We start from the raw sequence: 57671 nt of genomic DNA on the forward strand, positions 1-57671 counted from the left end.
GCATCAAACGCATTTCCTGCAGCTGCATGCGAAATTCAGGCCCTTTTAGGCGTCAAAAATATTCCTGCCTTTGATATTGCTGCCGCGTGTTCTGGATTTATCTATGCTTTATCGGTCGCAGATCAATTTGTAAAAACAGGTTCTGCTAAAAAAGTACTGGTTATAGGTTCTGACGTATTGTCACGGATGTGCGATCCTGCTGATCGCTCTACCGTCATTTTATTTGGCGATGGCGCCGGCGCAGCGATTATTGGCGTTAGTGATACACCTGGTATTATTGCTACGCATATCTATGCAGATGGCAGCCAAGGGGATTTATTAAAATGTTCTTTTCCTCCTCGAGCTAACGAAAGTTCTGAAGCTGTTGGCTTTATGACCATGAAAGGCAACGATGTTTTTAAAGTTGCAGTTACCCAGCTGTCTAATGTGGTCACTGAAACCTTGCGTCTTAATAATGTCGATAAATCAGAAATTGACTGGCTAGTGCCGCATCAAGCTAATTTCCGCATTATTAATGCTACGGCTAAAAAGTTGCACATGAGTCTAGATAAAGTCGTGCTGACTCTAGCTAGACACGGTAATACTTCTGCCGCATCGGTGCCTATCGCATTAGATGAAGCGGTGCGTGATGGTCGAATTCAGCGTGGACATTTATTACTACTCGAAGCATTTGGCGGTGGTTTTGCTTGGGGCAGTGCTTTAGTTCGTTTTTAATTTTCAAATTAATTTTATACAGGTAAGCGTTTATGGAAAATGTTGCTTTTGTATTTCCTGGCCAAGGTTCACAGGCCGTAGGAATGTTAGCTGAATTAGCTCAATCTAACGATGTTATCGGCAAAACCTTTGCCGAAGCGAGTGACGCGTTAGGTTATGATTTATGGGATCTTGTTGCCAATGGCCCAGCTGAAACCTTAAATGAAACAGATAAAACCCAACCAGCATTGCTCACTGCAAGCGTGGCTATTTGGCGTGCATATCAAGCATCTAACAAGACTATGCCTTCTTTATTAGCAGGCCACAGCCTTGGTGAATATTCTGCTTTAGTATGCGCCGGTGTGATTGAATTTACCGATGCCGTTAAATTAGTTGAGCTACGCGGGAAATTAATGCAACAAGCTGTACCAGCAGGTTCTGGTGCCATGTTTGCCATTATTGGTCTTGATGATGATGCTATTGCTAAAGCATGTGCAGAGTCTGCTGAAGGTAGCGTGGTAAGCCCTGTTAACTACAACAGCCCTGGGCAAGTCGTGATAGCCGGTGAGAAAGCGGCTGTTGAACGCGCAGCAGCAGCATGTAAAGCTGCTGGGGCCAAAATGACAGTAGCATTGCCTGTGAGTGTGCCATCACATTGTGCACTAATGAAGCCAGCCGCTGATGAACTCGCTAAAGCCTTAATTGAAGTGACATTCTCAGAGCCTACCATTAATGTTGTTAACAATGTTGATGTGGCCATGCCGACGGATTCACAGGCAATTAAAGATGCATTAGTGCGTCAGTTATATTGCCCAGTGCGTTGGAGTGAGTCTGTTGAATTTATGGCGACACAAGGTGTTACAAAATTAATAGAGTGTGGACCGGGTAAAGTATTAACCGGTTTAACAAAAAGAATTAATAAATCGATATCCGCTCAAGCGGTCAATGATGCTGCTTCATTTGCTGCATTAGTCGAATAAAGGAGTTGATATGAGCTTTAGCATTAATTTAGACGGTAAAGTTGCCCTAGTAACAGGTGCTAGTCGTGGTATTGGGCGTGCGATTGCTGAATCATTAGTACAAGCTGGTGCGATGGTTATCGGTACTGCAACCAGTGAAAAAGGTGCTGCGGCGATTCAAGCATACTTAGGTGACAAAGGCTTTGGGATGGTGTTAAATGTCACTGATTCTCAATCTGTTGCTGATTTATATAGCCAGATCAAAGAAAAAGCAGGTGAAGTTGATATTCTTATCAACAATGCGGGTATTACCCGTGACAATTTATTAATGCGGATGAAAGATGATGAGTGGCAAGATATTATTGACACGAATTTGACATCCCTATTTAAATTGTCTAAACCAGTAATGCGATCTATGATGAAAAAACGTTTCGGACGTATTATCAGTATCGGTTCTGTAGTAGGTACAATGGGTAATGCTGGCCAAGTAAATTACTCGGCAGCTAAAGCTGGTTTGATCGGATTTACAAAATCTCTTGCAAGAGAGGTTGCATCTCGTCAAATAACAGTGAATGCTATTGCACCTGGATTTATCCAGACAGACATGACAGATGAGCTGACAGTTGAGCAGCAACAAGCTATTATGTCGCAAGTTCCGATGGAACGATTAGGGCAAGCACAAGAAATTGCCAATGCAGTATTGTTTTTGGCCTCGGATTCAGCCGCTTATATCACAGGCGAAACATTGCATGTGAATGGCGGTATGTACATGGTTTAAGGGCGATAGGTAGGCAACTACCTTCATTTGAGTCAGTGTTAGAGACAATTCAATGTTAATTTTTGTGGTTAGACCACAAAATCTAAGCTTGCATTGTTATCTAATTCGAATAAACTACTCGCAATCTTACGCAAGTGCGTAATTTGAATAGGAAAGAAAACTAATGAGCAACATCGAAGAACGTGTAAAGAAAATCATCATCGAACAACTTGGCGTTAAAGAAGAAGACGTTAAATCAGCTGCTTCTTTTGTAGACGATTTAGGCGCTGATTCTCTAGACACTGTTGAATTGGTTATGGCTCTAGAAGAAGAGTTTGATACCGAGATCCCTGACGAAGAAGCTGAAAAGATCACTACTGTTCAAGCAGCGATCGATTACGTTTCTAAGAATCAGTAATCAAGAATTCACAAAAACAGGCGGCATTTATGCCGCCTGTTTTTGTTTAAAGCATTTGTAAACGCTCGTTCCATTTTATTGCATTAGAACATCCCTCCTTATACTTCTTTAGCTAAATCGCAATAATGGCATCGTGGCAGATTTTATTTAAAGGTGAATATCATGTCTAAACGTCGTGTCGTCATCACAGGTCTTGGCCTAGTGACTCCTGTGGGTAATGATGTCGAGTCTACTTGGAATGCCTTATTGGCAGGTAAGAGTGGTATTGCTCCAATCACTAAGTTTGATGCTAGTGAATTTGGTACTCGTTTCAGTGGCTCTGTGAAAGATTTTGATGTCGAACAATACCTAACCAAAAAAGATGCTCGTAAAATGGATTTATTTATCCAATACGGCATGGCTGCAGGCATTCAAGCAGTAAAAGATTCAGGCTTAGATATGAGCCAAGAAAACCCAGCTCGTATAGGTACCGCTATTGGTGCTGGTATGGGGGGTATGTGGTTAATTGAACAAGGCCATTCTGCATTATTAAATGGTGGACCACGTAAAGTGTCACCATTTTTTGTGCCAAGCACTATTATCAATATGATTGCCGGACACTTGTCGATTATGTATGGCATGACAGGTCCTAACTTTGCCGTGACTACAGCCTGCACTACAGGTGTTCACAATATTGGTTTTGCTGCACGTACCATTGCTTATGGTGATGCTGATGTGATGGTGGCCGGTGGCGCAGAAGATGTGACTAGCCCATTAGGCGTAGCAGGTTTTAGTGCCGCTAAAGCATTATCTACTCGTAATGACGATCCAACAGCAGCAAGCCGTCCTTGGGACAAAGACCGTGATGGTTTTGTTATTGGCGATGGCGCGGGTGTGATTGTGATGGAAGAGTACGAGCGCGCTAAAGCGCGTGGTGCAAAAATTTACGGTGAGTTAGTCGGTTTTGGCATGAGTGGTGATGCATTCCACATGACATCACCACCAAGTGATGGTGCAGGCGCTGCGGCTGCAATGGTCAATGCCATTAATGATGCACAGATCCAAAAAGAACAAGTGGGTTACATTAATGCTCATGGCACTTCAACCAATGCAGGCGATAAAGCTGAAGCTGCCGCGGTTAAATCGGTATTTGGACCACATGCTTATGATGTATTGGTGAGTTCGACTAAATCCATGACCGGACATTTATTAGGTGCAGCAGGCGCTGTTGAAGCCATTATTACTTTGCTTGCACTGCGTGACCAACACGTACCGCCAACAATCAACTTAGATAATCCAGATGAAGGATGCGATTTAGATTTTGTTGCCCACACTTCACGTCGACATCAGTTTGACTATGCCTTATGTAATTCATTTGGCTTTGGTGGCACAAACGGTTCGTTACTGTTTAAGAAAATTTAATCGAGTTAATGCCAATAAGGGAAGATGAAAATCTTCCCTTTTTTATTTGTTTTTTTGTCACATTAGTATTTATCAATTCCCGTTAAATGATGATTTAGCGTAGACTGATAAGTAATGAAACTTATTTAATAGGATCTATTATGGCCGGTAAAGATAGACAACTTACATTACGTTTTCTGGCAGAACCTGCAGATGTCAATTTTGGCGGTAAGGTTCACGGCGGTGCAGTAATGAAATGGATCGATTTAGCCGCTTATGCAGCAGCAGCAGGCTGGAGCGGTAAATATTGTATTACTGTTTATGCTGGCGGCATTCGATTTGTTAAGCCTATCCATGTGGGTAATATTGTCGAAGTGACTGGCAAAGTTATTTATACCGGTACAACGTCTATGCACATTGCCATTGATGTAAAAGCAGGCGATCCTAAAGAATCTGAACGTCATCTGACAACCCACTGTATTGTTATTATGGTAGCAGTAGACGATGAAGGACATCCTACATCGGTTCCAGAGTGGATACCAGCCACCGCTGATGATGTTCGCTTACGTGATAGTGCATTGAGATTGATGGATATGCGTAAACGTATCGGTGCCGAAATGGAAGCTCACGTTAAACCTTCAGTTGAATAAATAAGGGGAAATCATGGCCAAGGTAGCATTTATTGGTTTAGGCGTTATGGGGTTCCCGATGGCGGGACATTTGGTTAAACAGGGTCATGACGTTACTGTTTATAACCGTACCGGGGCTAAAGCGACTCAGTGGGTTGAACAATATGGTGGTAAGAAGGCTGATACACCAAAAGATGCCGCCCAAGGCCAAGACATCGTTTTTACCTGTGTGGGTAATGATGATGACTTACGTCAAGTAGTATTAGGTGAACATGGGATTGTGCATGGTATGCATGCTGGTGCTATTTTAGTTGACCATACAACCGCTTCAGCAGATGTTGCACGTGAAATTGCCGCGTACATTGAGCCACTTAACATCGCATTCTTAGACGCGCCAGTTTCAGGTGGTCAAGCCGGTGCCGAAAATGGTGCGTTAACGGTGATGATGGGTGGTGACCAAGCTCATTTTGATACTGTTAAACCCGTCATATCGGCATACAGCCGCTGCGCTGAATTGTTAGGGCCAGTTGGGGCGGGGCAGTTGACTAAAATGGTTAACCAAATTTGTATTGCTGGTGTAGTGCAAGGCCTCGCAGAGGGACTTCATTTTGCTAAAAGTGCTGGTTTAGATGGCTTAAAAGTGATTGAAGTGATCAGCAAAGGCGCGGCACAAAGCTGGCAGATGGAAAATCGCTATAAAACGATGTGGCAAGGTCAATATGATTTTGGTTTTGCTATCGATTGGATGCGTAAAGATTTGGGTATTGCATTAGATGAAGCCCGTCGTAATGGTAGCCATTTACCGGTAGCCGCATTAGTTGATCAATTTTATTCTGAAGTTCAAGCAATGAAAGGTAATCGCTGGGATACTTCTAGTTTACTTGCTCGCTTAGAAAAGTCTCGCAGTTAATATAAACACTAAGTTGTTATATGTGTAAATGTAGCCCCAATATCGATTGGGGCTTTTTTATTGGCTATAAGCCAATACATTAGCCTTTGCTGTATTAGCTTGTTTCTGCTCTTAAGATGATTTATTGACTAAAAACCATCGAGTTACATGATATAGCGCACATCTTCATCTAATTATCGCTGCTATTATTACTTAATCTAAATTAATTTTGCTTAAAGTGGATTGATTAACTACGTTTATATTGTCAGTTAATTTGAGATTGTTTATAAATCTTTGATAAACGGTTTATAAACAAAGTTGTTGAATAACCCTTAAGCAAAGTGTCGTGTTGCAGTGTGATGATCCGCGTCAGATAAAAGAATGCGGACACACACTAAATTGGAGGAATGAATAGTGAGCAATAAACTACTAAGTGCATTGTTTGCGGCTGGTTTCGCGGTAATGATGATGTCTTCTGCATCATTTGCTGCTGATGAGACCCTCGCAGAGTTTCACGTTGAAATGGGTGGCTGTGAAAACTGTCACGCTGATGGTGAACCATCAAAAGATGGCGCTTATGAATTTGAACAATGTCAAAGTTGTCATGGTTCACTAGCTGAAATGGATGATAACCATAAGCCACATGATGGGTTACTTATGTGTGCTGATTGTCATGCGCCACATGAAGCAAAAGTAGGCGAAAAGCCAACATGTGATACATGCCACGATGATGGCCGTACTGCAAAATAAGTTATCTTAGATAGCTTGAAAATACCGACATAATGTCGGTATTTTTGTTTTTATTCCTCAAGAGTATACATCTCACTTTTATTTTTATACCTCTTTATAGGTATTTAAAGTCTTTTGATTTCAATTAGATGCGCTACATAACAGCGCAGTCAATGCACTTTTGTTGCGCAAATGTTGTAATGCTTTATTTATCTAAATATCCATTTCTATTATAAATCAGTGAGTTAATTTTCTGGCACAGCTTTCGCAGTACCTTACCCATGAGATAGTCAAAGTGAAAGGGTAGATGTATGTCAGTGGTCCAATCAAGTTGTGCTTATTGTGGTGTCGGATGCGGTGTTAGCGTGTCTTCAAATAAACCGAATTGGACCGATGTCGATGCTGCAGATTTAATACTAGTCGGTGACAACAAGCATCCAGCTAATTACGGTCATTTATGTGCCAAAGGTGAACGCTTACTCGACAGTTTAGCCCAACCCAATGTACTGCGTTACCCTAAACTTCGTTCTGGTATGCCACTTGATTGGGACAAGGCGAGCACCTTAATTGCTGATACCTTTGCGAAAACCATTGCAGAACATGGTCCAGATTCAGTCGCACTGTATCTTTCTGGCCAATTACTCACTGAAGATTATTATGTTGCCAACAAGTTTGCTAAAGGCTTTTTAAAAACGGCTAACGTCGATACTAACTCACGCTTATGTATGTCGTCAGCGGTGAGCGCAATGCAGCGTGCCTTTGGTGAAGATGTAGTTCCTGGATGTTACGACGATCTAGAGCAAGCTGATGTGATAGTGCTTGTAGGGGCCAATACCGCTTGGACTCATCCCGTTCTTTTTCAAAGAATTTTAGCCGCAATAAAAGCCAATAATGCTCAGTTAGTGGTAATCGACCCGTTATCAACAGCCACAGCAAAACAAGCAGACTTACATTTAGCCATTAAACCGGGCGCTGATTTAACATTATTTCATGGCTTACTCGGTTACCTAGCAGATCAAAATCGTGTCGACCACGCGTATATTGCCGCACATACAGAAGGCTTTGATACTGTGGTTTTGCAGGCGCAACAATTAAGTGCCAATTTAGCCGATCTTGCCACGCAAGTCGGTGTTTCAGTCACTCAGCTGACGCAATTCTATCAACTTGTAGCCAACAATAAAAAAGTACTTACGGCATCTTGTCAGGGGGTTAATCAGTCAACCATTGGCACCGATGCAACCAATGCGATGATTAACTGCCACCTCGCGTTAGGGCACATTGGTCAAGCTGGTTGTGGTTTTTTTTCGTTAACAGGGCAGCCTAATGCCATGGGCGGTCGTGAGGTTGGTGGGTTGGCCACTCAGTTAGCATGCCATATGGGTTTTTCACAACCGGAGCAGCAGTTATTAGCTGATTTTTGGAAAGTTGATAGTATTGCGGATCAAAAAGGATTGGTTGCAGTTGAGATGTTTGATGCCCTTGCCGAAGGTAAAATCAAAGCGATTTGGATTATGGGTACCAATCCTGTGGTGTCTTTACCCAACAGTGAAAAAATAGCACAAGCATTAGCCGATTGTCCTTTTGTGGTGGTGTCTGAAATCAGTCCTGATTCTGATACCGCCAAACTTGCTGATGTATTACTCCCAGCTCAAGGCTGGTCAGAAAAGTGCGGTACCGTCACTAATAGTGAGCGCACTATTACGCGTCAACGTGGCTTTATCACTGCCAAAGGGCAAGCTAAACCAGATTGGTGGGCCGTTAGCCAAGTAGCTAAGAAAATGGGCTTTGATGGTTTTGAGTTTGATGACAATGCCAGCATATTTAGCGAGTTTGCAGCCTTATCGGCGAAGGTTAAACAGGTTTTTCCAACTAAGGTGTTTGATCTCACTGGGCTAACAGAGTTATCCAAAGCGCAATATGATGCACTAGCACCGACGCAATGGCCTATTGCTTCGGCAACTCAAATTGGTCAACAAAACGTGCGTGTTTTCGGCCTAGGTGAATTTGCTACCGCGACGGGTAAAGCGCAGTTTGTTACGCCTGCGGTTGTTAGTGTTCCGCAACAATCATTACCGAGTAACACCTTGTTATTAAACACTGGCCGAAGCCGAGATCAGTGGCATACCATGACTCGCACCGGACATATTGCTAGCTTACGAGCCAGTATTCCTGAGCCTGTCGTTCACCTGCATTCATCACAACTCAGTGCATTGTCGTTAACAGAAGGTGGCTTGGTCCGCATTGAAGCTATTCAAAATCAAATTGAACAATACTCCACAGAGACCGCTAACCCCGACCTTTTTACCCACGCCTCATTCACGATGGCTCGCGCTGTTGTCGATGATGACATACCGACAAATATGGCTTTGATGTCAATGCATTGGTCTGCACAGTTTTCGCTGACAAAAGGCGTGAATCAAGCATTAGATGCACGTGTCGACCCAATATCAAAACAACCTGGGTTTAAGTGTCAACCCGTGACATTAACCCCTGTTGAACTTGCGCTGCAAGGGGTGGTTTTTGGTCAACACTACTCTTCTGCTCACGGGCTATGTTGGCAAGTTGCACAAACGCTAGAGAACGGAGTGTGTCATCACATCGGTTTTACTGATACCGACGACGGCTTTGCGTATCAAGCGACTGTGCATTCACTTAAGTGGACTTTAACGGTAGTTGGCCAGCCTTTATATATCCAATGTAATATGGATAAAGGATTACTTAAGGCATTAAAAGTATTGTCTCATACTCAAGTGAATGTGGCCCTATATCAGATGAATGATTTTATTGGTAAGCCTGTCGATAAACAGTTAATTAAACAGCTACATCAGCAAATAAAAGCCGGAAATAGTCCGTTAATCTGCGCTTGTACAGGGGTAACCGAAGCGAACATTAACGACGAAATCAATCAACAATTTAACGACCAAGTGATGAGTGACGGTTTAGCGAATATCAGTTTTGAGCAGGCGTTAGATAGCACCCAGTTATTACTCGGTTGCGGCCGTCAATGTGGCAGTTGTCATAGTGAAGTTAAGCAGTGTGCCAAGCAGAGTTGGAAAGATGCCTTATCTTATTGCGAATCTTATTCCGACATTGACCATCAACCATCAGTAGCAGAGGACGTAGCCTAATGAAAACAGTAGAAGCAATGATAAAAGGTCATCAATCTATAAATGCTTTAGGGCATGCCGCAAATGAATTACACGCGGGTGATGTGGCTATTGTTGGTGCGGGTTGTGGTCAATTAGAGTTAATGACACTTAAGGCCGCTAGAATAGTGGCACAAGCTGAAGCGTTGGTGTTTGACAGCCTGGTGAGTCGTGACATTTTGACGTTAGTAACCCCGAGTTGTCAGCGTCACTTTGTGGGTAAACGCTGTGGTCAGCCGAGTAAAAAGCAAGACGATATTAATGAATTATTACTGACATTGGCGCAGCAAGGATTAAAAGTGGTGCGCTTAAAGGGCGGCGATCCGCATATTTTTGGTAGAGGTTCAGAAGAAGCGCTTTACCTTGCACAAAATGGTATCCGTTCGCAATTTATTCCAGGTGTTACCGCAGCGTTAGGTTGTGCATCAAGTACCGGCATTCCATTAACGTATCGTGGTATGGCCCGTAGTGTCACGCTGATCACCGGCACCAAAATGACCGATGCCGATAATGCCAATGCTCCAACTCAGTGGCAAGCATTGTTAGCGGCGCAATCTACGTTAGTGTTTTATATGGGTAAAGAACAAGCTGCAAGCATTTCAATTGGGTTACTCGATACTCAATGTGGCGCTAATCTGCCGGTAGCATTTGTTACCAATGGTGGAAGACCGAATCAAATTGTTACTTATGCCACAGTCGCTTCTATGGCCGATGCCGCGTTAACCATTAAAGACTCTGGGCCGACGTTAATCATCATTGGTGACGTGGTGTCTGTTGGTCAACAGCTGAATGCTTTGCTTGCCGATATTGATGTAGCTGCAACACAACCCCCATTAGAATATGGGTACGAGGCTTTATATGCCTAAAATGGGTGAGTTAACGCTGACATCCGTGGATGAGTTTGACTTTCGTTTGTTGATAAAAGCATTAGGTAAGGGCGAAAAAGGCTCTCGTGCATTAACGTTTGACGAGGCATGTTTGCTGCTTGAAGGTTTTGCTAAAGGAAAAGCAACGCGCGCACAAATGGCTAGTGCCATGATGCTCATGCGCGTGCGCGGTGAAACGACTGAAGAAATATCAGGCATGGTGGCCGGTTTACGTCGCACTGTAGACAAAGATTGGCATTCGCTTGAGGTCGATATCGACTGGCCTGTGTATGCGGGCAAGCGCGAGCAGTTACCTTGGCTTTTACTCGTCGCTAAGTTATTAGCAAAACAGGGTGTTCGAGTGATGTTACACGGTGACAGCCAAGCTCTACCTCATCGCCGCCATGTTGAATCATGTTTAGCGTCGCTTAATATTGCGTGTTGTACTACACCGCAAATGGCCAAAGCGGCGTTGCATTCAGATAACATTGTTTACGTATGCGCCGGTGATTTAGCCCCAGTGTTAGATGAGTGTCGTCAATTACATCAAGAATTAGGTCTACGCAGTTTGATTCAAACCGCAGCGCGTTGCATGAACCCAACTAATGCACCAATAAGCCTCCGCAGTTATTTTCACCCTGGGTTAGATACGGTACACCAAGGAATATGCGAAATTTTATTTGAGAAAAGCGAATATCACGCCGGCAGTGTGGCTATTTTTAAAGGTTTACAAGGTGAAACCGAGTGTAATCCAAGAGTGGCTACCACGATAACTGTCGTCAACGGACAGACAGATAATATAGCGGTATCGAGCTTATCTATCCCTACGTTATTAGAAGGCTTTTCTGGTGCAAAAGTGGGCCAAGCTGAATTGTCTAGCGATATTCTTGCGCTTCTATGGCGCGAACAAGAACCTTTTTCTGCAGATGCGCTGACAACATTAATGTCACGCACCATGATTGAGCAAGCGCTTAGCAGTATGACGGCAACGTTGGCTGCAGTATTGTTATTACTGAGCCGTAAATCAGCTATGACGGAACCCAATACAACTGCAATTATTACAACAGAACAAGCAGTTAATTTAAGCCAACAATGTTGGACAAACCGTTTTAATAGTACAGATTGTCCACTAAAACAATGGCGGAACAGGGAGTTGTTATGCGCAGTTTAATATTTTGTGACTCGAGTTTCTCGGCCGTTCCAGTAGTCGATTGTGAAGTTGTACAGTATCAGGCTTGTTTGGCTGCGTTTGGACATGTCACTGTGCTGACTTCTGTAAGCCAAGTTGAGCAACGATTACACCAACAAACATTTGATACCTTGCTGATATTAACCGACACATTGCACGCTCAAATCCAAGCACTAATCCAACGTACATTAACAAGCAAGCCTATGGTAATAGTTGTCAATGCCAAAACATGGCAGCAGACAGCATTAACCGAGTTACTTGATTGTGGTCGCATTACTTTTATTCCCGAAATATTAAGCGTTAACCGCTTAACCAGTGTTATTAGTTTGGCTCAAGCACGTTTTGATGCAGCCAGTAAAACGCTAGCCGAATTTAAGAGGTTGGATGATGAAATTCGCAGTATAAAATTGCTTAGCCAAGCAAAATTAATTGTTATGGCGCAAGGATTTGATGAAACCAAAGCACATCAGATTATTCAACAACAAGCGATGCAAAAAGGGTTGTCTTTGGCACAAATGTCGGCACAAATTATTGCAGTGGCTAGTCCACAAAAAAGTCAGGTGTCACCAGTCACTATAGCAATGAGCAAGGATGGTGCGCCTCATGTTGGTGCGGTTATCCCTAAAGTGGACATGTTATCGTCATAATGTAAAGGTTGTTGAGTTTTAATTTAATATGAATCAGATAGTTATAGTTTTTTATTTGTTGGCATAGAGTCTGCAACATCACAGTATGATACTGAATGTCGCTAATGGTTTTAATCCATTTAGATTCAAACAGTAAAATTTAAAAAATCGGGATTGTAACTGGCAATGGCGCCAACTCTTTAAGCGGAGTTGGCGCCATTTTGCGTTTTACGGTCCAAGGTATGAAGGAGTTGGATATGGCAGTCTCAAAACCCAAGTTAGTGGTCGTTGGTAATGGCATGGTTGGTCATCATTTTATTGAGCAATTGTGTAGTTTAGGACTCAATAAAACGTTTGACGTACACGTGTTTGGCGAAGAGCCGCGTCCAGCTTATGACCGAGTGCAGCTGTCAAAATATTTTGAGACCGGTAGCGCGGATCCATTGATGTTAACCAGTGCGCAAGATTATCAAGATTGGGGCATTACGCTTCACTTGAATACACCTATTACGGCAATTGATATTGCCGCCAAAACGGTGACCAGCGCGCAAGGTGACCATTATTCTTATACCCGTTTAGTACTTGCAACGGGATCATTTCCGTTTGTACCACCGATACAGGGTAACGATCGCGCTCAGTGCTTGGTGTATCGCACCATTGAAGATCTTGAGGCGATTCAAGCCGCAGCCCAAAACAGCCAAGTTGGGGTGGTGGTTGGTGGAGGACTATTAGGCTTAGAAGCCGCCAATGCCATGATGCAGCTTGGGGTAAAAACTCACGTTGTAGAGTTTGCGCCTCAACTGATGCCCGTTCAGCTAAATGATAAAGCCGGTGAATTACTGTGCAGTAAAATCGAACAGCTCGGCGTGAGTGTACATACTTCAAAAGCCACCACTGCGATTATTGACGGTGAAACGGCAATGCATCGAATGACCTTTAATGATGAGTCTTATCTTGAAACTGACATGATTGTGTTTTCTGCCGGTATTCGTCCACAAGATTCATTAGCACGTATTTCCAATATCAGTATTGGTGAACGTGGCGGCATTGAAATTGATGATTACTGCTTAACCTCAGCGCCAGATGTTTACGCCATTGGTGAGTGTGCGTTATGGCAACAAAAAATATTTGGTTTAGTGGCTCCGGGTTACCAAATGGCCCGTGTTGTGGCTTCGCACATTGCCTCTTTAACCTCTAATAGCGTGTCGCAGTCATTCACTGGTGCAGACATGAGCACCAAGCTTAAATTACTGGGTGTTGATGTGGTTGCTATTGGTGCTAGCCGAGGTTTTGATAACGCCCAGTTTGTTGAGTTATCTGATAACCATGCGGGTATTTATAAAAAATTATGGTTAGACGAAACTGGTAAATTTTTGAAAGGGGCGGTGTTAATTGGTGATAACAGCGATTACAGTCGCTTGCTCGATAGCTATTTGTCTCAAGACGAGATCGAAGGTTCTGCGGTTGAGTTATTGCTAGCAGGTGCTGAAAACGAAGCCGATTTAAAAGACACTTCTATTGTGTGTTCTTGTCATCAAGTGACCAAGGGCGACATTGTTGAAGCCGTGACCGCCGGCAATCATAAAATGGCTGAAATCAAATCATGTACTCGTGCAGCATCGGGTTGTGGTGGTTGTGCACCGTTAGTTCAAAAAATTATTGATCAAACCTTACAAGCTGCAGGGCTCGACTTTAATGCTGGGATTTGTGCCCATTTTGATCATGACCGACAAGCCTTGTATCACTTATGCCAAGTCGAAGGCATAAATGATTTTAATACCTTAATCACTCTGCATGGCAAACCTTCAGCCAGTGGCCACGCATATGGCTGTGATATTTGCAAACCTGCAGCCGCGTCCATATTTGCCAGCCTACAAAATCATTATGTGCTGGATCAAAATTTGGGTCATGTGCAATTGCAAGACACCAATGATGCTTACTTAGGCAACATCCAAAAAGATGGCACTTACTCTATTGTGCCGCGAGTCGCTGGTGGTGAAATCACCCCAACTAAACTTATCGCCATGGGCCAAATTGCTCAAGAATATGACCTCTATACCAAGATAACGGGTGGCCAACGCATTGATATGTTTGGTGCAACCTTATCGCAGCTACCCGAAATTTGGAAAAAACTCATTGATGCCGGTTTTGAAACGGGTCATGCCTACGGTAAGTCACTGCGCACGGTAAAATCCTGTGTTGGCAGTACTTGGTGCCGTTACGGTGTACAAGATGCAGTTGGTTTCGCGATTGATTTAGAGAACCGCTACAAAGGCTTACGCAGTCCACATAAATTAAAATTTGCGGTGTCGGGCTGTACTCGTGAATGTGCTGAAGCACAAAGTAAAGACATCGGCATTATCGCAACCGACAAAGGTTGGAACTTATATGTGGCTGGCAATGGCGGCATGCGTCCACGCCACGGTGATTTATTTGCCACCGACTTATCAACTCAAGACCTCTATAAATACATCGATCGCATTTTGATGTTTTATGTCAAAACCGCAGACAAATTGCAGCGTACCTCGACCTGGATGGATTCATTAGAAGGTGGTCTAGCATATTTAAAATCAGTCGTTATTGACGATGCGTTGGGGATTAACTCGATCTTAGAGCAGCAGATGGACCATATTGCCGCCACATACCAATGTGAGTGGAAAACCAGCCTTGAACAACCGGCCTTTCTGGCGCGCTTTAATGAGTTTGTTAATCCAAGTGATGCGCCAGAAGCTGATACCAGTGCTTACCAGCGAATTCGTGAGCAACGTTTTCCGAGTATTAAAGACGCAGGGGCAGGAACAATAGCGATTAAAGATATTACAGACGATGCAGCACAACTCGCAGTGGAGGAATTAGCATGAATTGGATAAATGTGTGTAATGAAGCAAGCATGCCAAAAGGCACAGGAATAGCTGCTTGGGTAGCAGGGCGGGCCGTTGCCATTTTTAATTTAGGGGATGACGGTTTATTTGCCCTTGATAACGTTGACCCTGCCAGTGGTGTGAGTTTGCTGGCAAGGGGACTTATTTGTGAAATCGATGGAGAGCTTTGTGTCGCTTCACCGCTTTATAAACAACATTACCGTTTAGATAACGGACGTTGTATTGAACATGCTGATTTAGTGGTTAAACCATTCGACATTAAAACTGAGCAAGGCAATGTGTTTGTCTTGGCTCAGTCATAAAGGAGCCGTTATGAGTGCTGACAAATTTAATCTGTTTTCTTTTCGCGGCAAGATGAAAATCATGCATTTAAGTTGGATGGCATTTTTTATCACTTTTGTGGTGTGGTTTAACGCTGCCCCATTAGTGAGTGTTATTGCTGACAGTTTAGGGCTGACTACAGCTCAAATTAAAACACTGCTGATCCTCAACGTAGCTCTAACGATCCCTGCGCGGATTATCATTGGTATGGTGACCGACAAATATGGTCCAAGGATTACTTATTCTGCCTTACTAGGGATCTGTTCAATTCCTTGCTTTATGTTCGCGGTAGCCGACACCTTTGAGCAGTTAGCGTTAGCCCGATTTCTGATTGGTTTTATTGGTGCTGGTTTTGTGGTTGGTATCCGTATGGTGAGTGAATGGTTTCCGGCTAAAGAGTTAGGTACAGCTGAAGGCATATATGGCGGATGGGGTAACTTTGGTTCAGCTGCAGCAGCCTTTACTTTACCGGCCGTTGCACTTGCTTTTGGTGGCCCTGACGGATGGCGCTATGCGATTGGTATTACCGGTTTAATGAGTTTGTTGTTTGCGTTTGTGTATTACTTCAATGTGACTGATACCCCAAAAGGTTCGACTTACTTTAAACCTAAAAAGGGTGGCGGCTTAGAAGTCACCAGCAAAAGTGACTATGTGTTACTGATCGTTATGAAGGTACCTATGTATGCCACGTTAGCGTTGTTAGGTTGGAAACTGTCTCCTGCTGGTGTGAGTATGTTTACTCAAGATGCAACTTACCTTATCTATCTTGGGTTGGTGGTGGTGTTTTTGTTCGATTTTTACCAAACGTACCAAGTGAACAAGCACTTGTTTTCAATGGAAGTGCCTGAGTTTGAACGCTATCAGTTTAAGCAAGTTGCTGTTTTGAATGTGTTGTATTTCACTACCTTTGGCTCTGAGCTTGCCGTGGTATCTATGTTGCCACTCTTTTTTGCCGAAACGTTCGAGCTTGGCATGGCACAAGCCGGTATGTTGGCATCAAGCTATGCCTTTATGAACTTAATGTCTCGTCCTGGCGGTGGCTGGTTAAGTGATAAATTTGGTCGTAAAACGACCTTGTTAATATTAACTGCAGGGTTAGCTATTGGTTATTTATCGGTGGCACAAATTGACTCGTCATGGTCATTGCCTTTGGCTGTAGCAGTCGTTATGGCATGCTCATTCTTTGTTCAAGGTGGCGAAGGTGCTGTGTTTGCTGCAGTGCCGCTGATCAAGCGTCGTTTAACAGGGCAAATTGCTGGTATGACAGGGGCTTATGGTAATGTCGGCGCAGTGTTTTTCTTAACCGTATATTCCATCGTGTCTACTCAAATCTTCTTTTATGTGATTGCAGTAAGTGCCGTATTTGGTTTTATTACTCTGTTCTTTATGAATGAACCCAAAGGGCATATTGCTGAAGTCAATGAACATGGCGAAGTTACGTTAATCAGCGTAAGTTAAACTGAAGGCTCAAACCTTGTTTGAGCTTTAGCAATAAAACGTATGTAGGGATCGATATGGCATCTGAGGTTGTAGCGTTAGTTAACCCAAATACCGAAGCGGCATTGCCCTTCGCTACAACCTTGCAACTGGTTGTCGGTCAAGCAACAGAAAAAGGCCGTAAATCACAAAATGAAGATGCCATCGGTATTCGTATTCCATCTGGCTTAGCACTGATAACCAAAGGTGTCGTAAGTGTTATCAGCGATGGCGTCAGTACAGCTGAAGGCGGTGCGCATGCTTCAGCCATTAGTGTGAGTAACTTTCTTGCGGATTACTATTCCACCCCTGAAAGCTGGGGTGTGCAAACATCGAGTTCCAAAGTATTAACGGCTTTGAATCGTTGGTTGTACGGATTAGGACAAGATTATCGTGATGCAAGGCGTGGCTTTGTATGTACTTTTAGTGCACTGGTATTTAAGTCTTGTTCTGTACACATGTTGCACGTGGGGGATTCGCGAATTTATCGCTTTAGGCACGGAGAATTACTGCAATTAACCCACGACCACAGCACGAATATCAATTCATCAAACCAATACCTCACTCGCGCATTAGGGATGGACGTTAACTTAGATGTTGATTACAAAACCTTATCGGTAGAAGTCGATGATGTGTATTTAATGACTACCGATGGCGTACATGACGTACTCACTGAATTTGAAATACACCAAAAACTGACGGTTCTTTGTCAGCAACATTCAACGCTTAGTGATGATTTGTGTGAGCAATTTTGCTTAATGTTAAACAAAAAGGCGTTTGATTTAGGCAGTAAAGATAACCTCAGTTCGCAGTTATTAAGTGTTAGCCAGTTGCCGAAACAAGCTATCGATGATGTTTACCAAAGCTTGTCGAGTCAACCGTTTCCACCACCATTGAGCGTTGGAATGAAGTTAGACGGTTATCAGGTAACCCATACACTTCATCAATCACAACGCAGCCAGGTTTATCGAGTCGTCAATGACCAAGGCGAAGCTTTTTGTATGAAAACCCCTTCAGTTAATTACATTGATGATGCCGCTTACATAGAACGTTTTATGTTAGAAAGCTGGATAGGACAACGTATCAACAGTACTCATGTGGTTAAGGTTGTCGAACTGCAAAAAATAAAGTCTGCTTTGTACTATGTTACTGAATTTTTATCGGGAATAAGCCTAGGTGAATGGTTAACCCAACATAAAAAAGCCCCAGTAGAAGAGGTTTTATTACTGCTAAAACAAATTGAATTAGGGATCAGAGCCTTTCATCGGCGTGAAACGCTGCATCAAGATTTGAAACCGGATAATATTTTTATCACCCGAGAAGGGGTAGTTAAAATCATCGATTTTGGTTCTTGTTATATTAAAGGCGTAGCAGAAATTAGTAGTCCGTTAACTCGAGATCGTATTTTGGGTACAGCCGATTACACCGCTCCTGAAGTTATCTTGGGTTATCAAGCCGATGGCCGTGCCGATTTGTTTTCGCTTGCTGTGATTGCTTTTGAGATGTTGGCAGGACAATTGCCCTTTAAAGGCAAACTTGAGAAATGTCGAACGCGGCAGGATTATCAACGTTTAGACTACATTAGTGTGCACCAATTAAACCCAATGGTGCCAGAGTGGATGGATAACGCATTAAAAAAAGCCCTTAATATTGATCCTAATCTACGCCAAGCAGACACCTGTGAGCTTATTCATCAATTAACTACCGCCAAAGCTAATCAAACAGTAAAAGATTTTGTTCCTCTTATCGCCCGTAACCCTGTGCGTTTTTGGCAAGTGATTTCAATCGCGTTGTTCTTATGTTTAGTGGCTTCTTTATTGAATAATTGATTATGAAAGTGTTTTTTAAACATAAAGCTTAAAAATAAGTAATAAGTTAATGTGTGTAAGTAAATTAACTTGTTAAAAGTTACTTATTTTTTATGTAATGATTTTGCACATCGAAATGATTATTAATAACCCTATCTATATTAGAGTGTTATTTGTTTAAATAGCACTTCTTATATCAACCATCCGCCTATATAAAAATAAATAAAATAACATCAATTATTTTAAGAAGTAACAAATCCATTTAAATAAATGAAAACTCAATGTTGTACGTGTTATTTGTTTTTTATTTTAAAAAACTAACATAAAATTGATTTAGATCAATTTATTAGCTTGGTTGTCGCAATTAAGTCTGGGTGTGAAAATAAAATAACCTATAGGTCTATATTGGTTTAATACTCAAGGTTGATTCGAACGTTATATGGCAGAGCCACAATATCAAAACAATGAATGTAAAAGTTATTAAGCGACATAAATAGAATGTTCTATACGTTTAATAACCCGGGGACATGAATATGACCTTGAACGAGCGTGTACATCAATATTACCTTAATGCAACAACTGGGGTTCTTGCTATTTTCCTGTGTATTATGTCTTTTCCTAGCCTTGGCCAACATGATTTGAGTGATATAAATGAACTTGCTATAGGTATTAATAATGCAGTCAATGTCACTCAACTTGGTGATGAACTATCCATTAATTTAAATCAAAGCGGGTTCAACAATCAGTTCAATTCAAATCAACTTGGCTACAACAATCAAATCTTTACTCATCAACAAGGCATGTTCAATGGGGTAACGGCATTTCAGTCCGGGGCTGATATTGAAGCTAGTATCTATCAATCAGGGTTTGGTAATCGAGTGATTACCAGTCAAGTAGGAAGCAATTTGCTAACGGATGTGAGTCAAATTGGAACACAAAACTTAGCGATTATTCATCAGACTGGAAGTAATAACACCATTATGATTCAACAGAATGGTTATGGAAGTGCTGTTGGTATTCTTCAATGGGGAACAATGCAAAACGTTAGCGTGACTCAAAGTAATTAATTTGAGTTGTTTAATTCAACCAAATGAAGGGAAATACAAAGATGAAATATTCTAAATTAGCTTTATTAATCTCAGCAGCTTTATTGACCTCAGCTGGAGCGTATGCAGGTGGTAACGAAGCCGATGTTAGTCAAGAAGGAGAGTTAAATACCGCAGTGGTTGTTCAACAAAGCAATAGTGTTGCTAATAGTGCAACTATTGAGCAACTTGGCAATAATAATCTTTCAACTATTTTACAGGCTGAAACGGCAAACTCCCAAGCCTCATCAAATCAAGAGGGAAATGATAATACATCTTTGATTGACCAACATAATGCAACAAGCACAGCTAGCGCATCGGTTAAATCAGTTGGTGATGGTAACAAAGCAGATGTCGCACAAGAATTTTATAATGGTGAAAATGCTCAAGCGACTGTTAATCAAAATGGCAGCGGTAACCTAGCAACCATCACTCAAAATAACGGTGACGGTGCACAGTCTACGGTTAATCAAACTGGCAGCGAGGATACCGCTGAAGTTTATAACCATTGGTCAGATTATGCAGATGCAACCATTAATCAATCAGGTAACTCCAACAATAATGCTTATATTCAACAGGAAGCGTCAGATGCTGCCAGTGCCACATTAACCCAAACTGGTTCAAATAATGACGGTGATATATTACAAAATAATCAGAATTATGGCGGTTCGGGTAGTGATGATACGGTCGCAACATTAGAGCAAGTCGGTAATGGTAACATTGGTTTAGTTGAACAAACTGGTTTATCTAACATGGCTGATGTATATCAAAATGGTGAATCTAATGATGCACATGTGACTCAAGCTGGCAGTAACCATGACGCTCAAGTTAACCAATACGGTTTAAATCAAACGGCAACGGTAACGCAAATGGACTTTGATCATGTTGCAACCGTCAATCAGTCTAATGAAGGAAACACTGCGACGGTGACTCAAAGTGCGTTAACTCTTGGGAATGGCAATGGTAACGGTAATTCAGGTACTGGTAACAATGCTACTGTTGACCAAGAAGGTATGAATGATACCGCTACGATTGTACAAGCCGGTTTTTCAAATGAAGCTGTAGTGCTTCAAGGTGAGTATAGTTTTGACAACACAATTACAATCACCCAGTCGGGTCATCATAACTATGCAGGTGGTTCAACTGATGATGGCGGATTAAGTACCGTTACAGTAAATCAAACTGGGCATCATAATGAAGTTAATAGCAAACCCAATGGCAGCAACTTTTATGGTGAAGGGATCGGTGCAGGAACGTGGGGAGCGAATAATATCGTTACTGTTGACCAAGATGGCCATCATAACAAGGCCTATGCCGATGCTGCTGATACATCAATTATTGATATAGACCAGTCTGGACATCATAACGAAGCATATGCTCAATCTGAGTGGGGCGTAGCTAACGAAATTGATATTGACCAAACCGGTGGCAATCATTTTGCTGATGTATATGTCTCTGGCGATTTAGAGGGAGATGGCAGCAATGTGGTTTATGTTACCCAAACCGATATGAATAACTCAGCAGTTGTAAGCAGCATAGGGTTTGGTAATACAGTGACGATTACTCAAGGCATGTAGCGAAAAAATAAAAAGGGTGTGCAAACACCCTCTTTATTTACACATTAGTAATTAAAGATATTGTGCCAATCTTAAAAATCTCACTTTGATATTTTTAAGATTGGCATTTTTTGAAGTCGTAATAGATACATTCGCTGATAGTTTTGCAAGCTCAATATTTAACAACAGATATCAAGGCCCTACGTTTACAAAGTGGAAATTGCACCAACAACCGATAATGTGACACCAAAATCAATTGTCTCAACAGCTCAAGAAAATTTGTTGAACGATCAAAGTTAGCCCGTTGGCGTGTCAATCATGCAAAACCAGAAACCGATCTAATGGATTATTCATGGAAGTGGGTTCTACTTAAATGACCTCTATCATGTTGTTTCTATGTTTAATCATTGCTTGAAATAGATGAGTTACTCGTTAGCTTTATACCAATTTTTGATAAATATTTTTACCCGTCCTCAACAGATTTATCAATTAAAAATAGTCATTGGTGAGAGTTAAGTTGCTGTTATTTAATGATTATTTTTTATTTTAATAGTACAAAGGTAGGGGGTGGTAGGTCATTTAGTCTTAAGGTCTATCGCGGTTTAATACTGTGGGTTGATTCGTGCTCAATTGTAAGGCGCCATAATATTGACACTATCAATGGCACAGCGATGATTGATGATTTATTCAATTTTTAGTTAAATTGTCACCAACATCGCACAAGGGGCAGGAAGCATGACCTTGAAAAAGCGTAAAAATAATTATCGCTTAACGGCAAAAGCAGGGGTGTTAACTTTTGCATTGTTCATATCCTCATCTCCTTGTGTTAGCCAAGATATTAGCGATATTGATGAGTTAGCTACGATTGGTAATCAAGCTAATGTAAATCAATTTGGCGATGATATGTTGGTTAATATCAATCAACTTGGTAGTAACAACCATTTTATTTCAACTCAATCTGGCTTTAATAATCAAACTCTCACTACACAGCAGGGCACAAATAATTATGCCATTGCAAATCAGTCAGGAAATGATATTGAAGCCAATATACTACAAGCTGGTTTTAATAATGTTGTTTTACTTAACCAATTTGGTTCTAGCCTGATGGCCGATGTTGGTCAAATTGGAACGGACAATTTAGCCATTATCAATCAGACAGGTAGTGAAAATGCGATTTGGATCCAGCAGTACGGCTCCGGAAATGCTGTAAGTGTGACCCAATGGGGTGTATCACAACATGTTGTTGTGACCCAGGGAAGCTTATCTAACTAAGAGTAAAGGGAAATACGAAGATGAAACATTCTAAATTAGCGTTATTAATCTCAGCAGCGATATTTACTTCAGCAGGGGCTTATGCAAGCGACAATAATGTAGTCGATGTCGTCCAAAATGGTGCAAGTAATACTGCTAATGTCACACAGCAAGTAGGTAGTGACAATAACGATGCAACTATCGATCAAGATGGCACTTCAAACGTTGCTACAGTAAAACAATCAGATACTTCAAATACTCATGCGTTTGTTACTCAAAAAGGTGAGGGTAATGAGGGGACAATTACGCAGCATAATGCCACTCAAACAGCTACAGCAATTATTGATACAAGGGGTAACGAAAACGATGCAACAATAGAGCAAGAATTTAACAATGGGGATGAAGCAGAAGCTACGATCACTCAAAGAGGTGGTTCAAATGAAGCCGTAATATCACAATACAATGGTGATGGTTCTGACTCAGCGATTAATCAATTTGGTTCAGGGGACAAGGCTGAAATCGACAATATATGGTCTGATTATGCTACGGCAATTATTACTCAGGAAGCTGGGCCTGGGAATAATGCTTTAATTACTCAATCAGACTCCGATGCCGCTGAAGCGTATTTATCTCAAAATGGCGCTGGAAATTCAGGGGAAATTTATCAAAAGACAGATGAAAATGGGAGTGCACCCGGTGTTGATGATACTGTCGCAACGTTGACACAAACAGGCAATGATAATACCGGTTATATTGAACAAACAGCTTTATCAAATCTTGCTGATGTTTATCAAAACGGTAATGACAATCAAGCAGATGTTTATCAAACTGGTGAAAACAACGAAGCTGATGTTGATCAACAAGGTGATAATGATACTGCTTATGTAAGTCAATCAGGCCAGGATGGTTACGCTTCTGTAAGTCAAAGTGGTAACACCTTAAATACTGGTTTAGTCTATCAAAGTGGTTTTAGCAATTCTGCGACTATCGCTCAAGTCGGTTCGGACCATATGTCAACCATTACCCAGTCTGAATATGACAACGTAGCAAATGTTGACCAAACTAATGTGGATAACAATGCAACTGTTACTCAAAGTGGTTCAGCCTCTGGAATGGGTAATTTAGCAACGGTTATGCAGGACGGTTTAGGTGATAGCGCATTAGTCGAACAAATTGGTAGTGACAATACTGCAATTGTTGAACAAGGAACAGATAGCCATGATAATGATGTATTCATTTATCAAACTGGTAACGAGAACTATGCTGGCGCCTCAACTGAACTAGGCGGTGATAGCACTGTTACGATTAATCAAGAAGGTAATAATAACTATGTTGGTAATTTGCCAGGAACAAATAATTATTATGGTCCTAATGTAGGCGCTGGAACATATGGCGCTGAAAACGTAATTACCATCGATCAAATCGGTAATGAAAACAAAGCTTATGCTGATTCATCAGACTTTTCATCAGAAGTAGATATCGACCAAACTGGGGATCTAAATACTGCTATCGCAGAGTCTTGGTTAGGTACTGATAATGATATTATGATTTCTCAAACTGGTACATTACATAATGCAGATGTTTTTGTTAATGGTGCGGGTAACAACATGGTATCAATTACTCAAACTGATGCGAGTAATACGGCTAATGTAACTTCAATTGGCAACGGTAACTCAGTTACTGTTGTTCAAGGGATGTAGTACAAAAGTATAATGAAGGGTGCGCAAGCACCCTTTTGACTAATTGTTATACGGTAATCCACTTGCTAAACTTATGAACATTGATACGGACTTAGTATCAATATGATTGCTTTTTCATACCAGAGTTTATTCATACCACATGGAGTGTTAGGAATGTTTAAAGTTGAAAATTGGATGATCGTATCGCGTTCGCAGTTGTTAATCGATTTACTTGATTCTCGCTGGCCACAAGAGTTTTTGGTTAAATTAACTAAGGCTCAGCCAGGTAATATGTCTAAGTTACTTTCCACACAAACCAACTCAATGGTGGTTTTCGATTTAGCAACAATTGATCTTCAGCAAGCATATCAACTACAACGCGTTATTGAACGTGAATATTGTGGTATTCGTACCGTTTTTCTAAATTTCCCTAAACAAGTTGATGCAAAATTTTTAATTCATCCATCGACCACAACAGGTGTCTTCTATACCAATGCTAATTTAGCTGATGTTAGTAGCGGTTTAAATGAAATACTAAAAGGCCGTAGTGTAATCCCTCAAGATCTCTATCAATCGTTAATGAGTGTTAACCATGACGATGACAGTGAACAACTGACCATTCGTGAACGTGAGGTATTACAAACGTTGTTGTCTGGCAGCACAAATCTCGATATCGCTAATCAACTATTTGTCAGTGAATCCACCATTAAAACGCATCTCTATCGTGCGTTTCGAAAAATTGGTGTGTCTAGTCGTGGTCAAGCCATTGCTTGGGCGCAAACTCATATGCATGAGGTGAGAGTGTGAAATATCCATCAGTGATACTCCTTTGTCTGATGGCTAGTCAGGCAGTTTTGTTAAGTGATGCTATTGCTGATGATCGTAAAGATGTTGACGTTAATGTTCCAGAGTTTACTAAAGCTAATATTGCGCCCACCACAGATGAAGTTATTCCAGAATCCTCAGCTTCAAAAGCTCAAGAGAATTTATTGCATTCAACTGAACCTGTAGTGAGTGTCAGTGATGCAAAACCTAAGCGTGAAGCTGATTTAATTGATGGGTTAATCTTAAATAGAGCCATGACAAGATTTGGCCACCGTTTTTATAGAGAATTTGTTAGCGCTTATCGTGATATCAATGGCATGAGCAACCACTCGGGGCTCACTGTTGTAGAGCAAGCCACAGCAAGAAGTGGTAGTAAAATTTTAGTGTTGCATAATCGCAAGCCGGTTTTTGTGACGTTTTTATCCCCAGCATCGCGAAATATTGATGCACAAGCGAACATGGCAGCAAAGCGGGTAAATGCTTCCTTGTTGCAATATCAACAACAGGCAAAATGGGCGGCATTTTCAGACCCCGATCTTGCTCCTGATGAGTTTTAGCAGGGAATGCATATGAAAAAATTATTATTAATCTTATCAATAACATCATTTAGTTTTCCCTTAGCCGCGACGCAACTGGTATATACCCCAGTTAATCCTGCTTTTGGGGGGAGTTACCTTAATGGTAGTTATTTACTGGCGAATGCGTCAGCGCAAAATGAACATCAAGGTGGCTCCTCCTATGTAGCCCCTACAGCGCTTGACAGGCTTGCAAGTTCATTACAGTCACGCTTAATGAGTCAATTGTTTAATGATGCTGCAAATGGTGGTGAAGGTTATTTAAAAACCGATGACTTTGAGATAAATGTGGTCAATGAAGATGGATCGTTACTGGTTCACATCACTGATTTATTAACCGGCGAGACGACCATCATCGAAGTTGGTGGTATTGTCGGCACAACAACAGGGGGCTAATCATGAAAAGACTAGTGCTTAGCTTATTTATTTTATCTTTGAGCGCGTGTTCATCGATAGAAAGTGAATTCGACGGTATTGAAGCAACCACGAGTTTAATGCCAAAAGGCGAGACTTATTACGATTTAGTGAGTTTACCATCTCCCCAAGGAAGTATGGTGGCTGCAGTGTATGATTTCCGTGATCAAACGGGCCAATACAAGCCGATACCTTCGAGTAACTTTTCAACCGCTGTACCTCAGTCTGGAACCGCTTTCTTAGCTCAAGCGCTCAATGATTCTGCTTGGTTTGTGCCTGTTGAGCGTGAAGGGTTGCAAAATTTACTGACAGAACGAAAAATTGTTCGTGCAGGACTCAATGGTGACGCGAGTAAGTTGCCACAATTAAACAGTGCTCAAATTTTGATGGAAGGTGGCATAGTAGCTTACGACACCAATATTAAAACCGGTGGCGCAGGCGCTCGTTATTTGGGAATCGGCGTATCGGGTCAATACCGTGTCGATAGCATAACGGTTAACTTACGTGCGGTTGATATCCGTACCGGTCGATTATTAAGCAGTGTGACAACCACTAAGGCCGTTATTTCAAAAGAAATTACTGCTGGTGTATTTAAATTTATTGATGCGCAAGAATTATTAGAATCAGAAGTGGGTTATACCTCAAATGAACCTGTGAGTTTGTGTATTGCCGCGGCGATAGAAAGTGCGGTGGTGCATATGATTGCTGACGGTATTTGGAAACGAGCTTGGAATTTACTTGATGCAGCATCTGGAGTAAAAAACCCAACATTACAAAAATATTGGTTAGAAGCACATACTGAAAATCAAGTATTAGAACGGATTAAGCAAAGCTAGTCGTATTGATACATTTGTATATTAATAGAGAAGGTAAATAAAAAAGGATATCAAATTGATATCTTTTTTTATTTACAGTTTTGATTGCGGTTTGTGAACAATATTGAAAATATTCAGCAGATTAACTCTCAAATCGGTGAATTGTTTATCCGTATTAACCAAGCCACAATTGTGTTTTAGTCGCATCGTTGATGCTAAGCGAAATCGTGTCTAAAGCCGCTTCACTAGTCGTTAATGTTCCTTGCATCAATTCATCTCGTCTAAACCAGTGTAAAGTGATTTGTTCGCCAAGGGTTCGACTTTGCAGTTGTTGTTCAAATTGACTCGTTACCTGCAAGTTGTCTGCCGCAATCAATAAATCACCCGCACTTAATCCCGCTTGATGTGCAGGACTGTGTTGGCTAACCGTTAGAATTTTTAACCCTAATGATTCAACTTTTGTTTTAGCGCCAAAACCAATTTTATAACCAGTGGCTTCAGCACCACCCAAATCAGTTGTACCTTCACTGGCCCGTAAACTCATGTCTACACCCACTTGAGCCAGTAATTCTTTTAGCGGCAAATCGTCTGTGTTATCGAGATAAGTAAAGATATCGTCACAAGGACGATTTAATAGCGTTTCAACAATCTGTTGATGGCTTGACGATTCAGTACCAACACCCGTTAAACCATATTGTTGCCAAAGTTGACGCATAACATCATCAAGGCTATGTTTTCCTTGGGTTTCAATACGGATGGTTAAGTCTACATACAAGGCAAATAATGCGCCTTTGGTATAATAGCTGACGATGGCATTGGCGGCATTTTCATCTTGCTTATAAAACTTAGTCCAAGCATTAAAACTTGATTGCTTTAAGGTTTGTTTAAAGCGACCTTCGCCTCGGTATACTCGAGTCATAATTTGACTGAGTAAAGTAAGGTAACCTTTCTCATCAATACACTGTGATTTAAAGGTAATTAAATCATCGTAATATGACGTGATACCTTCGTACGCCCACAATTGAGAGGTATAAGACTCTTGTGATAAGTCAAACGGTGTAAACTCAGCAGGTTTAATCCGTTTAACGTTCCATGAATGGAAATATTCATGGCTGCACAGGGATAAATAAGTGCGATAACCTTTATCCACTGGCGTATCTAGTGACAAAGGTAAGTCGTTGCGAGAGCACATTAAGGCGGTTGATGCTTTATGCTCTAAGCCACCAAAACCATTGTCCAAAACCGTGGTCATGAACACATAACGCTTAAAGGGCGCTGGAGTGCCAAATAAGTCAATTTGGTATTCGCATATTGCTTTTAAATCTTTGGCCAATCGAACCATATTGGCTCTGTGTTTGCCACTGAGAACGATATCGTGTGGAACACTGGCTGCATGAAATGTTTCGATGGTTAGTTCACCCATTTCAACGGGATGATCAATTAAGTCATCGTAGTTTTCAGCACTAAACTCACCAAAGCTGAATTGTTCACCAGAGGCTCTAGTCATGCTGGTGGCTAGCGTCCAATGAGCTAATTCTGCAAGTGCAGGTTTGGCAATAGTAACGGTATGCGGTTGATACTCAAGACTATTTGCTGCAAGAAATACACTGCTGCCATTAAAAAAGCCATGGTTAGTGTCAAGGTGTGCAGTGCGAACAGACAAATCCCATGCATAAATTTGGTAGCACAAGCTAATGTGACTACCTTGGTTATTCAATTGCCATGTTTGTTTATCTAGTTGAGTCACCGACAATGTTTGTTGGTTTTCTTTGGCATCAATTTCAATAATGTTTTTGGCGAAATCACGGATCATGTAGCTGCCAGGTAACCATGCTGGTAAAGAGAAAATCTGAGATGGATTGGCATTTTTTAGCGTAAAGGTAACTTCAAATAAATGAGCTTTAGGGTCGACCGCATGAATATGATAATGCATAAAGAATTCCGAATGAGTGGCAAGTCGCAATCAAAACGATTGAGCTATAATAACCAATGCTGCCAAAATTGACTCACTTAAGCAAACGAATCCCATTTTAGGCAAAATATTACCCATAAAAAGCGTTTTTACTGGAGTGATAGTTCAAAGAGTTGATAGTATTATCAATAGCATCAATGCAGTTATCTAATGAGGGCACCCAAATGGCCGAAGAAACCATATTTAGCAAAATTATCCGCCGTGAAATTCCAGCGGATATTTTATACCAAGATGAATTAGTCACCGCATTTCGGGATATTACTCCGCAAGCTCCTACGCATATTTTGATTATCCCTAATCATTTAATCGCGACAGCAAATGATGTTAAAGCGTCTGATGAAAAAGCATTAGGACGAATGATAACAGTAGCTGCCAAACTTGCTGATGAAGCCGGTATTGCAGAAGGCGGTTATCGCTTAATAATGAATTGCAATAAACATGGCGGTCAAGAGGTGTACCATATTCATATGCATCTTTTAGGGGGTAAACCATTAGGCCCAATGTTGAGTCGTGGATAATGAAAATTAACAGTGATTTTTTCCCGTTAACTGAAGTTGCTACACGCTTTGTCAACCAGTTGGCTCAGTGCCGTCGTTTAGGGCTTACTGTGCAAGAAGCCAGCGAGCATCACGTGTTAATTGAGTTGCCTTACAGTCAAGATATTATTGGTTACCCAGACACCGGAGTCATTCACGGTGGGGTGATCACAACCTTGATCGATACCGCTTGTGGCACCGCAGTGGTATGCGCCATTTTGAAAAAGTACCAATCGTTAGAGTTGTCTCCAACATTGGATTTACGTGTCGATTACATGAAACCTGCCGAGCCTCATAAGTCAGTTTATGCCTTTGCTGAATGCTATCGTTTATCGTCAAGCGTTGCCTTTACCCGCGCGATAGCATACCAAGACAGCATTGATGAACCTATCGCTCACGCGGTGGGATCTTTTATGCGCATTAGTCCAGAAATGGTCGGCGAAGAGTTTCGTCAAGTGTTAATGGGTAATTTACCGGGGGCGACATCATGAGCGAGCCAACCCAACTAGATACACAAAAGGCTTTAGATGTTCAAGATGTGGTTAAACGTGCCATTGAACTGAATGATTATAGTTACTTACTTGAGAAAGTACCTTACTCACAATTTATTGGCATGTCAGTGGCCCGTTTTGGTGATGAAATGGTATTTAGACTGCCAGCTAAAGATGACAACATTGGTAATCCGATTTTACCTGCGATACATGGTGGAGTGATTGCTGGGTTTATGGAAATGTCAGCAATTGTGCAATTAATGGTATTTATGCAAGCCAAAAAAGTGCCTAAAATCGTTGATTTTTCAATTGATTATTTACGCGCAGGTTTACACCAAGACACATTCGCAGAATGTAAAATTACTCGCCAAGGCCGCCGTGTGGCTAACGTCAGTATGAATTGTTGGCAAACCAACCGTAAACAATTGATAGCCACAGCTAGAGCACATTTTTTGCTAGATTAAATCAACGCTTTACATTAACAGCAAATAAGGGAATAGCATGAAAATAACGTCAATCTTTGTGTTCGCATCAGCACTGTTGCTTAGCGCCTGTGCGCATAACACAGTAGGTATTTCGGTAGATTCAAGTGGGCAGGTTAGGGTCGATAACAGCTCTTTTGCCAGCGATGTCAATGTTGTGGATATTTCATCGGTCATGGTTGCTGATTTAATCAAAGCATCGGCGTTAATTCAAAGTAAATCGAGCACTGACTTACGTCTGCAATATAAATTCACTTGGTACGATGCCAGCGGATTTACAGTTGAGGATGAAGCAAGCAGTTGGAAGTCGGTTAAATTACATGGCAAACAGCAATTACAAGTTGGTGCAGTCGCGCCTAATTCACAAGCCACTCGATTTGATATTTATGTACGTGAAGCTTTCTCAAATTAACCGTCACAACATGAAGTTTGAAGATACATGATTACTGAGATTTAACATAAAGTTAATCAATTACATCGTTGAGTTATCAAATTGTATAGCTGCTCGTGTATTCATGTTGAAGTTAGTTTATAATCGTGGCCGCCAAGGGGTGTTCAGTAAAACCTGAACTGAGATGTCTGTATGACGAACCCTTAGAACCTGATCCGGCTTATACCGGCGTAGGAATGGGCCACACTATCTTTATGTGCACCTCTTATTCGCTACTCTTGCCGGATCTCAAAATAATTATTTGAGGTCCTATGTTCACGAAAAAATCTATTGGCTTACACCAAACTCCCATTGCTTTAGCTGTTATTACAGCATTGAGCTCGCCTGTTGCTATGGCTAAAACTGCTGATGTTGAACGGGTAACTCCTGAATATGAAAAAATGGAAGTTATTGTTGTTAACGCTGACTTTAGTAATATCAGCCTTGATAAAATGCCGTCAAGTGTGACGGTTATTGATGCCCAGCAATTAGAAGACGAAGGGGCACAACATTTTGAAGATGTGCTCAATTCTATTGCAAACTTTAACTGGTCTGGTGGCAGTTCTCGTCCTAAATACTTCCAAATTCGTGGTGTCGGTGAACAAGAACAATATCAAGGTGCACCCAATTCATCTGTTGGCTTTGTCGTTGATGATATCGATTTGTCTGGCCTTGGCATGGTGTCGAGTATGTACGACATGCAGCAAGTTGAAGTATTGCGCGGTCCACAAGGCACCCAATATGGAGCTAATGCGTTAGCTGGATTAATTTACTTAAAAAGTAATGATCCTACTGAATCATTTGAACATGGCGCAAAAGTCAGTTTAGGTGACGACAACCTTCGCACGCTTTCAGGCTTTAGTTCGGGTCCACTCAATGATTCGGGTAAATTGCTCTACCGTGTATCACTAGAACAACACAATCAAAATGGCTACCGTGATAACCTTTATCTTAACCGTGATGATACTAATGAGCGCGATGAGTTAACGGCGAGAGCTAAGTTCCGTTGGTACGCTACAGACGATCTTCAAGTTGATTTAACCTTATTACATGCCAATTTTGATAATGGTTACGATGTATGGACATTAGATAATAATCGCAGTAACACCTTAACTGACCAACCCGGTATCGATGCACAGAAAACCACAGGAGTAGGAGTTAAGTTTATTTTCACGGGTATGCAAGCATTTGACTTCACATCATTAACATCATTTGCGCAAACTGATCATCACTATGCTTATGATGGTGATTGGGCCAATTCGGATTATTGGGCGAGTAAAGCATGTAGCGTCTATGACGATGCGGGAGCTGTGTCTGGTACTGAGCCGTGTGTTTATGATTACACCTGGGACAAAAAAGGCGATCGTAAAACCTTAACCCAAGAGTTCCGTTTATCATCCAAAGATGCAGGACGCATCCTCGCCGGTAGTACCGACTGGTTGTTGGGTGTATACGCGATGAATTTGAAAGAAGATAACGACTTATACTCGGAATACAACACCTGGCCAGATGAAGTATTGCAGTCAAATTACGAAGCGACAAACTATGCCGTATTTGGTCAGCTAGACAGCCATTTAGGTGATGATTACTTATTGTCGACAGGGTTACGTTTCGAGCGTCGCGATAGTGATTATAGCGACAGCAATAAAGATAACTTTGCCCCATCAGAAGATATGTGGGGAGGCCATATTGCGTTGTCAAAAGCCATTAATGCTAATCACAATGCTTATGCTCGTGTCGCCCGCGGTTATAAGGCGGGCGGTTTTAATATGACATTGCCTGCTGAATTGTCTGACAAGAAACAGTTCGACACTGAGATTTTATATAACTATGAAGTTGGCCTAAAATCGAGCTGGTTTGATGGAGAAGTGGATTCTACCTTGGCGCTGTTTTATATGGATCGCCAAGATCAACAAGTTGCCGCATCTTTACAAGACCCAGATAGCCCGCAGCGTTTTATTCTATTTACCGAAAATGCCGGTAGTTCAAGTAACTATGGCGCGGAACTCGATGCAAAATGGTATTTGACAGAAAATATTGAATTTTATGGTAGTTTCGGTTGGTTAGAAACTGAATATGGTCAATATCAATACAGTGACAAATACGGTTCTACCATCGATTTATCTGGACGCGATTTAGCGCATTCGCCTAAATTTACTTACAGTGCCGGTATGACCTATGTTGCTGATTCTGGTTGGTTTGCAAACGTGAATGCCAGTGGTAAAAGCCAGTTTTATTATTCTGACAGCAATGAATCGCAGTCAGAAGCCTATACCATTTACAACGCCCGCCTAGGTTATGAAACGCCAACATGGTCGGCATATTTATGGGGCCGTAATTTGTTTGATGAACAATATGGTGTGCGAGGCTTTTACTTTGGCAACGAACCAGATCAAGATTGGGCAGATAAGCAATATATTCGTTACGGTGATCCGCGCCAAATGGGTGTGACATTAGAAGTTAAATTTATGTAATGACACAAAACCGCTGCAACCACAGTTGTAGCGGTTTTAATTAAGGAATAAAAAATGAAGTTAACTGCAGAGATCAGCATGTATCCGTTTAATGAGAACTATCTTGATCCTATTCAATGGTTTATCGGCAGAGTGGATAGTTATGACAATATTCAACGAGTGACAAACGCGATGGCAACCCAAGTCTGTGGTGAATATACAGATGTGATGTCGATGTTAGCCGTTGAAATGCAAGCTGCACACCAAAAGTGGGGTAAAGCTGTTTTTGTGTGTAAATTTATTGGTGGTGAGCTCGACCTTGCTCATAGCGAATAACCACAATGAATGATCTATTTATAACGCTACAACAAGCTTTTAGTGAAGCGTCATTAATGACGTTTTGGGAGGCTGTTGCCGTTATGCTAGCGCTTGCTTACTTAATTCTTGCTATGCGGACTAACATTTGGTGTTGGTCCGCAGCATTTATTAGTACCGCCATTTATACTGTACTATTTTGGAATGTATCGTTATTGATGGAGTCAGTTCTTAATATTTATTATATGGGGATGGCGGTTTATGGGTATTGGCTATGGTTGCACGTGCCACCTTCTGAGCAAAGTAATTTGCACAATTCTGAGCCGCATAATGGTACTCAGCACAACATTGAAACCAATCATCTTAATATTACCAGTTGGTCATTTGGGACTCATGCTTGGCTCATCGGCGCGACATCATTAGTGTCTATACTGGTGGGATATTTAATGGCTCATTACACGTCGGCAGCATTTCCTTATGTCGATGCGGCAACCACTTGTTTTGCTATCGTTACAACCTATCTAGTGGCGAAAAAAGTGCTGGAGAATTGGCTCTATTGGGTTGTCATTGATTTTGTGTCTATTTACCTTTACTTCCAAAAAGGCTTAATGCTGACATCGGGTTTGTTTGTTTTATATGTCGCGATGGCGGTTGGCGGATACATGATGTGGCGTAAGAAATACCGCCATCATATAATCACGCAACACAATACAAATCAAGAGGTGGTTGGTGTATAGCCAACCACCATGCCATTTCATTAGAGTAAATATTTGATGTCCCAGCCGCTGTTATCTCTACCTATCGATGTGCTTAATATAATCAGCAAAGCCATGCCAACCACATTGTTTCAACAGCTCGCTACACAGTGTACCGAGGTGTCTTTTCTTAACACAGGGATTAGCAATGTTAATATTAAGTTATCTTGTGAAGATGGAGATAAGGTTTTAAGAGTGAATCAACCCCACAGTAATTGGTGTGATAGATCGCTTGAAGTTGAATGTTGGCAAGCCGCAATAGTGGCTAACATTGCACCAGTATTGATTTGGGTCAGTGATGATAAGCAAGTGTATCTGAGTGAGTTTATTCATCAACCAGAGACAGACTGGTCGATATTTGCCTCAATGCGCAGTCACTTATCGCTTGGGCAATCTACAAATCAATCCATTTCGGCTGTCGACGCAGTTCCTTTGCTTAGCGCCTTATTCTGTAAACTCAGTACGCTGCCAGTGCCTAATAAAAGTATTACAGTGACTGAGCAGTGGCAACAATACGCATATCAATTGGATTCATTAACTGAATCACAAATTGATCCGCAATGGCATGATGCGTGGCAGCAATTGTTACGCTTAAATGGGCTTGTTCGGCACTGGTTATCGCAGTTAGAAGCCTGTGTGTTGCTGCCCACTTTTTGTCATCGAGATTTAACTCCGCACAATTTACTGCTTAGCGGCAGAGCCCCTCATCAACTGTTTTGTATTGACTATGAATATGCTGTGGCGAGTCATCCGTTGTTCGATTTAGCCAGCGTTGTGGCCAGCCATAAGTTATCAACGATACAAGTGAACCAATTAATCGATAACGTGATTATGCAATATTGTCAGGCTGCTAGTCTTACCGATGTGGCAGCGGCAAAAGCTGCATTACCCGCCGCAATTAATTGTTTTTGGTTGTTTTCAGCCATGTGGGCATTACTGATGGCAGCCAAAGAACCACAAAAAGTCACACAATACTTACAATACTTTACATATTACCTTACATTAATCACTTGCTAATATGCTCCGATAACGTACAAGGTTCTTATAAAATATAAGTATTGATAAAGGAATTATCTGTGTCTAAAAAATTGATTATCCTACTGTTTAGTTGCCTACTTTTTGTTGGCTGCTCAACCAAAATAAGTTATTTTTTTCTGGATTGGGCAATAGAGTGGGAAGTTGAAGAATACGTAGAGTTAACCTCAGATCAGCAAGACAAATTTGATGTCATTATTGAATCGTTTTTAGTTTGGCATCGCGAACAAGAATTGCCGCGGTATCGTGATCAACTGTCTTTGTTATCAACACTGACAAATCAACAAACAATGACCCCAGAGCTATGGCTTAATCAAGTGTCAATGGCAAAGGCACATTGGCACCGTATTTTTGATTTTGTCATGCCTGAGCTGTTACCCATTATGGCGAGTTTATCCGATGAACAAGTTAATCAGGTACTGGTGCAGCTTAAAAAAGAACAACAAGAATTAATTGAAGAATATGCCGGTAAAGATCAAGCTGAATTGATAAAAGACTCCGATAAAAGAATTGCCAAACAATTATCTGAATGGACTGGCGACGCTACAGATGAACAAAAAAGTATTATTCACCAAGCTAATACAGAACGTTTAGCCACGTTAGACATGTGGCTTGAGTATCGCCATGAATGGCTAAGTCAATTTGAACAAGCACTGAAACGCCGTCAGCAAACTGACTACTTTACCCAACAAATGAAGTTGTTAATGATCTCGCCTGACGAGCTAAAATCTAAAGTTTATCGCGATAATGTAGATGAAAATACTCGAAAGTTTGGTTCAATGTTAATTGCGCTTAATAAAACATTTAGTCAAAAACAACGAAAGTACTTTGACAAAAAATTAGCTGAATTAGTAGAAGATTTAACTGAACTACACTTAGACAAATAATATCTATTTTTATCAGTTAGGCTTCAAAGCTGAAATATTTTTAATCTTCTGCGGGTCTATTACTACAACAACGATTTCAGTCAGGATTATTTATGCAGACACTAAGTGGATTATATCAGCAGTTTTTAAATGTGATTAAACATACAGAAGGCTTAGCTGCCTTAATGTTAAGGCTTTATCTTGCGCCAGTATTAATGCAGGCTGGTTACAACAAATTGTCACATTTTGAAGATACCGCAGCATGGTTTGGCAATCCCGACTGGGGACTCGGTTTACCTATGCCTGAAGTCATGACAGCGTTAGCAGCAGGCACTGAATTGTTCGGTGGTTTTTTACTGCTGATAGGTTTAGCCACTCGACTCGTTGCGTTACCGATGATGGTCACTATGTTAGTTGCTGTTTTTGCGGTGCATTTACCTAGTGGTTGGTTGGCAATTGCTGACCCAAGTTCGTGGTTAGCGAATGAGCAAGTGTTAGCTTCAGCAGAAAAGCTATCTGCAGCGAAATCTATTTTACAAGAGCATGGTAATTATGAATGGTTAACCAGTTCAGGTAATTTTGTTATTTTAAATAATGGTATTGAATTTGCGATGACGTATTTAATCATGTTACTGGCATTATTTGTAATTGGTGGCGGCCGTTATACGAGTGTTGATTACTTTATAGGGCGTCGGTTGTTAAAGTAACCTTGTTTGCATAATCTGAACTCAGAATACCAAAGGATTGTTTGAGAGGTATTTGTTATTACGAGTTTAGGTTACATAGAACAAACCTAAAAAATCCCACCTAATGCGTGGGATTTTTGCTAATATCGGCGGCATAATTTACTTAAAAGGATTGTATCTTGGACGCCAAACAACTGTTATTGACTCGCCAATCGACGCCTCGCCTAGTTGCCCCAGCACCAAATGCCGAACAACTCACTTTTTTGCTTGATGCAGCAGCAAGAGTACCAGACCACGGTGCATTAACGCCTTGGGAATTTATTATTGCGGTAGATGATGGCTTAGCTAAATTGGCAGATATTTTTGTTGATGCGGCTAAAAAAAGTGGTGCAGATGAAACTTTTCTGACTAAAGTAGCCAACATGCCTTATCGTGCACCTATGGTGATTACGGTCGTCGCCAAAACTCAAACGCATGATAAAGTACCAGTTTTAGAACAGCATATAGCAGCGGGTTGCGCCACGATGGCAATGCAGCAAGCCGCATTTTCGATGGGTGTAGGTGCTGTATGGCGTACAGGCGATTTTGCTTTTGATGCAAATGTACATCAACAACTAGGCTTGTCTAAGCAAGATCAAATAGTGGGCTTTTTATACGTAGGTACGCCAGCGGTAACTGCACCAATAAAACCATTAAAAAATGGTCAGCAATTCGCTCGCTATTTATAAGTTTGGTCAGCAGAGAGTACGAGCCTTTATTGAACAAAGAGGCTCGTTTATGTGTTAATCATCAAGCTAAGTTTTACTGTCTATTCGTAGAACTCGAGTGGGATCATGTTCTGATAGACATAATAGCCTAATGGTCCCATTAACAAACTGAGCATAGACCACACTACACGTTGGGCATTTTTGATGTGTGCTTTCGAGGTATAGGCTCGATAGCAAAAGTGAATATGTAAAATCAGTAATGCAATGAGCATTAATACTAACGTAATATCCATATTATTCATGTCATGTTCCTTTGCGTTCCAGCAATGACTTATCTAAGTGTAAGCTTAAAATTAAAATCTGCAGTAAAAATAATAAAAATCCATGTTTTTAAACGGCTATTCACTGCTAACACCTTTAATTTATTTTAAAAATTAACCGATTAATAGCCCGTAAACCATTAAATATTCATAATTTTTTAATTTTTGCACAAAGGTATTACTTGTCCATCATCATGTTCTGAATGTTTGAGCTGAATCATATTTTTTTGTGGTAACCATAAAGGATATTTGTACATGGTCACGTTAAATAGTGAGCTGTTGACTAACGTGGTCAACCAAACGATAACGTTAGGGTATGGCATGGTGTTAAACCACACAGGTTCAACATTAGCAAATTGCCGAATAAACGGAAAAATAGCAAAATCAGCGAGTGTAGGGCTGTCGGTGCACAAATAGTTATGTTGCTGCAACAGGTCCTCTAATGTTTGAATAAACCGCTCTGCCTGTTGTCGATACCAGAGTTTACTGTATTCAGGGAACCTGTCGGCATACTTATATTTATCTAACCACGGTTTAAATTCATTATCATTGGCATTAATGAGCGATTCAGTCGTGGATTGATCCAACCAGTATTGCAGGGCTTGATACTCTTCTGTGGTTAAGTAATGATTTTCTGGCGCGGGATATTCAGTTAATGCAAAACGCATAATATCAAGACTTTCACTTATCACTTTGTTGTTTGCTGTCACCAAAACCGGCACAGTGCCTTTGGCCGAAATGGCGATCAATTCTGCGGGTTTATTTTTAAGCTCAATTTCACGTACTAACGGATTCAGCTGGCTTAAATGAAGGCTAATACGTGCACGCATAGCATAAGGACAACGACGAAAGGTGTATAAAATCGCAGAGTTCATTGGGTGTCTATAAAATGATGTCTTACTAATAGAGTAACGTTTCTTGACTGAAAACCCAAAATTAACCGCTAACAACATTGTAAAAAAGTACATCAGTTAGTTTTAGTATTTTTTTGACTGTGATTTAGGTATACTTTCGGCCGTTTTTTTGAGTCTGTGCACAGTGTGCAGGCCTTATTTATATGCGCAGTAATATGCACTGGAAATTAAGTTCCAGCCAGCGGAGACCTCATTTTTATGCAACAACCTAAACCAGCGTCTAAACAAGAATCTATTCAAAAAGCCATGCAAGCTTCATCTCAATCCCAAGTCGCTGTGTGTGCGTTATATAAATTCGTAGCGTTACCTCATTTTGAAGATGTACGTCAGCCATTGCTTGATATCATGGAACAAAACGAAATCAAAGGCACTTTGTTGCTTGCTCAAGAAGGCATTAATGGCACTGTTGCAGGAACAGCTTCTGCGATTGATATTTTATTGGCTTGGTTGGGTACTCAATCTGGCTTAGATAATATTGTGACTAAGTTTTCTTTTGACGCTGAAATGCCGTTTTATCGCACCAAAGTGAAGCTGAAAAAAGAAATTGTGACTATGGGTATTGAAGGCATCGATCCTCGTAAAGTCGTCGGGACCTATGTGAAACCCAAAGACTGGAATGCGCTGATTTCAGATCCAGATGTGGTGTTAGTTGATACCCGTAATGATTACGAAGTGAAGATTGGTACGTTTAAAAATGCTGTCAATCCAGTAACTGAGACTTTCCGCGAGTTTCCGGAATATGTGAAGCAAAATTTAGATCCAGCTAAGCACAAAAAAGTGGCGATGTTTTGTACCGGTGGTATTCGTTGTGAAAAATCCACCGCATATTTGAAAGAGCAGGGCTTTGATGAGGTATATCATCTTGAAGGCGGCATATTAAAATATCTTGAAGAAGTAGAACAAGAGCAAAGCTTATGGGAAGGTGAATGCTTTGTGTTTGATAACCGCGTAGCAGTAAATCACAGCTTAGAAAAAGGCCAATACGATCAGTGTAATGCTTGTCGTATGCCAATTACTGAAGCAGAAAAACAAACTGAAGCCTATGTTCAAGGTGTCAGCTGTCCTCATTGCATTGATAAAGTGCCGCAAGAACAACGTCAGCGCTTTATTGAGCGTGAGCGTCAAGTACAATTAGCTAAGCAACGCGGTGAAGCGCATATTGGTAGCGATGTAAAGCAAGTGATTGATGCTCGTCGCCAACAAAAAGAAGCCCAACGTAAAGCACAAGAAAAAATTAATAATAAAGGCTAATTAATTCCTTTATTAAAATGAAAAGCCCAATCTGAATAAGATTGGGCTTTTCATTTTTTATTTTGCATTATTTTTCTGTTCTGAAATAAACGGTAATAACAATAGAGTCAAATAAATACTCGCCAACACTAGACGTGGCGTTTAAAATTGCAGATGTGTTTAATTTACTGTTGGATAAGGTGTTTAATTATCGTTCAGGTAAGTAACCTAAGCACGTGATAAGAAAATCTTCTCAAACAGCCTTTTGTTGAGTCATTTGCGCCCTGTTTAAGCCACTCTTACTTGGTTGCGGCCATTTTGTTTTGATTGATAGAGTGCCCTGTCTGCATTTTTAATCAGGCACTGGTAGTCTTTACATTCAGATGTCATTCCAGCCACACCTACACTCACTGTGACACCAATGGAAAGTATATCTATTTCAGACTCACTAGGCAGTGCCAGCTGAATGTTTTCGATAATAGTCCTGAGTCGTTCAGCAAGTGTATAAGATGTAGATACTTGGGTTAGCGGGAGGATGACAATAAACTCTTCACCACCATAACGAGCCACTATATCTGATTCTCTTAACGACATTTTAATGTTCTGGGCGATATTTTTCAAAACTAAGTCACCAATCTGATGACCATACTTATCATTAATGTTTTTGAAATGGTCGATATCGATAAGGAAGATGGATAGTGGTTTAGAATAACTTTGCGCCCTTTGCGTTTCTTCTTTCAGGCGACGATCTAAGTATCGGCGGTTAAATATACCTGTTAATGAGTCGGTGATGTTTTCTTGTTTAAGGGCATGCATCTGCATAATGTCACTGGTGGTTTTGAGGGACAGGCTACAAACAACAAATACAAAAATAGCTCCGCAAAAAAATATCACCGGCACCACTAGATCAAGTGGTTGAGAAAATGTCACCAAGCTAAATTTTGCATAAATGACATAACCTATGATAAAAAAAAGGATCAGCAGAATTAGAAAACCCCAACTGTGGCGCAATTCGCCGGTTGGAAGTCGGCGAAATATTGTCCATACCGGTGTGATAGCCATTGCAAGTAATAGCGCTCCGCAAATAACCAATCCACTACCTAATAGTGGTAAAACATCTTGCATATTGAGTCCTTGCATTGGTGACACTTTTATATGGAAACTCATCTATTGGAAGTGTTTTTAATATTATCGTAAATGTCTTCTTTGTGTCCCCCACAGACACTATTAAGTACTGATCAGTAGAATATCAGATGGATTGAACAAGAAAAGTGATGGCTCTCAAAGTTAATTAATTCCTTATTTTCTGGTTGTGTCTAAAGCCATAAAGATGAGTCAATAGAGTTGTCTTTAAGTTGGTTTTTTGGTTTTTAAATAGATGTAGATACAGGTTGTTTCATTATTAATCTGCTCCCGTAATCACGGTAATTTTTTACTAAAAGTAATCGTTGAGCAATTCACCTACCTACGATGGCTCTGGTCATATAGAGTTAACGTTTTCAATAAGAACACTGTTAATTCGTCGATTGTTGGCTTCATTTATTGCAACAGAGGTATTAATCTTTGCATTCAAACGCTGCACAGACAATAATCGCATTGCTTTGGCGTTTCCGAGTATTGGCTTAGCCGATCACAAGACGGTTTCACCATGACATTACAATGAGTTTAGTTATTAAGGTATTGGCAATTTTATGAAATTTAGTCCTTTGGTCGATGAATTAATTCAATCTTTACGTGCGTTGCCTGGCGTCGGCCCTAAGTCTGCACAGCGTATGGCATTTCAATTACTTGAGCGTGAACGTAAAGTGGGCCTTAAGCTCGCAGATTCGTTGCAGAAAGCCATGTCTGAAGTTGGACATTGTCAAAGTTGTCGTACGTTTACCGAGCAAGATTTATGCCCTATATGCAGTAGCCATCGTCGCATTAATACTGGGATTATTTGCGTGGTTGAAACGCCTGCTGATGTGCTTGCTATTGAAGCTGGTGGCCATTTTAATGGCCGTTATTTTGTGCTGTTAGGACACTTATCGCCGTTAGACGGTGTTGGTCCTGAAGAGTTGGGGCTAGCGCTACTTGAGCGCCATTTAACGTCGAATGAGGTGAGCGAGCTTATTCTTGCTACCAATCCGACCGTTGAGGGTGACGCCACTGCACATTTTATTGCTGATATGGCCAGAAGGCATAATGTGGTGATTAGTCGTATTGCTCATGGCGTCCCCGTGGGTGGAGAGCTTGAGTACGTTGATAGTACCACTTTAGCATTATCTTTTAATGGTCGTATTCCGCTGTAATAGCCCTACACCTGATTAAAAACCAAGATGCCAGCAAGTCTAAAAATTAGATTTGTTGGCATTTTTAATTCCACCCTGGATGAGTCATGGCGGAATACAGGCTGCAAAAATGTGTCATATTGAGCCGATTTGGTCTTATCTGATGATTTATTATTCAACAAGACGGTGTTGCCCCTTGAAAATATTGTAACGTCCCCCATCTCTTGATTAACACAGAATTTTAGGCGAGTGGATTTTTCGACTCGTGATTGTTTAAACGTAACACCAAGGGAAATACTCATGTCACAACAAGAAACTCATGGCTTTCAAACCGAAGTAAAACAACTTCTGCAATTGATGATCCACTCTCTGTATTCGAATAAAGAGATTTTCTTACGTGAGCTAGTCTCAAATGCGGCCGATGCAGCAGATAAGCTTCGCTATTTAGCATTAACTGACGATACCTTATATGAAGGTAACGGTGATTTACGCGTTCGTGTTAGTGCGAATAAAGAGAAGGGTACCGTAACCATTTCAGATAATGGTATTGGCATGACCCGCGATAGCGTTATCGAACATTTAGGGACTATTGCCAAGTCTGGCACCAAAGAATTTTTTAGTAATCTTTCTGGTGAAGCGTCAAAAGATTCACAACTCATTGGTCAGTTTGGTGTGGGCTTCTATTCGGCTTTCATCGTAGCGAAAAAAGTTACTGTACGCACTCGTGCTGCCGGCCATGCTGCTAACGAAGGTGTATTGTGGGAATCTGAAGGCGAAGGTTCATTCAATGTAGAAAGTATCACTAAAAATGAACGTGGTACTGAAATTGTGCTGCATTTACGTGACGAAGAAACTGAGTTTGCTGACGATTACCGTTTACGCTCAATTATCACTAAGTATTCTGATCATATCTCTGTTCCAGTACAAATGTGGAATGAAGGTACGCCTGAGTCAGACGGCCCTGATGGCGAGAAAGTCGCGGCAACGGAAGGTGAATGGAAAGTGATGAACAAAGCGACAGCGCTTTGGACTCGTAATAAGTCAGACATCACTGAAGAAGAATACCAAGAGTTTTACAAGCATATTTCTCACGATTACAGCGACGCATTAAAATGGTCTCACAATCGTGTTGAAGGTAAACAAGAATACACCAGTTTACTGTACATCCCAGCCAAAGCACCTTGGGATATGTGGAACCGCGACCATAAGCATGGCTTGAAACTGTTTGTTCAACGTGTATTTATTATGGATGAAGCGGAACAGTTTCTACCTACATACTTGCGCTTTGTTCGTGGATTAATCGATTCAAATGATTTGCCATTAAACGTATCTCGCGAAATCTTACAAGATAACCAAGTAACAACTGCAATGCGCGTGGGCATCACCAAGCGTGTATTAGGTATGCTGGAAAAGCTGGCTAAAGATGAGCCAGAACAGTATCAATCTTTCTGGGCTGAATTTGGTCAAGTATTAAAAGAAGGCCCTGCAGAAGACTTTGCTAACAAAGAACGCATTGCAGGCTTATTGCGTTTTGCTTCTACTCATGACAACTCTGCCGCAACAACAGTGTCATTAGAGGCCTATATTGAGCGCATGAAAGCGGGTCAAGACAAGATTTATTATATCGTTGCTGACAGTCATGAAGCAGCTGCAAATAGTCCTCATCTTGAGTTGCTGCGTAAAAAAGGCATCGAAGTATTGTTATTGTCTGAGCGTATCGACGAGTGGTTGGTTAATCACTTAACTGAGTTCAAAGACAAGAAGCTACATTCAGTGACACGTGGTGATTTAGAGTTAGGTGAACTTGAAGATGCCGCTGATAAAGAAGCGCATGACAAAGTTGCCGAAGAGTCTAAAGGTTTAATTGAGCGTGTTAAAGCTGCGTTAGCAGACAGCGTTTCTGAGGTTCGTGTTACTTCACGTCTAACGGACACGCCAGCGTGTGTGGTCGCGGGTGAAGGTGAAATGTCGACGCAGATGATTAAACTAATGCAAGCTGCTGGTCAGCCTGTGCCAGAGTCTAAGCCAACATTTGAGATTAACCCAACGCATCCTTTGGTTGAGCATCTGAATAATGAAACTGACGAGCAATTGTTTGCTGATTGGGCTAACTTGTTATTACAACAGGCCTTGCTATCTGAGAAAGGCAGTTTGGCAGACCCTTCAGCGTTTATTAAACTCACCAATCAGATGTTATTGGCGAGTGTAAAGTAAACTCGATTTAAGCAGTAAAAGCGGACAATAAGTCCACTTTTGTTTTTGTCATTCTGCGGAGGCAATATGGACTACCTCATTAATCTTACTAAAGATAATATTCAACAAGTTGTTGATACCTCAATGCAAAAAATGGTGGTATTAGCATTTTGGGCGCAACAACAGCCCGAAAGTGTACAAATGTTGCAGACGCTGGAGCATCTTGCCAATAGCCAAGGTGGGCGATTTATTCTCGCTAAAGTGGATTGCGAAACCGAGTTAGAAATTGCTAACTACTTCCAAATTCAGAATGTACCGACCACATTAATTTTAGATAAAGGCAGACCCATTGATGGTTTTGCTGGGGCGCAAAGCCAGGAACAGATTAGTGATTTTCTCGACAAACATTTACCACCGATGTGGATACAAGAGTTTGATGACGTTAAGCAATTATTAGCCCAAGGCGAGTTATCGTCAGAAGACTTAACTCGCATTGCTGAACAGTTAAAAACAATTTATATCGATGCACAACAAGCACCTGAAGTCGCACTGGTGATGACAGATGTAGCATTACAGCAAGGTTTACTGGCGGAAGCAAAAGGGTTACTTGCCCGTATAGGTTTAGCGGATCAAGACAGTTACTATCATAATTTAGTGGCTAAATTAGCGTTAGCGGAAGATGCGGCTGATACTCCAGAAATTCGTCAACTGCAACAAAATCTCGCAGAGCAGCCAGATAATGTAGACGCTGTTATCATCTTGGCCAAAGCATTAAATGCAGCTCAACGTAATGAAGAAGCCCTTGAATTATTGTTTGTTATTTTACAAAAAGATATGAACGCTGCTGATGGGAAAATCAAACAAGTCTTCATGGAAATCTTAACCGCGATAGGTCAGGGCAATGCGTTAGCCAATCAATATCGCCGTAAATTGTATACCTTGTTGTATTAAACAAATTGAAGCCTTTTTGTTACAAGCCTTATTAGATCTTGGTCTAATGTCATAACAAAAGCGCTATTAAAAGTGTGGCAGATGTGCGAAAATCGCCGCCCTAAAAAGAACACAAACTTAAAAGAGGACTTTTGAGATGCGCATTATTTTATTGGGTGCCCCAGGTGCCGGTAAAGGTACCCAAGCTCAGTTCATTATGGAACAGTATGGTATCCCACAGATCTCAACTGGTGATATGTTACGTGCAGCGGTTAAAGCTGGTACGCCATTAGGTTTAGAAGCTAAGAAAGTAATGGATGCAGGTCAATTAGTTTCGGACGATCTTATCATTGGGTTAGTGAAAGAGCGTATTGCTCAAGAAGATTGCGTTAAAGGTTTTTTACTTGACGGTTTCCCTCGCACAATTCCTCAAGCTGATGCTATGGCTGAAAATGGTATTGAGATTGATCATGTTATCGAAATCGATGTGCCGGATGAAGAAATCGTTAAGCGTATGAGCGGGCGTCGTGTTCATTCTGGTTCTGGTCGTGTTTACCACGTGGTGTTCAATCCACCTAAAGTGGAAGGTAAAGACGATGTCACTGGCGAAGATTTATCTATCCGTCCAGATGACGAAGAAAGTACCGTACGTAAGCGTTTAGGTATTTATCACGAGCAAACTAAGCCATTAGTTGATTATTATGGCAAAGTCGCTGCTGAAGGTCGTACTCAGTACAATAAGTTTGACGGTACTCAGTCAGTAACTAAAGTGAGTGAGCAACTAGCCAGCGTATTAAAATAATCGCTGATTAGCTACTCCATTAAAAGCCTGCTTTGCAGGCTTTTTTTATGCCTAAGGAATAAGCTAACCGTTGCGTTGTATTAGTGGGAATACTATTCATTGATAGTGAACCCCTCGTATTGACTCAATATTTATTTAACTTCCGCTCAAGGTTGTAAACACGATTACCAAATCCTAATACTATCCTTGCCTCAACTCACTATTGATGTATTCATGCGCCTTACTCGTCTTTCAATTGAATATTTCATATGGCTAGGAATCAGTCTATTTTAACCGTTTGACCCAATCTATAAGCCCAAACTAACGTGATGGAATACAGCGATATTGAAGCTAATATTTGATTGAACAGATAAACATTCTCGAGCCGATTGAGCCCAAGTCTATATATCGTCGTAAAACAAAAAATGAATGAAATAAGACTGAATGCCACAACGAAGCATATTTAGGCCGTGAATGTGATAAAAGTGATATAGGATTGACGCTTACCTATGATAAAATCTGCCGCCATTTTCGCGGATGACGACTCATGCAAAATTGAATGAGTGTCAGTGGTAATTAATTTCACACTTGCACGGATGCCAAGCTATGAGAGCCCAATATGAAGTTTCCTGGTCAACGTAAGTCCAAACACTATTTCCCTGTAAACAGTCGTGATCCGTTATTGGCTCAACTTACGCAGCAGCCTCAACCTTTTTCTACTTACATTTGCGGTATAGATCAAACCTTGGTTGATATCGAGGCTAAAGTAGAAGACGAGTTACTTGAGCGATATGGCTTACCTAAAGGCAACTCAACTCTCATTAATGATGAGCAAGCCCATAATTTGTACCATGAACTTAAATCCAATGAGATGATCAGCGACGAATTTGCCGGTGGCACCATTGGTAACACCGTGCATAATTATTCGATTTTAGCCGATGATCGCTCAGTACTTTTTGGGGTTATGAGCCAACATATTATGGTGGGTAGCTATGCATATCGCTATTTATGTAACACTTCCTCAAAGGTTGATCTTAACTTTTTACAGCCTGTCGATGGTCCTATTGGTCGTTGTTTTACGTTAATTTCTGACTGTGGCGAGCGCACGTTTGCTATCAGTAAAGGCGCGATGGATAAGCTAACACCTGAGTATATCGATAAAGAGGTGGTACAAGGCAGTTCGGCGTTAGTGTTAACGGCATATCTGATGCGAGCAAGCGAAGGTGATGGTATTACAGATGCCGCAATGACGGCCATTAATTACGCTAAAGAAGCCGATGTGCCAGTGGTGTTGACATTAGGGACACGCTTTTTAATTCAAGAAGATCCACAATGGTGGCAAAATTTTATTAGTGAGCATGTTACTATTTTGGCCATGAATGAAGATGAAGGTGAAGCGTTAACGGGTTTTAAAGACCCGTTGCTTGCCAGTGAAATGGCACTTGATTGGTGTGACATGGTGTTAACTACGGCAGGCGCGATTGGGCTTTATACTGCGGGTTATACTGAAGATGCTGAAAAGCGTGAAACCAGTCATACTTTATTACCGGGCGCTATTCCTGAGTTTAACCGTTATGAGTTCTCTCGCCCGAAATTACAAGTGGATTGCGATACCCCAATAAAAGTGTACGCTCACATTGCGCCTTATATGGGTGGACCAGAATTAATTCGTAATACCAATGGCGCTGGTGATGGAGCCTTGTCTGCGCTGCTGCATGATTTATCAGCCAATACGTTCCATAAAACCAATGTGCCTGGTTCGAGTAAACATAAACGAGATGGTTTATGTTATTCGTCATTTTCACAAGTGTGTAAATATGCCAATCGCGTTGCATATGAAGTGCTAGCTCAGCACAGCCCGCGTCTGTCTCGTGGTTTACCTGAGCGGGAAGACAGTTTAGAAGAGTCATATTGGGAACGATAATCTATCGTCGATAAAATAAAACGATAATGAAGCATCATTATCGTTTTTTTTTGTGTAGATTTTTATAGAATAGGCATCGAAAGCCAGATTATTAATAAGCAATCAGGAGCGTCACGTGAAAGGACAAATCTTAAGAGAGATGCATGTACTTAAGGCCATTGAGCCTGAGTTTGAAATCCAACGCAGAATTGCTTTTATTAAGGCAACATTATCAGAGGCTCACAGCAAAACTTTAGTCTTGGGGATCAGTGGTGGTGTTGATTCATCACTTGCTGGACGTTTATGCCAACTGGCAGTGAATAGTCTTAATCAAGAAAAAGCCAGTGATGAGTATCAGTTTATTGCAGTGCGCTTACCTTACCATGTCCAGCAAGATGAAGCCGAAGCTCAGCTAGCCTGTCAGTTTATTCAGCCTTCAAAACAAGTGACCGTGAATGTTCATGATGGTGTTGTTGGTATCCATAATGCGACGCTAAAGGGGCTTACCGCCGCGGGATTATCATCAACAGATGCTGGAAAGACAGACTTTCTCAAGGGTAATGTTAAAGCCAGAATGCGCATGATAGTCCAATATGATATTGCTGGTGCTATGGGCGGCCTTGTTGTGGGCACCGACCATAGTGCGGAAAATATTACCGGTTTCTATACCAAATGGGGCGATGGGGCTTGCGATTTAGCACCATTATTTGGCTTAAATAAACGTCAAGTACGTCTATTAGCTGCCCATTTAGGCGCGCCAGAAATATTGGTTAAAAAGGCACCTACGGCGGACTTAGAAGATAATAAACCTCAACTTGAAGATGAAGTTGCTTTAGGGCTGACCTATGATCAAATTGATGACTTTCTAGAGGGCAAAGATGTTGCCAAGTCTGTGGAAGATAAACTGGTGAGCATCTATAAACGCACCCAGCATAAACGTAAGCCGATCCCGACGATTTACGATTAATATCTTACACTTTACTTAAGGCGATGTGTTGTCGGGTGAGTTCTATTAGCACATTAGCATATTGTCGGTAATCTAAATATGGCGTCAGTAATACCGTGTGCTGGTGCTGTATTTTTTGCTTTTCATCTAGTGAGACATAGTGCCGAAGATCGGTTATTCCCATACGTTGTTGGGCTTCTTTGCCACATAAAATATGCCAAGATTCAGAAGGAAATACTATCTCGCCGTGGTGTTCAACCTTTGAATTAACAATACGTAATTGGCAATGCAAGCGTGATGGAGTATTGATGTGTTTATCGATTTGTTGATCATGAGACTCATTAAATAATTGGTCACGGATCTGTTTCCAATCAATTCCTTTGTTAGCATTGATATCGTGTTCTAAACAGCAAATCTTCCCCATAATGGTGACGATTTTACGCCAGTGATTGCCATTCAATGCGACCAGTTGTGTAATGGCATCGGGATGAGAAGCTTGCCAGTGCAAGGGTATCTCTGGAGGCGTAGGTAAATAAAAAATGATATCGGGATTCATCGGTCCCCATATATGGCTAAATAAATCTGATGACATATTACTTCCAGTATCGTTATGAATGATAAGAGTTTGGCGGTTCGGTTGTAAGCGTTACACTATTTTTTGTTCGAATTGGTATCTATTTTTAAGGTTATTATGCGCGCAATTGTGATTGGATCGACGAAACATTTTTTATTTGCCGCATTTTATGGTGCTCTAGGTATTGGTTTAGCGTTAATCATTACCGCCGTTTGGTTGCTGAATGCACGGCCTAACTTATCATTATGGCACACGACGCACCTTACCTCAGAGTACCATCAACAGTCCGGTTTAACTGATTTTAGCCAATATTTACAGTTAGAAGATAAGCTTTTTGCTGAGGTAGAGCAGCAAGTTTACCGTCAATATCAACCTGAAATAGCATCCCCGGTTAATCGTTATGAGCGTAATAGTTTATCTGATCCTGGATTATGGCAACAAAATTGGAACCGTTCTTTCGAATGGAAAAATCCCCAAGCTGAGTTTGGCCTTTTATTGCTACACGGTATGTCCGACTCACCTTATGTGATGTCGCATTTTGCACAGCATTATCAGCACCAGGCTTATGTTTTAGGGTTGCGCTTGCCAGGGCACGGTACCATTCCTTCTGGATTAACCGACATTACTTGGCCTGATCTTGCTGGGGCTGTATCACTAGCTGTTGCCCGCTTGTCTGCCCAATTACCAGGTAAACCCATTTATGTGGCCGGTTTTTCGACTGGAGCTGCTTTAGCATTAAACCATGAACTTGAAAATATCAGCTTAAACAAGCCTACAAGCTTTGCCGGCATGATTATGTTATCACCAGCCATTGGTCTAGCTCCCATTGCGGCAGGCGCTTATTGGCAAGCTAAGCTGGGTAAGTTGCTCGGGCAAGATAAACTGTATTGGAACAGCATTCAAACAGAATATGATCCATTTAAATATCGTTCGTTTGCTGTTAATGCTGGCGATGTTGTGTATCAGTTAACACAGCGTAATCAGACCTTATTAGCATCATTGTCGGCGCAGCAATTTAATGCCATTCCTGCAATGCTAACGTTTCAGTCAGTTGTCGATGATACTGTTTCTTCGTTAGCTGTGGTTGATTTGCTATATCAAAAATTGCCAATAAATAAAGGCCATCAATTAGTGCTATTTGATGTCAATAGGACGAAGAGTAACAACCAATTACTTTTCCAAGATCCATTGGCGACTTTTGCCCCTTTTTGGTTACCAAAGCAATTACCTTATCGCTTAAGTTTGGTTGAAAATGATCCGCAACAAGATAATCATGTTCAGGTTAGGGAGCTTGCTGATAAATCGAAGACCGACGATGTGATAGCGCTAAGTTTGACTTGGCCGAATGATGTATATTCTTTATCTCATGTGGCGCTAAACTTTCCGATTGAAGACAGCCTTTATGGGCCTCTACCAAGTAATGACCCTGATAAAATCCAAATAGGCAGAGCAATTTATCAAGGTGAACGAGGCATTTTCAGTGTGACTGCTGATGACATGTTACGTCAGAAATGGAATCCATTTTATCCTTACATGATGACTCGAATTGATGAGTTTACTCAAGGGTATCAACCTGAGTCACCATTAGGCAATAAACCGCTAAATATTAGTCATTAATGATGTTAATGATTGTTCGATTACGTCCCTGTTGCTTTGCCTGATAGAGGTTATCATCAGCGACTTTAATCCATTTATCCAGTTCTACTTCATAATCAGCACTTGCCGTAATAGCACCAATACTGACCGTCACGTTAAATGACTGTTTATCTTCAGGTGATATGATGTCTAATTGCGACAGTGCCTCTCTAAAACCATTGAGATGATGTTCAATATGTAAGGTATTGGACAAAGGCAGAATAAGCAAAAACTCTTCTCCGCCGTAGCGGGCCACAATATCAATGTCTCGTTTAAAGTATTTCTGTAATAATTGTGACACGTTGCGTAAGCACTCATCACCAGCTAAATGGCCATAGTTGTCATTCACTTTTTTGAAGAAGTCTAAATCAAGCAATACAACAGTAATGGCCTGATCGCTTCGCAAACAAAAATCCACTAACTCACCAAATTTACGTTCAGCATAACGGCGATTATATAAGCCGGTTAACGGATCTCTATCAACCAGTTCTGTGAGTTTTTTGTTGGCCTTTTCTAATTCCGCCGTACGATGAGCAACTGTTTCTTCTAATTCGACTTGATGCGCGATGAGTTGTTGTTTACTGGCTGCTAACCGTTGGTACAGACTGAATACCTCTCTTGGTGAGCTATCGTCAATTGCCGATGTTTTTGCTGGATCTGAATATGACTGACTGAATTGATTGGCGACAGCTTCTAATGGCACCGTTAGCAACGCGCTGAGCTTCTTTGAAATATAGAAGGTACACAACAATGCAATCAACAGCATGATAAAGCTACTGAACATTTGTTCTTCAGCGAGTTTTAGTAACGGCGAAAATTCTTTTAAAATATACACGGTCCAACCATTATCGAGTTCCCGGTGAGCATACATGTATTCAGGCACAATTGAGGTCGTATTATGAATATTGATTAATTCAAGATTGGCTCGATATACGCCTTTATTTATTGCAAAATTAAATTGTGAGAGTGGTTTCAAGTTGAGTTTTGTTGATGCGTAAATTATTTGATTTTGTTCATCAACCATCACTATAGATTCATCGTCGGTATATTCATTAACTTGGTCAATATGTGCAAAGTGGGTCAGATCAAGTGACCCTTCTACGATTCCTGCAACTTGTGTGTGTTGCTCATCGAGATAAAAGGGCGCACTCATAGCAATAATTGCGTCATTTCCAAATCCGCGACCGAGAAAGACAGATGATACGAATAGGCGCTGATTATAGAATGACTCAATAAAATAATCTCTGTCTTTAATGTTGACGCTTTGTTCAGATATTTGCTTTGTCATGAGTCTTGATACTGGACTAGCAGCGACAATATTGGCTGTCGGATTAGCAATCAACATGCTGATAAAACCAGAATAGTTTTGATGTGAACTCGATAAAATGTCTTGCCATTTTTCAGGCGTATCTGCAACTAAGTCTAATTGGCTTGCAGTATTTTGAATGACGGTTTTATGGTTTTCAATGTAATTCTGTGCTGAGGTCGAAAGGTGGGCAACCGCTTCAGTCATGTTTTGTTTTAACATGATTTGTTGACGTTCTAAAAAATAAAAATTAAAGATTAACGCCGAAAACAATAACGTTAAGGTCACCATTAAGGTGAAGAAATAGGTCAGTTGTGAACTTAATTGTCTACGATGGCGGTCTTTAACTTTGTCTTTTAAAAACCATAACTTTGGTATCGCTAAAATCAGTAGTGATGCAATACTGGTATAAATCAGTCCGTTGATGCCTTGCTTTGAAATAATAAAGCCTAAGTGAGAGGGGGGAATGTCCATCAATAGCACCACATATAAATATACCATTGGTGCACCAATAAATAACCAATATGCTGCATCAGCATATAAAGCATAGATATCACGGCGTCTGGCATAACCTAAAAATAATGCTTCAAGCCCAAAAAACAAATACACATGTGGGCTATCCCATATCAACATTAATCCAGTTGATGCCATCATAGCGGTTAGAAATGCATACCAAGGTCCCAATAAAACCGCAGCAATGACAGTCACCGTGTTACCTAATACAAATTGCACATTGGCAAAAAATTGTATTGGGTAACAATTGATGAGCAATCCAACGACTCCCAAGATGATCGAGAATAAAAGATGTTGTTGATTAATGCGTGGCAAGGTCAAAAAAAATATCCTTATTATTTGTATTCTAAAAAGATTTATTCCTATCTAAGTACTTATCTCAGGAAATAGAACAGATTTCAACGCAAACTAAGGTTTTTTTACACGCAAATGTCCCTTTTTATCTTTTGTGATGCAGATCTCAATCTTTTAATGCTGAAATCTTGTTCGACCTTGGTCTAATTAAATTGACAAACAAGAAGTCTCTTTCATTTCAATATTTTTTATATAACTGATTTATATCCTTTTTTAAGTTTCACGTTAACGTTTGTTAATCAAGTACGACTAAGGTCTTGATTGTGGTGGCCCCCTGAGTTGCTAAATTAACAATGGCTTTACAAAAAATAACTTAGGGGAGTCGCAATGAGTTTTGAAAATAACGATAAGGCAGCGGGTTACTGGCGTGAGAATTTACGATTAGTACTTAGCTTGCTTGCAATTTGGGCTGCAGTGTCATTTGGCTGCGGTATTTTACTAGTTGATGTGTTAAACGAAATTACCTTTATGGGATTCAAACTGGGTTTCTGGTTTGCGCAGCAGGGTGCAATGTATGTATTCGTGGCGCTGATTTTTGTTTATGTAGCGAAAGCTAATACATTAGACAAAAAATACAATGTTCAGGAAGACTAAGGAGCACTAAAAATGGATGTTCAAACACTAACATATTTAATTGTCGGCGCGACTTTTGCGCTGTACATCGGGATCGCCATTTGGTCTCGAGCGGGTTCAACTAAAGAGTTTTATGTAGCAGGTGGTGGCGTTCACCCTGTTCTAAATGGTATGGCAACTGCAGCGGACTGGATGTCAGCAGCATCGTTTATTTCATTAGCCGGTATTGTGTCTTTTACCGGTTATGATGGCTCAGTTTACCTTATGGGTTGGACTGGCGGTTATGTGCTATTAGCCTTATGTATGGCACCTTATTTACGTAAATTTGGTAAGTTTACGGTTCCAGACTTTATTGGTGATCGTTACTACTCTCAGACTGCACGAACTGTCGCAGTTATTTGTGCCATCTTTATTTGTTTTACTTACATTGCAGGGCAAATGCGTGGTGTTGGCGTAGTGTTCTCTCGTTTCTTAGAAGTTGACGTAGAAACCGGTGTGTATATTGGTATGGCAGTGGTGTTCTTTTATGCTGTATTAGGTGGCATGAAAGGGATTACTTACACACAGGTAGCACAATACTGCGTACTTATTTTTGCCTTTATGGTTCCTGCTATCTTTATATCAGTAATGATGACAGGTCATATTTTACCGCAAATCGGTTTTGGTGCTGAGTTAATCGATGCTGCAGGTAATGGTACGGGGGTGTATTTACTCGATAAGCTCGATGGATTATCGGCAGAACTCGGGTTCTCCCAATATACCGAAGGCTCAAAATCGATGATTGATGTGTTCTTCATTACTGGTGCATTAATGTTCGGTACAGCGGGCTTACCACATGTGATTGTACGTTTCTTTACTGTTCCTAAAGTAAAAGATGCACGTATTTCTGCGGGCTGGGCATTAGTGTTCATCGCTATTATGTATACTACTATTCCTGCATTATCTGCTTTCTCTCGCGTTAATATGATTGAAACCATCAATGGACCAGAATCAACTGGCGTGCCTTATGAAACAGCGCCAACGTGGATTAAAAACTGGGAAAAAACCGGTTTAATTACATGGGATGATAAGAACAACGATGGCAAGATTTTTTACACCAATGGTGAAAAAAATGAGATGAACATTGACCGAGATATTATGGTTCTTGCCACGCCTGAAATTGCTAATCTTCCAGCATGGGTTATTGCATTAGTTGCCGCGGGTGGTTTAGCCGCAGCCTTGTCTACCTCTGCAGGTTTATTACTGGTAATTTCAACATCTGTGTCGCACGATTTACTCAAGAAAAATCTAATGCCGGATATTTCGGATAAGAAAGAGTTAATGTATGCACGAATAGCCGCTGGTTTCGGGGTTGTTATGGCGGGTTACTTTGGTATTAATCCACCTGGATTCGTAGCAGCGGTGGTGGCCATTGCATTTGGTCTGGCAGCAGCGTCGTTATTTCCGGCTATTATCATGGGTATTTTCTCTAGAACTATGAATAGAGAAGGTGCTATTTCGGGCATGGTGATTGGCTTATTATTTACTGCTAGTTATATTGCCTACTTCAAGTTTATCAATCCGGCGGCTAATTCATCTGAAAATTGGTTATTTGGTATTTCACCTGAAGGTATTGGTATGGTGGGAATGATGGTTAACTTTGGTGTCGCTTTTGCTGTCAGTAAAGTCACCGCTAAAATCCCTGACGAAATAGTCGCAATGGTTGAGTCAATTCGTTTCCCTAAAGGGTCAGGCGAAGCACACGATCATTAACCTGCTGTTATCAACACTGTTTAAAAAGAGCGCTTAGGCGCTCTTTTTGTTGGGCTTTAGTCCTATAGCAGATAAGCGAAACGCTTTGCTATAGTGATATTGTTCGCCCATGCACAATAGGGAAATGATTAATGGATGCCAGTGAGTTACAACCAGTAGAACAGTTTTTAGCGGCTCATTCGCCTTTCGACACGCTACCTAAAGAGAGTATTCAATATTGTGCTAGAAAGATTAGCATCGGTTATTACAGTAAAGCGTCTGCCTTTGTTGAGTTCGATAAAGACAATCCAAAATTGTACATTGTTCGTAGCGGTGCATTCGAAGTGCGTGACCCTGAAGGTGTGTTGGTTGACCGAGTTGGCGAAGGTGAGTGTTTTGGTTTTTCCACCTTATTATCGGGTGAAAAAGTGGTTAATAAAGTGGCTATTTTAGAAGATGGTTTGGTTTATCATTTACCACAATCAGTCTTTGCCAAATTACGTTCCGAACATCGGAGCTTTGATCAGTTTTTTGCCCGTGCTTTTGCTAAACGCCTACGCAATGAAACTAAATTTAGTGCTAAAGACTTGACCACGACTAGCCGTATTACTTCCATCATGTCATCTCAGCCTATTATCATCGACGCTCACGCCAGTGTTATGGATGCGGCTAAATTAATGCGTGAACACCGGGTTTCATCGGTGCTCGTTATCGATAATCAAAAATTAACCGGTATTTTGACCGATCGAGATTTACGTAATCGAATTATCGCAGAAGGCTTAGACGTCAATACGCTGGTGAGTCAAGCCATGACCATCAATCCCGTGACAACTCACGCCAACGCGCTAGTGTTCGAAGCAATGTTGGCGATGAGTGAGCATAATATTCACCACTTACCTGTGGTTGATGGTAGCCGTGCATTAGGGATGATCACCAGTACTGATATATTACGTTCGCAAAGTTCACAGCCCTTGCTGCTTATTGGCGAAATAGGGCGGCAAGGTAGTATCGAAAAGCTTATTCAAGTGAGTAAGCAAATTCCGTTACTATTGCAAAATTTGATCAGCGCAGATGCTAGAGCAGAAGAAATAGGTAGGGTATTAACGTCGGTAACCGATGCATTAACGCGTCGGCTAATTGAATTGAATCAACAAATTTTAGGTCAAGCACCAATGGCGTTTTGTTGGTTGGCTTTTGGTTCCCAAGGTAGGCAAGATCAAGTTGCTTGTTCTGACCAAGATAATGGTTTATTGCTGGCCCACGACCCCGATGAGTTTGCCGCCGCTTATTTTGAAGCATTAACAAAAGCAGTATGTAAGGGCTTAGATGAATGTGGTTATATTTATTGTCCTGGTGACATTATGGCGCAAAACCCCAAATGGCGCTTATCACTGGTGAAGTGGAAAGGGCTTTTTTCAAGATGGGTGAATACGCCAGAACCAAAAGCCTTAATGCATGCCAGTATATTTTTTGATATGCGCCCAGTGTTTGGGCCATTGAGTTTATTCAGTGAACTGCAAGATGATGTTTTAGCATCTACACAAAATAATGATATTTTCCTTGCCGGAATGGCGGGCAACTCGTTAACTGAATCACCACCATTGGGCTTTTTTAGGAAGTTTGTCCTTGAGCGTGATGGTAGTGAGGTGAAAGGCATGGATTTAAAACACAAAGGAAGTGCATTAATTAATGACATTGCCAGAGTGTATGCCTTAAGTGCTGGCATCAAAGAGGTTAATACTGCTAAGCGGATCAGAGCGTTAATGGACGCTAATATTATTAATCGTAAAGATGCACTTAAT

52 protein-coding genes, 1 pseudogene and 1 riboswitch (2 of these 54 cut by a window edge) are annotated in these 57671 nt (G+C 41.1%); of the genes and pseudogenes, 47 read left to right on the forward strand and 6 right to left on the reverse strand.

Going from position 1 to position 57671, the window contains the following annotated elements; translation table 11 throughout:
* The 24 genes from SFRI_RS07700 to SFRI_RS07815 all read left to right on the forward strand — a co-directional run.
* Positions 1 to 714: the 3' portion of a beta-ketoacyl-ACP synthase III gene (locus SFRI_RS07700; RefSeq protein WP_011636969.1), read on the forward strand. It extends 246 nt beyond the left edge of the window; the window shows 714 of its 960 coding nt (coding positions 247-960); its start codon lies beyond the left edge, outside the window; it ends in the stop codon at positions 712 to 714.
* Positions 715 to 746: 32 nt separating this feature from the next.
* A complete protein-coding gene (gene fabD / locus SFRI_RS07705; RefSeq protein WP_011636970.1) occupies positions 747 to 1673 on the forward strand; it encodes an ACP S-malonyltransferase in 927 nt (308 codons plus the stop codon).
* A 10-nt stretch (positions 1674 to 1683) separates the two neighbouring features.
* Complete coding sequence (gene fabG, locus SFRI_RS07710; RefSeq protein ID WP_011636971.1) at positions 1684 to 2430, forward strand: 3-oxoacyl-ACP reductase FabG; 747 nt, start codon at positions 1684 to 1686, stop codon at positions 2428 to 2430.
* A 163-nt stretch (positions 2431 to 2593) separates the two neighbouring features.
* A complete protein-coding gene (acpP, locus tag SFRI_RS07715) occupies positions 2594 to 2827 on the forward strand; it encodes an acyl carrier protein (protein ID WP_011496723.1) in 234 nt (77 codons plus the stop codon).
* Positions 2828 to 2989: 162 nt separating this feature from the next.
* Complete coding sequence (gene fabF, locus SFRI_RS07720; RefSeq protein ID WP_011636972.1) at positions 2990 to 4228, forward strand: beta-ketoacyl-ACP synthase II; 1239 nt, start codon at positions 2990 to 2992, stop codon at positions 4226 to 4228.
* A 140-nt stretch (positions 4229 to 4368) separates the two neighbouring features.
* Positions 4369 to 4857 carry an acyl-CoA thioesterase gene (locus SFRI_RS07725; protein WP_011636973.1) on the forward strand — a complete coding sequence of 163 codons (489 nt, stop codon included), beginning with the start codon at positions 4369 to 4371 and terminating at the stop codon, positions 4855 to 4857.
* Positions 4858 to 4870: 13 nt separating this feature from the next.
* Complete coding sequence (locus SFRI_RS07730; RefSeq protein ID WP_011636974.1) at positions 4871 to 5746, forward strand: NAD(P)-dependent oxidoreductase; 876 nt, start codon at positions 4871 to 4873, stop codon at positions 5744 to 5746.
* A 393-nt stretch (positions 5747 to 6139) separates the two neighbouring features.
* Positions 6140 to 6475: a tetraheme c-type cytochrome CctA gene (gene cctA, locus SFRI_RS07735; protein ID WP_011636975.1), complete on the forward strand. Its 336-nt coding sequence runs from the start codon at positions 6140 to 6142 to the stop codon at positions 6473 to 6475.
* Positions 6476 to 6765: 290 nt separating this feature from the next.
* Entirely contained in the window at positions 6766 to 9582 is a 2817-nt protein-coding gene (locus tag SFRI_RS07740; RefSeq protein WP_011636976.1) for a nitrate reductase, read from the forward strand.
* A complete protein-coding gene (gene cobA / locus SFRI_RS07745; RefSeq protein WP_011636977.1) occupies positions 9582 to 10466 on the forward strand; it encodes a uroporphyrinogen-III C-methyltransferase in 885 nt (294 codons plus the stop codon). The genes SFRI_RS07740 and cobA overlap by 1 nt, the downstream gene beginning before the upstream one ends.
* Positions 10459 to 11637, forward strand: a complete 1179-nt coding sequence (locus SFRI_RS07750; protein ID WP_011636978.1) for a glycosyl transferase family protein — start codon at positions 10459 to 10461, stop codon at positions 11635 to 11637. The genes cobA and SFRI_RS07750 overlap by 8 nt, the downstream gene beginning before the upstream one ends.
* On the forward strand, positions 11625 to 12302 hold the full coding sequence (locus SFRI_RS07755; protein ID WP_011636979.1) for an ANTAR domain-containing response regulator: 678 nt from the start codon (positions 11625 to 11627) through the stop codon (positions 12300 to 12302). Before SFRI_RS07750 ends, SFRI_RS07755 begins: the two co-directional genes overlap by 13 nt.
* Positions 12303 to 12538: 236 nt before the next feature.
* Positions 12539 to 15142, forward strand: a complete 2604-nt coding sequence (gene nirB, locus SFRI_RS07760) for a nitrite reductase large subunit NirB (protein ID WP_011636980.1) — start codon at positions 12539 to 12541, stop codon at positions 15140 to 15142.
* Entirely contained in the window at positions 15139 to 15465 is a 327-nt protein-coding gene (gene nirD / locus SFRI_RS07765; protein WP_011636981.1) for a nitrite reductase small subunit NirD, read from the forward strand. The genes nirB and nirD overlap by 4 nt, the downstream gene beginning before the upstream one ends.
* Positions 15466 to 15475: 10 nt before the next feature.
* Positions 15476 to 16942 carry a NarK family nitrate/nitrite MFS transporter gene (locus tag SFRI_RS07770; RefSeq protein WP_011636982.1) on the forward strand — a complete coding sequence of 489 codons (1467 nt, stop codon included), beginning with the start codon at positions 15476 to 15478 and terminating at the stop codon, positions 16940 to 16942.
* Positions 16943 to 16998: 56 nt separating this feature from the next.
* On the forward strand, positions 16999 to 18789 hold the full coding sequence (locus tag SFRI_RS07775; RefSeq protein ID WP_011636983.1) for a bifunctional protein-serine/threonine kinase/phosphatase: 1791 nt from the start codon (positions 16999 to 17001) through the stop codon (positions 18787 to 18789).
* A 512-nt stretch (positions 18790 to 19301) separates the two neighbouring features.
* Positions 19302 to 19835 (forward strand): curlin-associated protein, encoded by a 534-nt coding sequence (locus tag SFRI_RS07780; RefSeq protein WP_011636984.1) that lies wholly within the window; start codon positions 19302 to 19304, stop codon positions 19833 to 19835.
* Positions 19836 to 19876: 41 nt separating this feature from the next.
* Positions 19877 to 21430, forward strand: a complete 1554-nt coding sequence (locus SFRI_RS07785) for a curlin-associated protein (protein ID WP_011636985.1) — start codon at positions 19877 to 19879, stop codon at positions 21428 to 21430.
* Between the two features lie 714 nt (positions 21431 to 22144).
* Positions 22145 to 22681, forward strand: a complete 537-nt coding sequence (locus tag SFRI_RS07790; protein WP_011636986.1) for a curlin-associated protein — start codon at positions 22145 to 22147, stop codon at positions 22679 to 22681.
* Between the two features lie 20 nt (positions 22682 to 22701).
* Positions 22702 to 24360 carry a curlin-associated protein gene (locus SFRI_RS07795; RefSeq protein WP_011636987.1) on the forward strand — a complete coding sequence of 553 codons (1659 nt, stop codon included), beginning with the start codon at positions 22702 to 22704 and terminating at the stop codon, positions 24358 to 24360.
* A 153-nt stretch (positions 24361 to 24513) separates the two neighbouring features.
* Positions 24514 to 25146 carry a LuxR C-terminal-related transcriptional regulator gene (locus SFRI_RS07800; protein WP_011636988.1) on the forward strand — a complete coding sequence of 211 codons (633 nt, stop codon included), beginning with the start codon at positions 24514 to 24516 and terminating at the stop codon, positions 25144 to 25146.
* On the forward strand, positions 25143 to 25721 hold the full coding sequence (locus tag SFRI_RS07805; RefSeq protein ID WP_244262860.1) for a curli production assembly/transport protein CsgE: 579 nt from the start codon (positions 25143 to 25145) through the stop codon (positions 25719 to 25721). Before SFRI_RS07800 ends, SFRI_RS07805 begins: the two co-directional genes overlap by 4 nt.
* Before the next feature lie 12 nt (positions 25722 to 25733).
* A complete protein-coding gene (locus SFRI_RS07810) occupies positions 25734 to 26135 on the forward strand; it encodes a curli assembly protein CsgF (RefSeq protein WP_011636990.1) in 402 nt (133 codons plus the stop codon).
* Positions 26136 to 26137: 2 nt separating this feature from the next.
* Positions 26138 to 26989: a CsgG/HfaB family protein gene (locus SFRI_RS07815; protein ID WP_011636991.1), complete on the forward strand. Its 852-nt coding sequence runs from the start codon at positions 26138 to 26140 to the stop codon at positions 26987 to 26989.
* A 154-nt stretch (positions 26990 to 27143) separates the two neighbouring features.
* Here the strand turns inward: SFRI_RS07815 and SFRI_RS07820 are convergent, their stop codons facing one another.
* On the reverse strand, positions 27144 to 28901 hold the full coding sequence (locus tag SFRI_RS07820) for a M61 family metallopeptidase (RefSeq protein ID WP_011636992.1): 1758 nt from the start codon (positions 28899 to 28901) through the stop codon (positions 27144 to 27146).
* A gap of 203 nt (positions 28902 to 29104) precedes the next feature.
* On the opposite strand from SFRI_RS07820, the gene hinT reads away from it, so the two are divergent.
* From hinT to SFRI_RS07875, 11 genes are all read left to right on the forward strand, one after another.
* Entirely contained in the window at positions 29105 to 29458 is a 354-nt protein-coding gene (hinT, locus tag SFRI_RS07825) for a purine nucleoside phosphoramidase (RefSeq protein ID WP_011636993.1), read from the forward strand.
* Positions 29458 to 29967: a PaaI family thioesterase gene (locus SFRI_RS07830; protein ID WP_011636994.1), complete on the forward strand. Its 510-nt coding sequence runs from the start codon at positions 29458 to 29460 to the stop codon at positions 29965 to 29967. Before hinT ends, SFRI_RS07830 begins: the two co-directional genes overlap by 1 nt.
* On the forward strand, positions 29964 to 30431 hold the full coding sequence (locus tag SFRI_RS07835; protein ID WP_011636995.1) for a PaaI family thioesterase: 468 nt from the start codon (positions 29964 to 29966) through the stop codon (positions 30429 to 30431). The genes SFRI_RS07830 and SFRI_RS07835 overlap by 4 nt, the downstream gene beginning before the upstream one ends.
* 37 nt (positions 30432 to 30468) lie before the next feature.
* The gene (locus SFRI_RS07840) at positions 30469 to 30861 is read left to right on the forward strand and encodes a YcfL family putative periplasmic lipoprotein (RefSeq protein WP_011636996.1); all 393 of its coding nucleotides are present in this window, start codon (positions 30469 to 30471) and stop codon (positions 30859 to 30861) included.
* Positions 30862 to 30986: 125 nt separating this feature from the next.
* A riboswitch (TPP riboswitch) is annotated at positions 30987 to 31094 on the forward strand.
* 57 nt (positions 31095 to 31151) lie between these two features.
* Entirely contained in the window at positions 31152 to 33353 is a 2202-nt protein-coding gene (locus SFRI_RS07845; RefSeq protein WP_011636997.1) for a TonB-dependent receptor, read from the forward strand.
* Between the two features lie 54 nt (positions 33354 to 33407).
* Positions 33408 to 33668: a YkoF family thiamine/hydroxymethylpyrimidine-binding protein gene (locus SFRI_RS07850; protein ID WP_011636998.1), complete on the forward strand. Its 261-nt coding sequence runs from the start codon at positions 33408 to 33410 to the stop codon at positions 33666 to 33668.
* A 5-nt stretch (positions 33669 to 33673) separates the two neighbouring features.
* Positions 33674 to 34384, forward strand: a complete 711-nt coding sequence (gene pnuC, locus SFRI_RS07855; protein ID WP_011636999.1) for a nicotinamide riboside transporter PnuC — start codon at positions 33674 to 33676, stop codon at positions 34382 to 34384.
* Positions 34385 to 34420: 36 nt separating this feature from the next.
* Positions 34421 to 35419 (forward strand): phosphotransferase, encoded by a 999-nt coding sequence (locus SFRI_RS07860; RefSeq protein ID WP_011637000.1) that lies wholly within the window; start codon positions 34421 to 34423, stop codon positions 35417 to 35419.
* Between the two features lie 59 nt (positions 35420 to 35478).
* Entirely contained in the window at positions 35479 to 36324 is an 846-nt protein-coding gene (locus SFRI_RS07865) for a DUF6279 family lipoprotein (RefSeq protein ID WP_011637001.1), read from the forward strand.
* A gap of 92 nt (positions 36325 to 36416) precedes the next feature.
* Entirely contained in the window at positions 36417 to 37010 is a 594-nt protein-coding gene (locus tag SFRI_RS07870; RefSeq protein ID WP_011637002.1) for an HvfX family Cu-binding RiPP maturation protein, read from the forward strand.
* A gap of 158 nt (positions 37011 to 37168) precedes the next feature.
* A complete protein-coding gene (locus SFRI_RS07875) occupies positions 37169 to 37717 on the forward strand; it encodes an NAD(P)H nitroreductase (protein WP_011637003.1) in 549 nt (182 codons plus the stop codon).
* Positions 37718 to 37797: 80 nt separating this feature from the next.
* Here SFRI_RS07875 and SFRI_RS07880 read toward each other — a convergent pair whose 3' ends face one another.
* A complete protein-coding gene (locus SFRI_RS07880) occupies positions 37798 to 37998 on the reverse strand; it encodes a hypothetical protein (RefSeq protein WP_011637004.1) in 201 nt (66 codons plus the stop codon).
* A gap of 176 nt (positions 37999 to 38174) precedes the next feature.
* Entirely contained in the window at positions 38175 to 38891 is a 717-nt protein-coding gene (locus tag SFRI_RS07885) for a glutathione S-transferase (protein WP_011637005.1), read from the reverse strand.
* Positions 38892 to 39176: 285 nt separating this feature from the next.
* On the opposite strand from SFRI_RS07885, the gene trhO reads away from it, so the two are divergent.
* Together trhO and SFRI_RS21890 are read left to right on the forward strand one after the other, a co-directional pair.
* On the forward strand, positions 39177 to 40181 hold the full coding sequence (gene trhO / locus SFRI_RS07890) for an oxygen-dependent tRNA uridine(34) hydroxylase TrhO (protein WP_041413515.1): 1005 nt from the start codon (positions 39177 to 39179) through the stop codon (positions 40179 to 40181).
* Positions 40182 to 40270: 89 nt separating this feature from the next.
* Positions 40271 to 40387: pseudogene (locus tag SFRI_RS21890) on the forward strand (helix-turn-helix transcriptional regulator); the annotation flags it as partial.
* Positions 40388 to 40448: 61 nt separating this feature from the next.
* On the opposite strand, the gene SFRI_RS07895 reads toward SFRI_RS21890, so the two are convergent.
* The gene (locus SFRI_RS07895; RefSeq protein ID WP_011637007.1) at positions 40449 to 41285 is read right to left on the reverse strand and encodes a GGDEF domain-containing protein; all 837 of its coding nucleotides are present in this window, start codon (positions 41283 to 41285) and stop codon (positions 40449 to 40451) included.
* A gap of 566 nt (positions 41286 to 41851) precedes the next feature.
* Here SFRI_RS07895 and recR point away from each other — a divergent pair.
* From recR to nadE, 6 genes are all read left to right on the forward strand, one after another.
* Entirely contained in the window at positions 41852 to 42451 is a 600-nt protein-coding gene (gene recR, locus SFRI_RS07900) for a recombination mediator RecR (protein WP_011637008.1), read from the forward strand.
* A gap of 279 nt (positions 42452 to 42730) precedes the next feature.
* The gene (gene htpG, locus SFRI_RS07910) at positions 42731 to 44644 is read left to right on the forward strand and encodes a molecular chaperone HtpG (RefSeq protein WP_011637009.1); all 1914 of its coding nucleotides are present in this window, start codon (positions 42731 to 42733) and stop codon (positions 44642 to 44644) included.
* 66 nt (positions 44645 to 44710) lie between these two features.
* Positions 44711 to 45574 carry a tetratricopeptide repeat protein gene (locus SFRI_RS07915; RefSeq protein WP_011637010.1) on the forward strand — a complete coding sequence of 288 codons (864 nt, stop codon included), beginning with the start codon at positions 44711 to 44713 and terminating at the stop codon, positions 45572 to 45574.
* A 136-nt stretch (positions 45575 to 45710) separates the two neighbouring features.
* Entirely contained in the window at positions 45711 to 46355 is a 645-nt protein-coding gene (gene adk / locus SFRI_RS07920; protein WP_011637011.1) for an adenylate kinase, read from the forward strand.
* A gap of 598 nt (positions 46356 to 46953) precedes the next feature.
* Positions 46954 to 48258 carry an inosine/guanosine kinase gene (locus SFRI_RS07925; RefSeq protein WP_011637012.1) on the forward strand — a complete coding sequence of 435 codons (1305 nt, stop codon included), beginning with the start codon at positions 46954 to 46956 and terminating at the stop codon, positions 48256 to 48258.
* A gap of 115 nt (positions 48259 to 48373) precedes the next feature.
* Positions 48374 to 49204 carry an ammonia-dependent NAD(+) synthetase gene (nadE, locus tag SFRI_RS07930; RefSeq protein WP_011637013.1) on the forward strand — a complete coding sequence of 277 codons (831 nt, stop codon included), beginning with the start codon at positions 48374 to 48376 and terminating at the stop codon, positions 49202 to 49204.
* A gap of 4 nt (positions 49205 to 49208) precedes the next feature.
* Here nadE and SFRI_RS07935 read toward each other — a convergent pair whose 3' ends face one another.
* The gene (locus SFRI_RS07935) at positions 49209 to 49775 is read right to left on the reverse strand and encodes a DUF6942 family protein (protein ID WP_041412877.1); all 567 of its coding nucleotides are present in this window, start codon (positions 49773 to 49775) and stop codon (positions 49209 to 49211) included.
* Between the two features lie 99 nt (positions 49776 to 49874).
* Here SFRI_RS07935 and SFRI_RS07940 point away from each other — a divergent pair, with 99 nt between their 5' ends.
* Complete coding sequence (locus SFRI_RS07940; protein WP_011637015.1) at positions 49875 to 51374, forward strand: alpha/beta hydrolase; 1500 nt, start codon at positions 49875 to 49877, stop codon at positions 51372 to 51374.
* On the opposite strand, the gene SFRI_RS07945 is transcribed toward SFRI_RS07940, so the two are convergent.
* Positions 51364 to 53532 (reverse strand): diguanylate cyclase, encoded by a 2169-nt coding sequence (locus SFRI_RS07945; protein ID WP_244262861.1) that lies wholly within the window; start codon positions 53530 to 53532, stop codon positions 51364 to 51366. The two genes, SFRI_RS07940 and SFRI_RS07945, sit on opposite strands and share 11 nt — an antisense overlap.
* A gap of 360 nt (positions 53533 to 53892) precedes the next feature.
* Between SFRI_RS07945 and SFRI_RS07950 the strand changes: the two genes are divergently transcribed.
* From SFRI_RS07950 to SFRI_RS07960, 3 genes are all read left to right on the forward strand, one after another.
* Positions 53893 to 54159 (forward strand): DUF4212 domain-containing protein, encoded by a 267-nt coding sequence (locus SFRI_RS07950; protein ID WP_011637017.1) that lies wholly within the window; start codon positions 53893 to 53895, stop codon positions 54157 to 54159.
* A 12-nt stretch (positions 54160 to 54171) separates the two neighbouring features.
* Positions 54172 to 55890: a sodium:solute symporter family protein gene (locus SFRI_RS07955; RefSeq protein WP_011637018.1), complete on the forward strand. Its 1719-nt coding sequence runs from the start codon at positions 54172 to 54174 to the stop codon at positions 55888 to 55890.
* A gap of 131 nt (positions 55891 to 56021) precedes the next feature.
* Positions 56022 to 57671: the 5' portion of a DUF294 nucleotidyltransferase-like domain-containing protein gene (locus SFRI_RS07960; protein ID WP_011637019.1), read on the forward strand. It continues 198 nt past the right edge of the window; the window shows 1650 of its 1848 coding nt (coding positions 1-1650); it begins with the start codon at positions 56022 to 56024; the stop codon falls past the right edge of the window.

The sequence above is a fragment of the Shewanella frigidimarina NCIMB 400 genome, from assembly GCF_000014705.1.
Classification (GTDB): Bacteria; Pseudomonadota; Gammaproteobacteria; order Enterobacterales; family Shewanellaceae; genus Shewanella; species Shewanella frigidimarina.

What these genes read in the sequence shown, in the direction of transcription:
- fabD (WP_011636970.1), top strand. Translation starts at nt 747, where the DNA reads ATGGAAAATGTTGCTTTTGTATTTCCTGGCCAAGGTTCACAGGCCGTA.
- fabG (WP_011636971.1), top strand. Translation starts at nt 1,684, where the DNA reads ATGAGCTTTAGCATTAATTTAGACGGTAAAGTTGCCCTAGTAACAGGT.
- acpP (WP_011496723.1), top strand. Translation starts at nt 2,594, where the DNA reads ATGAGCAACATCGAAGAACGTGTAAAGAAAATCATCATCGAACAACTT.
- fabF (WP_011636972.1), top strand. Translation starts at nt 2,990, where the DNA reads ATGTCTAAACGTCGTGTCGTCATCACAGGTCTTGGCCTAGTGACTCCT.
- SFRI_RS07725 (WP_011636973.1), top strand. Translation starts at nt 4,369, where the DNA reads ATGGCCGGTAAAGATAGACAACTTACATTACGTTTTCTGGCAGAACCT.
- SFRI_RS07730 (WP_011636974.1), top strand. Translation starts at nt 4,871, where the DNA reads ATGGCCAAGGTAGCATTTATTGGTTTAGGCGTTATGGGGTTCCCGATG.
- SFRI_RS07740 (WP_011636976.1), top strand. Translation starts at nt 6,766, where the DNA reads ATGTCAGTGGTCCAATCAAGTTGTGCTTATTGTGGTGTCGGATGCGGT.
- cobA (WP_011636977.1), top strand. Translation starts at nt 9,582, where the DNA reads ATGAAAACAGTAGAAGCAATGATAAAAGGTCATCAATCTATAAATGCT.
- SFRI_RS07750 (WP_011636978.1), top strand. Translation starts at nt 10,459, where the DNA reads ATGCCTAAAATGGGTGAGTTAACGCTGACATCCGTGGATGAGTTTGAC.
- SFRI_RS07755 (WP_011636979.1), top strand. Translation starts at nt 11,625, where the DNA reads ATGCGCAGTTTAATATTTTGTGACTCGAGTTTCTCGGCCGTTCCAGTA.
- nirB (WP_011636980.1), top strand. Translation starts at nt 12,539, where the DNA reads ATGGCAGTCTCAAAACCCAAGTTAGTGGTCGTTGGTAATGGCATGGTT.
- nirD (WP_011636981.1), top strand. Translation starts at nt 15,139, where the DNA reads ATGAATTGGATAAATGTGTGTAATGAAGCAAGCATGCCAAAAGGCACA.
- SFRI_RS07770 (WP_011636982.1), top strand. Translation starts at nt 15,476, where the DNA reads ATGAGTGCTGACAAATTTAATCTGTTTTCTTTTCGCGGCAAGATGAAA.
- SFRI_RS07775 (WP_011636983.1), top strand. Translation starts at nt 16,999, where the DNA reads ATGGCATCTGAGGTTGTAGCGTTAGTTAACCCAAATACCGAAGCGGCA.
- SFRI_RS07780 (WP_011636984.1), top strand. Translation starts at nt 19,302, where the DNA reads ATGACCTTGAACGAGCGTGTACATCAATATTACCTTAATGCAACAACT.
- SFRI_RS07785 (WP_011636985.1), top strand. Translation starts at nt 19,877, where the DNA reads ATGAAATATTCTAAATTAGCTTTATTAATCTCAGCAGCTTTATTGACC.
- SFRI_RS07790 (WP_011636986.1), top strand. Translation starts at nt 22,145, where the DNA reads ATGACCTTGAAAAAGCGTAAAAATAATTATCGCTTAACGGCAAAAGCA.
- SFRI_RS07795 (WP_011636987.1), top strand. Translation starts at nt 22,702, where the DNA reads ATGAAACATTCTAAATTAGCGTTATTAATCTCAGCAGCGATATTTACT.
- SFRI_RS07800 (WP_011636988.1), top strand. Translation starts at nt 24,514, where the DNA reads ATGTTTAAAGTTGAAAATTGGATGATCGTATCGCGTTCGCAGTTGTTA.
- SFRI_RS07810 (WP_011636990.1), top strand. Translation starts at nt 25,734, where the DNA reads ATGAAAAAATTATTATTAATCTTATCAATAACATCATTTAGTTTTCCC.
- SFRI_RS07815 (WP_011636991.1), top strand. Translation starts at nt 26,138, where the DNA reads ATGAAAAGACTAGTGCTTAGCTTATTTATTTTATCTTTGAGCGCGTGT.
- SFRI_RS07820 (WP_011636992.1), bottom strand. Translation starts at nt 28,901, where the DNA reads ATGCATTATCATATTCATGCGGTCGACCCTAAAGCTCATTTATTTGAA.
- hinT (WP_011636993.1), top strand. Translation starts at nt 29,105, where the DNA reads ATGGCCGAAGAAACCATATTTAGCAAAATTATCCGCCGTGAAATTCCA.
- SFRI_RS07830 (WP_011636994.1), top strand. Translation starts at nt 29,458, where the DNA reads ATGAAAATTAACAGTGATTTTTTCCCGTTAACTGAAGTTGCTACACGC.
- SFRI_RS07835 (WP_011636995.1), top strand. Translation starts at nt 29,964, where the DNA reads ATGAGCGAGCCAACCCAACTAGATACACAAAAGGCTTTAGATGTTCAA.
- SFRI_RS07840 (WP_011636996.1), top strand. Translation starts at nt 30,469, where the DNA reads ATGAAAATAACGTCAATCTTTGTGTTCGCATCAGCACTGTTGCTTAGC.
- SFRI_RS07845 (WP_011636997.1), top strand. Translation starts at nt 31,152, where the DNA reads ATGTTCACGAAAAAATCTATTGGCTTACACCAAACTCCCATTGCTTTA.
- SFRI_RS07850 (WP_011636998.1), top strand. Translation starts at nt 33,408, where the DNA reads ATGAAGTTAACTGCAGAGATCAGCATGTATCCGTTTAATGAGAACTAT.
- pnuC (WP_011636999.1), top strand. Translation starts at nt 33,674, where the DNA reads ATGAATGATCTATTTATAACGCTACAACAAGCTTTTAGTGAAGCGTCA.
- SFRI_RS07860 (WP_011637000.1), top strand. Translation starts at nt 34,421, where the DNA reads ATGTCCCAGCCGCTGTTATCTCTACCTATCGATGTGCTTAATATAATC.
- SFRI_RS07870 (WP_011637002.1), top strand. Translation starts at nt 36,417, where the DNA reads ATGCAGACACTAAGTGGATTATATCAGCAGTTTTTAAATGTGATTAAA.
- SFRI_RS07880 (WP_011637004.1), bottom strand. Translation starts at nt 37,998, where the DNA reads ATGAATAATATGGATATTACGTTAGTATTAATGCTCATTGCATTACTG.
- SFRI_RS07885 (WP_011637005.1), bottom strand. Translation starts at nt 38,891, where the DNA reads ATGAACTCTGCGATTTTATACACCTTTCGTCGTTGTCCTTATGCTATG.
- trhO (WP_041413515.1), top strand. Translation starts at nt 39,177, where the DNA reads ATGCAAGCTTCATCTCAATCCCAAGTCGCTGTGTGTGCGTTATATAAA.
- SFRI_RS07895 (WP_011637007.1), bottom strand. Translation starts at nt 41,285, where the DNA reads ATGCAAGATGTTTTACCACTATTAGGTAGTGGATTGGTTATTTGCGGA.
- recR (WP_011637008.1), top strand. Translation starts at nt 41,852, where the DNA reads ATGAAATTTAGTCCTTTGGTCGATGAATTAATTCAATCTTTACGTGCG.
- htpG (WP_011637009.1), top strand. Translation starts at nt 42,731, where the DNA reads ATGTCACAACAAGAAACTCATGGCTTTCAAACCGAAGTAAAACAACTT.
- SFRI_RS07915 (WP_011637010.1), top strand. Translation starts at nt 44,711, where the DNA reads ATGGACTACCTCATTAATCTTACTAAAGATAATATTCAACAAGTTGTT.
- adk (WP_011637011.1), top strand. Translation starts at nt 45,711, where the DNA reads ATGCGCATTATTTTATTGGGTGCCCCAGGTGCCGGTAAAGGTACCCAA.
- SFRI_RS07925 (WP_011637012.1), top strand. Translation starts at nt 46,954, where the DNA reads ATGAAGTTTCCTGGTCAACGTAAGTCCAAACACTATTTCCCTGTAAAC.
- SFRI_RS07935 (WP_041412877.1), bottom strand. Translation starts at nt 49,775, where the DNA reads ATGTCATCAGATTTATTTAGCCATATATGGGGACCGATGAATCCCGAT.
- SFRI_RS07940 (WP_011637015.1), top strand. Translation starts at nt 49,875, where the DNA reads ATGCGCGCAATTGTGATTGGATCGACGAAACATTTTTTATTTGCCGCA.
- SFRI_RS07950 (WP_011637017.1), top strand. Translation starts at nt 53,893, where the DNA reads ATGAGTTTTGAAAATAACGATAAGGCAGCGGGTTACTGGCGTGAGAAT.
- SFRI_RS07955 (WP_011637018.1), top strand. Translation starts at nt 54,172, where the DNA reads ATGGATGTTCAAACACTAACATATTTAATTGTCGGCGCGACTTTTGCG.